The following is a 48,049-nucleotide window of genomic DNA, read 5'->3' on the forward strand; positions in this document are numbered from 1 at the left end:
CTGGCGCAGCATTTTCGCCTCGTCCGGCGTACGAAAATGGGACATTACCCGGCTGCGCAAATTGACGCTTTTACCGATATAGAGCGGCAGGGATTCGCTGTCGCCATGAAAGGTATACACGCCGGGCAGGGAAGGCAGACCTTCCAGCGAAGGCCGCAGGTGTTCGGGATACTGATAAATTGCCGCCGGTTCAAAAGACAGGCGATGGCTGGCTTGACGTCTGACCACATTGCACTCCGCTTACTGTTTGCTTATACAGTGTATCAGGCGTTTGCTGGATAAAAAAGAGTCGGATCGCGCTGGTAATCAACACGCCGCTGACGGCAAGCGACGAAAAGAGGGAAAATAACGTAAAAAAGCGGGCGACCGGAAAGCCGCCCGGCGGGTTTATTTTTTCCAGAAGTCATCAAATACGGTAATCGGCGGACGGCGTTTGTGCTCGGTTTTCAGATACCAGCCCTCAATGATCTTCGCCGCGTCGTCGGCAATCTTCTTGCCTTCCAGATACTGGTCGATCATCTCATAGGTCACGCCCAGCGCCACTTCATCCTGCAAACCGGGACGATCGTCCTCCAGATCGGCGGTCGGCTGTTTAAGGTAGAGGTGCTCCGGGCAGCCCAGCGCTTTCAGCAGCTGTTTGCCCTGGCCTTTGTTCAGGCGGAACAGCGGGTTGATATCCGTGCCGCCGTCGCCGTATTTGGTAAAGAAGCCCGTCACCGCTTCCGCGGCGTGATCCGTTCCCACCACTACGCCGGAAGTCATACCGGCGATGCTGTACTGCGCCTTCATCCTTTCACGCGCTTTTTCATTGCCGCGCACGAAATCAGAGAGGTTGATACCCGTATCGCGCAGCGCTTTTTCGCTGGCCAGCACCGCTTCTTTGATGTTAACCGTCAGCACGCGATCGGCCTGAATAAACTGCAGCGCGTCCTGGCAGTCCTGTTCGTCTGTCTGATTGCCATAGGGCAGACGCACGGCGATAAACTGATAGTCCTGATTGCCGGTCTCTTCACGCAGCTCGCTGATGGCGAGCTGACTGAGCTTGCCGGCCAGCGTTGAGTCCTGACCGCCGCTGATACCCAGTACCAGCGACTTAATAAACGGGTAAGCCTTCAGGTACGCTTTCAGAAAGTCGACGCTGGTGCGAATTTCCTGCTGTGCATCAATAGTGGGTTTAACCCCCAGCGCTTCGATAATTTCCTGTTGCAGAGCCATTTACCTCTCCTCAGATTTAGTGTCAGGGCAGTTGCCGAAAACCTCTGTCTTAAAATTAACGTGCCAGGCGCGAAACAACAAGGTTGAACCCGCTATTTACGCGCCTTTTATTGATTAATCAGGCTTTTTCGGTTTTTGCGCCACCAAAACGAACATGGCGATGGCCAGCATATAGCAGCCGAAGATGGTGGCGGTCATGGTCAACACTGAGGTGCCGCCGATACCCGTCACCGGCACTGCGATGCCGCCCAGGGTAAACATTACCACGCCCAGCACGGCGGAAGCGCTGCCTGCGCGATGGCCCTGACTCTGCATCGCCAGCGAGGCGGCAGCCACGCCGACCGCGCCGTTGCTCGCCACGCTGAAGAACAGGGCGACCAGCACGAAAGGCAGCGCCGCGCCGCTCAGACCGGCCAGCAGCAGGCTGGCGGAGGAGACCAAGGCCAGCACCAGCGCGCCTTTCACCACGCGATACTCACCCCACAGCGGGCTGAGGCGCGCGCTGGTTTGCGAAGCGATAATCAGGCCGATACCGTTGGCGGCGAAGCAGAAGCTGAACGCCTGCGGCGAGAGGCCATAAATCTGCTGTAAAACAAAAGGCGAAGCGCCGATATAGGCAAACATCCCGGCCATCATAAAGCCCTGGGTCAGACAAAAACCCATAAAGGGACGGTGGATAACCACCTGACCCAGCACGGCCCACGCGGAAAACAGGCTGCCCTGGCTGCGGCGTTCCGGCGTTAAGGTTTCGCGCAGTTTTACGCGCGCCAGAATAAACAGCAGCAGCGCGATAACGGCAATCACCATAAACAGGCCGCGCCAGCTCAGCAGCGTCATCAGCGCGCCGCCCAGCACCGGCGCGGCGACGGGCGCCAGGCCGTTGACCAGCATCAGCAAAGCAAAGAAACGCGTCAGGTCGTGGCCGCTGTACATATCTCTGGCGATAGCGCGGGAAAGCACCGCGCCGCCTGCGCCGGAAAGCCCTTCAAACAGGCGCGCCAGCAGCAGCTGGTGGATAGTCTGTGCCATCGCGCAGCCGACGGAGGCGATCAGCAGCAGCGCCAGCGACAGCAGCAGCGGCTTGATGCGGCCATATTTATCGCTCATCGGGCCGAATATCAGCTGGCCGGCGCCGAGGCCAATCAGGCCGGCGGTCAGACTAAGCTGGGCGGTGGCGGTAGGCGCGGCCAGGTCGCGGGCAAGCGCGGGCAGGGCAGGTAAATACAGGTCGATACAAAGCGGCCCGAGCGCTGCCAGCAGGCCGAGCGTAATGGCATAGCCAAACCGGTTGGGGTGTGCAGATATCATGGATCCTCTGTGGTGAAAAGTAGTGCGTTGATGTGTTGGTAAAGCTGGTAAAGGCGCTCCGCCGACGCTTTCTGCGGCGTCAGGCGTCGCCAGGCCGTGCCTTCCGTCAGGACGGCCATGACCTCTACGCAGGCGCGCACCTGTTCATCGCTCATAGCGGGATGGTCGCGCTTTACGTTAAGGCAGGCCTGGGTAAACATGCGGTGGTCGGCCTCCGCCATCATGCGGGCCACGACCGGATTGCGGGTCGCTTCCGCTGCAACTTCCTTCATCAGCGCCTCGTCGTCTTCGTTAAGCGCGTGACGCCAGGCAAGCAGGCGAGGCAGATCGGCGGTAGCGGTCTCTTTGATATGTTGCAGGCGGGCATCGATAATGCGCCTGACCATCTCCTCGATAATCGCGTCTTTGCTGGCAAAATAGCGATAGATCTGACCTACGCTAAGCCGCGCCTCGGCGGCCAGCTGCGCCATGCTGGCCCCGTGAAAGCCGGACTGGCGGAAGCAGCGACGACCGGCAGCGATAATTTCGTCCTGACGCTGCCGATGGCGGGCGTCGCGGGTTGGATTGGGTTGGCTCATACTCCCTCGCGCTGGGCAATGACAAAAGGCGCAGGCGCCGTTTGAGAATGAACGTTCATTCTCGGGGGCGGCATTATAAGCGTCTTTATCCGGCCGGGGTAAGCGTTTTTTTCTGCCATAAAGTTGATAACTCTGCATTTATGTTCCAGGCTTAAAGCGACATGGACAATAAATGAGGAATAAAAAACATGAACAAGGTAACAGGACTTATCGGTGCGGCAGTGGCGCTTGCTGTATTATCCGGCTGTTCAGCTTATGACCGCGCGGAAAGCTATGTCACTAAGCCTGTGGTACAGGACGTGAAAAAAGGCATGACTCGCCAGCAGGTTCGCGATATCGCCGGTCCGCCTTCAACTGAAATCACCATGGTTCACGCTCGCGGCACCTGCCAGACCTATGTGCTGGGCCAGCGTGACGGCAAGCAGCAGACCTACTTTGTCAGCTACAGCGACACAGGCCGCGTAATGAACTACGGCTTCCAGAGCTGCAAAGAGTACGATACCGATCCGCAGGTTAATCAGTAATCGCCTGACGGAGTAAAGAAAAAACCGGCCTTAGCCGGTTTTTTTATGCCTGTTGCCTACAGGCCTGGCGGTCGCGGCACTTCCAGATAGCGTCCGTCGATATCGCGGCGATAGTAGTGGCCTTCCTGCACGTAGAAGCGTTCGCCGTTGTAATCAAGCGCGCGCATATCGCTGCTGAAGCGCTCTACCGGCGGCTGCACCACTACATAGGTGTTATCGTGCTGGCGCTGGTAGTAGTTGCCGTTGAGCGCGTAATAGGTCAGACCGCCGATAATCACCGCCGCTGCCGCTCCCGGTAAAAAAGAGAGCCTGCCCGGCCCACGGCCGCGATCCCAACCGTGGCCGCGATCCCAGCCGTGACCGCGATCCCAACCCGGACCGCGATCCCAGCCTGGCCCCGGTCCCCAGCCGCCAGGATGCGCTGCCACCAGCGTTGGCGACAACAGCGTTAAGGCGAACAGAGCGCTTATCACCTTTTTCATACAGTTTCTCCTGGTCCTCACTGCCGCTAACATTACTCCGGGCCAGTGAAAACGCAAGCGGCGGCTGCGGCTATTGCGGGTTGCTTACACTGCTTAACGTATTCTTAACTCCGCCTCCATGTTGGCTGCCAGATCGGGACTGACAGGGGGCGTTGCCGTCAGCTTTTTCTCCGGTTGTAACAGCGTCATCGCCAGCATGCTGCCGAAGGCAATGGCCGCCGTCGCGCTGAACATGGCGTTGTAGCCGAAATGCTCAGCCAGCCAGCCGCTCAGCATTGGCGACAGGATCGATGCCAGGTTGGCGATGGCCAGCGTCATCCCGCTATAGGTGCCGACCGTGGATTTCGGTGTGACGTCAATCACCACCGACCAGTAAACGTTATTTACCAGCGCGTTCAGGGCGTTGCCCAGCGTCATCAGCAGGATAATCCCGGCGGCGGAAGCCATCCACGGGATCGCCATAAAGCAGAGTCCGGTGCAAAGCAGCCCGACGGCAGCAAAGAGATTGCGCGCCAGCCGCAGATTACCGGAGCGCTTCAGCAGCGTGTCGGCAATCTTGCCGCCGAGTAGCACGGTAATACAGGCGCCGCTCCACGGGATCATCGCCACATACCAGAGCGAGTGCAGATCGTAGTGAAAGCTGTCCTGCAAATATTTCGGGCCCCAGGTGACCAGGGTAAAGGTGACATACAGGAAAGAAAAATAGCCCAGCGCGTTGCAGACCAGCGTGCGGCTGGTGAAAAAGCGCCACCACGGCAGGCGCGGCCCGGCGGTACTTTGCTGCTGGCCCTGCATAATCAACTCGCGCTCCGCCTGGCTGGCGCGCGGCTGCTGCATCGGACTGTCGGTGAAAATCCGCGCGAAAATCACCATAGCGATCAGCGAGAAAACGCCGAGCAGGATAAACATCAGCCGCCAGTCGTTGGTCAACAGCAGCAGGCCCACGGCGATCGGTGCCGTCAGCAGCGCGCCTACCTGGGTGCTGAGTAAGCCGATGCCCAGCGCCATGCCGCGCTCGTTATCGGGCGCCCAGTGCGCGATAGCTTTGTTCATCAGCGCATAGGCCGGGCCTTCGGCAAAGCCGAACAGGATGCGCATTACGGCAAAGCCCATAATGGCCGAGCCGCCAAACAGCGCCACGCCCAGCTCTCCCGCCCAGGCGGTAGCGATCTCCAACAGCGACCAGAGCACGCCCGCCAGCAGCCAGACTTTTTTTGTGCCCAGCCGATCGGCCAGAAACCCGCCGCAGAGCGAGCCGAACAGATAGCCAAAGCCGAAATAGCTCAGCACCACGCCCAGCTCCGTTTTGCTGAAATGAAATTCCGCAGAAATGGCGTTTGCCGCGAAGGAGAGGGCGCCGCGATCGATATAGTTGATCAGCGCGATAAAAAACAGCATGGCGAAAATGCGGTAACGATAGCGGGTGTCGACTCTCATGGATCTTCTCCTGAACAACGAGTGGTATCAGGAAGAAGCAAGTTCAGTGCCACAGTGTAGAGATCGGATAAGGCGCGGGCGAAAGGCGCTTTATGCGCGCTAATCGGCAGGAGATGCCAAATAAAAAGGCGCAGCCGCTACCGGCTGCACCTTCAGTGAACAAACGACCGGTAGATTAAGCCGGAACGCTTAGCGCCTTCTGGCTGCGCGACCAGACGCGGTGCGCGGCCATCGCGGCCAGGAACTCGCTCATCAGCACGCCTTCGGCTTTATCATCTTCGATGACGCCTTCCTCACGCTCGCTGTCGCCCAGACCGAACTGCGATTTGAAGCGGCGGGCGTCGCCGCTCAGGCCAATCACCTTCAGATGCTTGTAGGCTTCCAGCAGGAAGTAACGGGCGTCGCCGCTGAGCAGCAGCGCGTCGATATTGCCATCCGGCACGATCACCGCATCAAAGGTCAACGACGGCAGGCCGCTAAAGGTAGCGTCGATAGGCAGATTAGAACCGTCGTCGGCACGAACCTGGCCCATATGGCGCGCCAGCAGCTTGGCGTGCACGCCCTGCGCCTTCAGCTCCTGCAAAATTGCCAGCACGTCTGCCGCTACCACGCCGTCGCTGATCAGCAGCGCCACCTGGCGGCCTTTGATCGAGCCACTTGGCACGGCATAAAGGCTCAGGCTGGCATCTTTTTTCAGGCCGTTAACGTCTTTCGGCGGCGCGGTATGCATCTTCTCATCGGACAGCGCGATGCCCAGGTTCTCCGCCACGCCGTTAGCCAGCGACACGTCGATACGCACCAGATGATCCACAACGCGCTCGCGGATATAGGCACGAGCCACCTTGCTCAGCTCAAAAGAGAAGGCGTCAATAATGTGCTGCTGCTCAACAGGCGTCTGGCTGTTCCAGAACAGGCGCGGCTGCGAGTAGTATTCGCCGAAGGAAGGGCTGCGCTCGCGCACCTTATGGCCTTCAATACGCTCCTGATAGCTTTCAAATCCACCGCGATGCGGAGCCGGCGGCGTTTCGCGCGGCCAGTTATCGTTGATGGAATTCGGCTCGTAGTTGGCCGGGTTGGTATCGATATCCGTACGGTGCATCCCCTGACGCTGGAAATTATGGTAAGGGCAGGTCGGACGGTTAATCGGAATTTCATGGAAGTTAGGCCCGCCAAGACGGCTGATCTGCGTATCGGTATAGGAGAACAGACGGCCCTGTAACAGCGGATCGTTGGTGAAATCCAGGCCGGGAACGATGTGGCCGGGATGGAAAGCAACCTGCTCGGTTTCGGCAAAGAAGTTGTCCGGATTGCGGTTCAGCACCATCTTACCGACCAGCTGCACCGGCACCAGCTCTTCCGGGATCAGCTTGGTGGCATCCAGCAGGTCAAAATCGAATTTGAATTCATCTTCTTCCGGGATCAGCTGTACGCCCAGCTCATATTCCGGATAGTCGCCCGCCTCAATGGCTTCCCACAGATCGCGGCGATGGAAATCGGGATCGCGGCCGGTGAGTTTTTGTGATTCGTCCCACAGCAGCGAAGCTTTGCCCGCGACCGGTTTCCAGTGGAAGCGCACAAAGGTCGCTTTGCCCTCGGCGTTAATAAAGCGGAAGGTGTGAATGCCGAAGCCTTCCATCGTGCGGTAGCTGCGCGGAATGCCGCGATCGGACATTGCCCAAATCACGTTATGCAGCGTTTCCGGCTGTAGCGAGACGTAATCCCAGAAGGTGTCGTGCGCGCTCTGGCCCTGTGGAATTTCATTGTGTGGCTCGGGTTTTACCGCATGCACGAAGTCCGGGAATTTGTGCGCGTCCTGAATAAAGAACACCGGCGTATTGTTGCCGACTAAATCGAAAACGCCTTCATCGGTATAGAACTTGGTGGCCCAGCCGCGAATATCGCGTACGGTATCCGCCGAGCCTGCGCCGCCCTGAACGGTAGAGAAACGCACGAAAACCGGCGTCTGCTTTTCAGGATCGCGCAGGAAATCCGCCTTGGTGATATCGCTCATATCGCGATAGGGCTGGAAATAGCCGTGCGCCGCTGAACCACGGGCATGGACGATGCGTTCAGGAATACGCTCGTGGTCAAAATGGGTAATCTTTTCGCGCAGGATAAAATCTTCCAGCAGCGTTGGGCCACGAGTACCGGCGCGCAGCGAGTTCTGGTCGTCAGCGATGCGCGTACCCTGATTGGTTGTCAGCGGGAAATTCTCGCCGCCTTTACGGAAGGTTTCCAGCGCGTCCAGCTTGGCGTTACTGGTCTCGGGCGCTTTCAGGCTGCCGGGCGCAGTAGGCTGCTTGCCGGGCGGCGTTGGCTCAGAAAGCGGCTTATGCGAGCCATCGGCGGGTGCCAGCGAATCCATTCCCGGCTTTGCGGAATCAGGCCCGGTTAACGGGGCATTATGGGTGATTTCCTTGTTATCGGTTTCTTTCGACATGCTCACTTGCTCCTGTGATGTGTGTTTCTAACCATTAACTATAGAACAGTGCGCGAGGTACGCCCGGAAACCGAAGGGTTATGTTTAGCAGACAATAAAAAGGGCCGCTGAGCGGCCCCTGAACAGGTTGCATAAACAACGTTTTGCTTAACGATGCGCCAGTTCGGCTTCGTTGTCCGCTTCCGCGTCCAGCAGAGATTTATCGGTTTGCTTCAACCACTGGCTGGTCAGCATTCCCGCCGTCATCGAACCATTAACGTTAAGCGCGGTGCGGCCCATATCGATCAGCGGTTCAATCGAAATCAGCAGCGCCACCAGCGTGACCGGCAGGCCCAGCGTTGGCAGAACGATCAGCGCGGCAAAGGTCGCGCCGCCGCCCACGCCCGCTACGCCGGCAGAGCTTAGCGTAACGATGCCAACCAGCGTGGCGATCCAGACCGGATCGAACGGGTTAATGCCTACCGTTGGCGCAACCATCACCGCCAGCATGGTGGGGTACAGCCCGGCACAGCCGTTCTGGCCGATAGTGGCGCCGAAAGAGGCTGAGAAGCTGGCGATCGATTCCGGAATGCCAAGGCGGCGGGTTTGCGCTTCCACGCTCAGCGGAATGGTCGCCGCGCTGGAGCGGCTGGTAAAAGCAAAAGTGATAACCGGCCAGACCTTGCGGAAGAAACGCCTGGGATTGACGCCGTTAACGGAAAGCAGCAGCGCGTGCACCGCAAACATAATCGCCAGGCCCAGATAAGATGCAATGACAAAACTGCCCAGCTTAACGATATCCGCCAGGTTAGAGCTGGCGACCACTTTGGTCATCAGCGCCATTACGCCGTAAGGCGTCAGCTTCATAATCAGACGCACCAGCTTCATCACCCATGCCTGAAGCACGTCGATGGCGGCCAGCACACGCTCGCCTTTCGGTTTGTCGTCACGCAGTAAATGCAGGGCGGCGACGCCCAGGAAAGCGGCAAAAATCACCACGCTGATAATAGAGGTCGGATTGGCCCCGGTCAGATCGGCGAAAGGATTTTTCGGCACGAAAGAGAGCAGCAGCTGCGGCGCGGAAAGGTCGGCCACTTTACCGATATAGTTAGACTGTAGCGCAGACAGGCGCGCGGTTTCCTGCACGCCCTGCACCAGGCCGCTGGCGTTGAGCCCAAACAGCCAGGTAACAAAAACGCCCACCAGCGCGGAAATCGCCGTAGTGAACAGCAGCACGCCGATAGTCAGCACGCTGATTTTGCCCAGCGACGACGCGTTATGCAGACGGGCGACGGCGCTGAGAATCGAAGCGAACACCAGCGGCATGACGATCATCTGCAACAGCTGTACGTAGCCGTTGCCGACAACGTTGAACCAGCTAATGGATTCTTTCAACACCGGGTTATCGGCACCGTAAATAGTGTGCAGGATCAGCCCAAACAGCACGCCTACAACCAGGCCCAGCAGCACTTTTTTCGCCAGGCTCCAGCTGGCGTTGCCGCTTTTAGCCAGTAGCCCCAGCAGCAGAATAAACGCCGCCAGGTTTGCAATTAATGGAAAATTCATCCCCAGATCTCCTTTTTTGACGAGGCATCAGCGGCCTCGTCAGTGAGCTATTTTTATTGCGCATCGGATACGCGTTGGGGGCGATGGTAGCAGCTCGCGGAGAGACGCCCATATAATCAAAAGGAATAGTTTATAATTTATTGAACGAAATCGGTGACTTATTGCGCTACCTGGTGATTTATAAAACGCGTAACGCTGTTTTGCACCTGATCGATCATCTGCAGGGGCCAGCTTGCCGCACCAAAAGAGGGCGACCCGGTCGGGAACCATAGCGCCAGCGCAACCAGCGTCAGGCAGAGCATTCGCTCCATCTGGTTGCCGTTGCGGCTGTGCAGCAGCGGCAGGCGAAAACGCCAGCGGCAGGGCCACAGCAGCGGCACGCCGGCAGGCGTAAGCATATCGGCGACAATATGGCTGAGGTAGCCCAGCACCATGCCCTGAAAGACATCGGCAGGCAGCACCCATTCCTGCGGCAGTTTTAGCTGAAGCAGCGCCACGCCACCGATTACGGCCAGCAGGCTGTGGGTAAAGCCCCGATGCCCAAAGGCGCGCGCAATGGGCTGCGACAGCCAGCGAAAACGCTGACCAAGGGTAGAGCGCGGGTGATCGATATCCGGCAGCAGGCAGGTAAGCAGCGTGGCGGGAATAACGTGCCACCAGTCGCCATCACCAAGAACGGGCGTCAGGTCGGCGCGCTTGGCAAAAATCGCGCTGGCGATAGCAAAAATAACGTGGCCTTCGGCCGTCATGGAAAACGCTCGGTAACTGAACTGTCAATGCATCCAGTATAGGGGATATATACAGTAGAATAAATATGTGACGCTGTAACGAAAGGTTAATATTTCCTTTACGTCTGTGCGTTGAGCATGGGTAAAAAAACGTAGCGGTTCCAGTTAGTATAAGCGGGTAAGCGCCGTAATGGCATCAATACTCTTGATTAAGGGGCTGGACGCGCAAAGGTCTTCCACCGATTACAGATTTCATTGCCGGGTAGAAAATAGCGAAAGGCTGTATCTGCCTGTTAACATTCAGCTGACGGGAAGCAGCAGGGTCAGCATTTCATTCTGCTTAAAGAAGCCGTACCGCCCGGCCAGTTTACGGCAGGGCGGAAAGCGGACACTGATGTTACTTGCCAAGCAGATGCCTGCTGCCCAGCTCGGTGAGCGAGGCCAGTTTGACGTCGGCCAGCGCCCAGCGCGCATCGTCGGCATAAACGGCCGCAGGCACCACGATTGAGCGCATCCTTGCGGCTTTGGTCGCAATCATACCGTTAACGGAGTCTTCCAGCGTAACGCAGTTAAGCGGATCGATGCCGAGACGGGTGGCCGCGTCCAGATAGACCTGCGGATGCGGTTTGCTGTACGGCAGCGATTCTGCCGAGGCCAGCACTTCGAAATAGTGACGCAGGCCGAACATCGCCAGCACCTTTTCCTGCATAAAAAGCGGCGAGGCGGAAGCCAGCCCAATTTTCAGTCCTTCCGCCTGGCACAGTTTCAGCGCCAGCTCCACGCCGGGCAGCAGCGGCCGCGTCTCCTCGATTAACGTCAGCGCGCGGGTAAGAATACGCTGCGTGACTTCCTCCTGCGATGGCCCGATCCAGGGCAGCGTTTCATACCACATGCGCACAACCTGATCGATGCGCAGGCCTACCGTATCCGGCATCTCGCTTCTGCGGGAAAGATCGACATCCAGCGTAGCGAAAACGTCCAGCTCCGCGCGTTCCCATAGCGGCTCGGAATCAATTAGTAATCCATCCATATCAAAAATTGCGGCTAGCACTGGACGTGAATAAGACATAATGCGGCTCCGTTAGCAGTTTTCTGACACCTTAACATGAAGTTAACAGCCAGAGCATTGCGCGCGTTAATTTGCCTTTCCGCTTACGGGCACACTTTTTTCAGGCACATTTTGCCGGGCGAGGGTAAACTTACAGCCCTCACAGCATAAGGACAGGAGAAAGCATGACTTATCAACAGGCTGGAAGAGTCGCGATACTAAAGCGGATCGCCGGCTGGATTATCTTTATTCCGGCGCTGATTTCCACGCTGGTTTCACTGATGCGTTTTTTGGAAGTGAGTCGTGAAAAGCGCGAAGGGATCAATGCGGTAATGCAGGATTTTTCTCACGTGATGATCGATATGATCCGCTTCAATACCGGCTTTTTAAACGCCTTTTGGCATAATTCACCGGTGCCGGATTTTAACCAGGGCGGCAACTGGCTGTTCTGGCTAATCTATATACTGATTTTCGTCGGGCTGGCGCTACAGGCCTCCGGCGCCAGAATGTGGCGACAGTCCCGGCATCTGCGTGAAGGCATTGAGGATCAGATGATCCTGGAAAAAGCGAAAGGTGAAGAAGGGCGCAGCCGCCAGCAGCTGGAAGAAAAAATCGTGGTGCCGCGCCACACCATTTTTCTGCAGTTTTTTCCGCTGTACGTGTTGCCCATCCTGATAGCCGTTGCGGGCTATTTTGTGCTTAAGCTGGCAGGCTTTATCAGCTGACGGCCCTACGCCGGACGGGCAAATTGTTTGCCCGCCTCCGCCTGGTCCAGCAGGGCGCCGACCGCCCGCTGGGCTTCCTTCAGCCATTCGCCGCCGAAGACGTTTGCCCGATTAAGTAGATAGTAGAGCTGATAAACCGGCTGGCGCTGCTGGTAATCGCGAGGCAGCGGCCATACCGACTCATAGCCTTCCATAATCTCCTGCGGCAGCGCCGGAAACCAGGGAAGCATCGCCAGATCGCACTCTCTGTCGCCCCAGTAACAGGCCGGATCAAACACGCAGGGCCCTTCAGCCGCCGTCGCGCAGTTTGCCGGCCAGAGATCGCCGTGCAGCAGCGAAGGCTGAGGGTGATGCGAGTCGAGCAGCTCCCTGGCGCAGCGCACAATCAGATCGATATCGCCATACTGCACGCCTTTTTCCGCCGCGAGCTGAAGCTGCCAGCCGATACGCTGCTCGGCAAAAAAGACCGACCAGCGCTTGAGCCAGCTGTTAGGCTGCGGCGACGTTTTGATATTGTTATCGAAATCCAGGCCGAACTGCGGCTGATCGCTCCACTGGTGAAGGCGCGCCAGCTGTTGGCCAAGCTGATGGGCGCTTTGCGCATGGAGCGGCGAAAGGGGAAGATACTCCAGCAGTAAAAAGCTGACGTCCCGATCGTAACCTACGCCGTAGACATCCGGCACGCGGATGGTGCCGGTGCGCTTCAAAAGCTGCAGCTGATCGGCTTCCCAGGTAAAAAGATCGAGCATTTCACGGCCGTTACATTTAACAAAAACGTCGCGATCGCCGTAGCGGAGGCGCCACGCCGGATGCACATCGCCTCCTGGCAACGCTGTACGCTGGCTGATTTCAGCATCACCTGACTGCTCACTCAACAGACGACCAATGGCTGACCACATAGCGGTTTCCTCTTTTTCGCTGTGACTTGCTGCGGGACATGCTGATACTAACGCTTAAATAATAGACAAAACCAGTGTTTACGTAGTGAACAACACATTTTTACAAAACGTCAGTTTTCGCTTTTCTGCTGAAATGCTTGCCAGCGCTCCACCTCCACCTCCGGCTTTTCGCCCAGCACGATTTCACCCAGGTTGATTGCCTGTTCGCGTATCTGCTCTGCGCTCAGCGCGCTGACGATACCGAAACTGTTTGTGCCCAGCTCGTGCGGGTGGCCTTCCTTGTCGTGCAGCGAGGTGGTAAATCCGCCGTTGGTCAGGGCACTGTTCAGCTCAAGGACATCGCTAAGCCCTTCATCTTTAAAACGGAAAGTGACGACATATTGCTCAATATCAGACGAAACCATGATGAACTCCTTTGTTTACCTTCTTCTTTTTTTAGCATAGTTCATCATCGCCTTTTATCAGCCAGCTATCGGGCTTAACGCCTGTGGAAGCCGTTTTAGCGAGGGGGCAAAGCTTCAGGCGGTCGAAAAATCCCGACAGAATTTTATATTCAGAAGTAAATCAGTGAAGTTACATTATTACGTAACAGGCAATGCTTTGACATATTTATGTCTGCCGAAAGCCAGATTGCCGAAGAACATACGAGGAAAAGCAGGCTGCGCCGGGTCGCGCTGATAAGAATAGTCCCATTTAGAGTAGGGTGAGTCTGATTCATAAGCATCCGGAAGCATTTAACAAAATGTTACTATTCTTTCAATAAAAGAGATTGAACGCCCGGTAAAACTCTTCAGACTCACCTCTTTTCAATTCTCAGTGGTATGGATCTTATTTAATGAAAGCGCTTAACAAGTTGTCGGCAGTTCTTTTACTTTCCGGCGGAGTTTTTTGTCACCAGGCACTGGCGGACAATAATGTCTTTACCGTCATGGACGATCCCTCTACGGCCAAAAAGAACTTTGAAGGCAATGCGGCGGCGGGTTACCTGGCTCAGACCGGCAACACCACCAGCTCCTCGCTGACGGCCAGCACCAACATGACCTGGTATCAGAACCAGATGGCCTACAGCCTGTGGGGCAACGCCAGCAACACTTCTTCCAACGATGAGCGTTCTTCTGAAACCTATCAGGTTGGCGGCCGTTCACGTTATAACCTGAACCCTTCCGATTACCTGTTTGGTCAGGCCAGCTGGTTAAGCGATCGTTTCAACGGCTACGACGGCCGCTCTATTCTGGCTGCCGGTTACGGTCGCCAGATCCTGAACGGTCCGGTGCACTCGCTGCGTCTGGAAGCCGGTCCTGGCGTACGCTATGACGATTACCACGATGGCGGTCATGAGACGCAGGCGCTGGCTTACGGCGCGGCCAGCTATCAGTGGCAGCTGACCGACACCACTAAATTTGTCCAGGGCGTTTCCGTGCTGGGTAGCGATGACACCACGGTGAACTCCGAAACCGGTTTGCAGGTGGCGATTAACGCCCACTTCTCGCTGAAGATGGCCTATAACGTGACCTGGAACCAGAACCCACCGTCATCCGCACCGGATAAAACCGATACCAAAACCACTATTCAGCTTTCTTACGCCATGTAAAAAGCCTGCCGGGCCACGTTTCTGTGGCCCGCCTGGTTGTTCCGTCCAGCGCTTCACGCTTGCTTTTCACCATTTTTAAAGCCGCCCCGGCACGATACTCTCACCACAAGCTTATGGCGCTCCTCAGCGGCGCTGTGGCTATAGGGGAAAACCACCTTACAGCTTGCGGTCAGATATCCCGTTTAACGTAAAGCCATCGGCAGCGGATTTTGCGGCGCGGATTCCTGATTCTGCATCCCGCCGTGCATTTCGGCGCTATGACGTGTAAGATATTACTCCTTCAAAGGTTTTTGCCGACGGCAGGCTTTTGACTCTGTGTATCAGGCGCTGTTCCAAATTGACAACTGTGAGTTGATTTTAAGAGACACCAGCCTGATATATATACTAAACCTGAATTTTGTATGTAGCCTTGCGTATGGGTTACCACTGCAGCTAAGGATGTATCATGCCCGTAATTACACTTCCTGATGGAAGTCAGCGTACCTTCGATCACGCCGTTAGCGTGATGGAGATTGCCCAGGACATCGGTCCGGGCCTGGCGAAAGCCTGTATCGCAGGCCGCGTAAACGGCGAGCTGGTGGATGCGGTCGATCCGATCGCGGAAGACGCGAACGTCGCCATCATTACCGCTAAAGATGAAGCCGGACTGGAAATTATTCGCCACTCCTGCGCGCACCTGTTGGGACACGCGATCAAGCAGCTGTGGCCAGATACCAAAATGGCAATCGGCCCGGTTATCGACAACGGTTTTTACTACGATGTCGATATGGATCATACCCTGACCCAGGAAGATATCGAGCTGCTGGAAAAGCGTATGCACCAGCTGGCCGAAACGAATTATGACGTCGTCAAGAAAAAGGTAAGCTGGCAGGAGGCGCGTGACGCTTTTGCTGCCCGTGGCGAAACCTATAAAATGACTATTCTTGACGAAAATATCAGTCACGACGACCGTCCGGGCCTCTATCATCACGAAGAGTACGTGGATATGTGCCGTGGCCCGCACGTGCCTAACATGCGCTTCTGCCATCACTTTAAGCTGCAGAAAATTTCCGGCGCTTACTGGCGCGGCGACAGCAACAACAAAATGCTGCAGCGTATCTACGGTACCGCCTGGGCGGATAAAAAGCAGCTGTCTGCCTATCTGCAACGCCTGGAAGAAGCGGCCAAGCGTGACCACCGTAAAATCGGTAAACAGCTTGACCTGTATCATATGCAGGAAGAAGCGCCGGGCATGGTGTTCTGGCACAATGACGGCTGGACAATTTTCCGCGAGCTGGAAGTTTTTGTCCGCAGCAAACTAACTGAGTATGACTATCAGGAAGTGAAAGGTCCGCTGATGATGGACCGCGTGCTGTGGGAGAAAACCGGCCACTGGGAAAACTATAAAGAAGCGATGTTCACGACCTCTTCGGAGAACCGTGAATACTGCATCAAGCCAATGAATTGCCCTGGTCACGTGCAAATTTTCAATCAGGGTCTAAAATCTTACCGCGACCTGCCGCTACGTATGGCGGAATTTGGTAGCTGCCATCGCAACGAGCCGTCTGGCGCGCTGCATGGCCTGATGCGCGTACGCGGCTTCACTCAGGACGACGCCCATATCTTCTGTACGGAAGAGCAGGTGCGCGCTGAAGTGAATAGCTGCATCCGTATGGTGTACGACATGTACAGCACCTTCGGTTTTGAAAAAATCGTGGTGAAACTGTCAACCCGCCCGGTTAAGCGCATCGGTAGTGACGAACAGTGGGATCGTGCAGAGGCCGATCTGGCTGCCGCGCTGAAAGAGAACGCTATTCCGTTCGAGTATCAGCCGGGCGAGGGCGCATTTTACGGCCCTAAAATTGAGTTCACCCTGCATGACTGTCTGGATCGCGCATGGCAGTGTGGCACCGTTCAGCTGGACTTCTCGCTGCCGGGCCGCCTGAGCGCCTCCTACGTGGGTGAAAATAATGAACGTCAGGTGCCGGTGATGATCCACCGCGCTATCCTGGGTTCTGTGGAGCGCTTTATCGGTATTTTGACCGAAGAGTACGCCGGTTTCTTCCCGACCTGGCTGGCTCCTGTACAAGTAGTGGTGATGAATATCACCGATGGCCAGTCCGAATATGTTGCAGAATTGACCCAAAAACTTCAGAATGCGGGCATTCGTGTAAAAGCGGACTTGAGAAACGAGAAGATTGGCTTTAAAATCCGCGAGCACACGTTACGTCGTGTCCCCTATATGTTGGTCTGTGGTGATAAAGAGGTGGAAGCAGGCAAGGTTGCCGTTCGCACCCGCCGTGGTAAAGACCTGGGCAGCATGGACGTAAACGAAGCGATCGCGAAGCTGCAGGATGAAATCCGCAGTCGCAATCTTCATCAACTGGAGGAATAAGGTATTAAAGGCGGAAAACGAGTTCAACCGGCGCGTCCTAATCGCATTAACAAAGAAATCCGCGCCACCGAGGTTCGTCTGACTGGCGTCGATGGCGAGCAGATTGGTATTGTCAGTCTGAATGAGGCTTTAGAAAAAGCAGAGGAAGCAGGCGTTGATTTAGTAGAAATCAGCCCTAACGCCGAGCCGCCCGTTTGCCGTATCATGGATTACGGCAAATTCCTTTACGAGAAAAGCAAATCTTCTAAAGAACAGAAGAAAAAGCAAAAGATTATCCAGGTTAAGGAAATTAAATTCCGTCCTGGTACCGATGATGGCGACTATCAGGTAAAACTACGCAACCTGATTCGCTTTCTGGAAGAGGGTGATAAAGCTAAAATCACGCTGCGTTTCCGCGGTCGTGAGATGGCGCACCAGCAGATCGGTATGGAAATGCTTAACCGCGTCCGTAAAGATCTGTGTGAAGACATGGATCTGGCGATTGTCGAATCCTTCCCTTCGAAGATCGAAGGTCGTCAGATGATCATGGTGCTCGCTCCTAAGAAGAAACAGTAGGCCATAAAGTAGCAGCGGTTCGGCGGTTCGCCGCCGATCGCTGTTCGCCTGCCTGTTTTATTTTATTAACAATGCGAAGTGGATGTTTTTAAATGCCAAAGATTAAAACTGTACGTGGCGCGGCTAAGCGCTTCAAGAAGACCGCCTCTGGCGGCTTCAAGCGTAAGCACGCAAACCTGCGTCATATTCTGACCAAAAAATCTACTAAGCGTAAGCGTCACCTGCGTCCGAAAGGCCTGGTGTCTAAAGGCGATCTGGGTCTGGTTATTGCCTGCCTGCCGTACGCATAAGTCTATTTTTTTAATTCAGAATATTAAACAGGAGAGCTAAATGGCTCGTGTAAAACGTGGTGTAGTTGCTCGCGCACGTCACAAAAAAATCTTAAAACAAGCTAAAGGCTACTACGGTGCACGTTCACGTGTTTACCGCGTTGCTTTCCAGGCTGTTATCAAAGCTGGTCAGTATGCTTACCGTGACCGTCGTCAGCGTAAGCGTCAGTTCCGTCAGCTGTGGATCGCGCGTATCAACGCAGCGGCACGCACTAACGGTATTTCTTACAGCCGTTTCATCAATGGCCTGAAAAAGGCTTCGATTGAAATCGACCGTAAGATCCTGGCTGACATCGCCGTATTCGACAAAGTGGCATTTACTGCCCTGGTCGAAAAAGCGAAATCAGCTCTGGCGTAAGTCAGGTGAAAGAGGGAGCTTGCTCCCTCTTTTATTTTGTAACCGCAGCAAAAGATTGACATTTTTGTCCATGCGTTTTTCAATAGAGCCTCTTTTGACGACCAGGCAACGCATTATGACCGCGAATTTCCGTTTCTTTTTTTACTTTAGCACCTGAACATCGGGGGCTTGTGCGCAAAGAAAAGAAACGAAAAATCGCGCTGAAAGCCTCCCTCGTGGAGGCTTTTTTGTTTCTGGCGCGGCAGATCCAGGGCGCCTTGTCGTCCCCATAAAAAAACAGACCGGCCACGGCGGCTGGAAGAAGAGGAAAGCATGTCACATCTCGCAGAACTGGTGGCGAACGCGCAAGCGGCCATTAAGAATGCACACGATGTTGCCGCGTTAGATACGGTACGCGTTGAATATCTGGGCAAAAAAGGGCAGCTTACGCTGCAGATGACCACGCTGCGCGACCTGCCTGCCGAAGATCGTCCGGCAGCGGGCGCGGTGATCAACGAGGCCAAACAGCAGGTGCAGGAAGCGCTGACCGCGCGTAAAAACGAGCTGGAGTCGGCAGAGCTGAACGCTCGCCTGGCGCAGGAGACCATTGATGTTTCGCTGCCGGGACGCCGCATCGAAAACGGCGGTCTGCATCCTGTGACCCGCACGATCGATCGTATCGAGACATTCTTTGGCGAGCTGGGTTTTGCCGTGGAAACCGGCCCGGAGATCGAAGATGATTACCATAACTTTGACGCGCTGAATATTCCGGGACACCACCCGGCGCGCGCCGATCACGACACCTTCTGGTTCGACGCCACGCGCCTGCTGCGTACCCAGACTTCCGGCGTGCAGATCCGCACCATGAAAAACCAGCAGCCACCGATCCGCGTTATCGCACCGGGCCGCGTCTACCGTAACGATTACGATCAGACCCATACGCCGATGTTCCACCAGATGGAAGGCCTGATCGTGGATAAAAACATCAGCTTTACCAACCTGAAAGGCACGCTGCACGATTTCCTGCGCAACTTCTTTGAAGAAGATCTCCAGATCCGCTTCCGTCCTTCCTACTTCCCGTTTACCGAGCCTTCTGCGGAAGTGGACGTAATGGGCAAAAACGGCAAGTGGCTGGAAGTGCTGGGCTGCGGCATGGTGCATCCGAACGTATTGCGCAACGTTGGCATCGATCCGGAAGTCTATTCCGGCTTCGCCTTCGGGATGGGTATGGAGCGTCTGACCATGTTGCGCTATGGCGTGACCGATCTGCGTGCCTTCTTCGAAAATGATTTACGTTTCCTCAAACAGTTTAAATAAGAGCGGGTAAAACCTATGAAATTCAGCGAACTCTGGTTACGTGAGTGGGTTAACCCAGCCATCGACAGCGCAGCGCTCAGCGAACAGATCACCATGGCCGGTCTGGAAGTGGACGGCGTGGAAGCGGTAGCCGGTGCTTTTCACGGCGTGGTGGTGGGCGAAGTAGTAGAGTGCGGACAGCACCCGAACGCCGACAAACTGCGCGTTACCAAAATTAACGTGGGCGGCGACCGCCTGCTGGATATCGTCTGCGGCGCGCCAAACTGCCGTCAGGGCCTGAAGGTGGCTGTGGCAACGGTGGGCGCGGTGCTGCCGGGCGATTTTAAAATCAAAGCGGCCAAACTGCGCGGCGAGCCGTCGGAAGGGATGCTTTGCTCTTATTCCGAACTGGGAATTTCCGACGATCACAACGGCATTATCGAACTGCCGCTGGACGCGACCGTCGGCACCGATATTCGTGACTACCTCAAGCTTGACGACAACACCATTGAAATCAGCGTGACGCCAAACCGTGCGGACTGCCTGGGCATTATCGGCATTGCGCGCGACGTTGCCGTGCTGAACAAGCTGCCGTTAAACGAGCCAGCTATTGAGCCGGTTGCCGCTACGATTGCAGAAACCTTCCCGATCCGCGTGGATGCGGTTGACGCCTGTCCGCGCTATTTGGGACGCGTGATCAAGGGCATTAACGTCAAGGCCGCTACGCCGCTGTGGATGAAAGAAAAGCTGCGTCGCTGCGGCATTCGCTCTATCGATCCGGTGGTGGATATCACCAACTATGTGCTGCTTGAGCTGGGCCAGCCGATGCACGCTTTCGATCTTGACCGCGTGGACGGCGGGATTGTGGTGCGCATGGCGGAAGAGGGCGAAGCGCTGACGCTGCTGGACGGCGCGGAAGTGAAGCTAAGCGCGGATACGTTAGTTATTGCCGATCACCACAAAGCGCTGGCGATGGGCGGTATCTTTGGCGGCGAACACTCCGGCGTGAACGAAGAAACTACTAACGTTCTGTTCGAGTGCGCTTTCTTCAGCCCGCTTTCTGTCACCGGCCGTGCGCGTCGTCATGGACTGCACACCGATGCTTCCCATCGCTACGAGCGCGGCGTCGATCCGCAGTTGCAATATAAAGCGCTGGAGCGCGCAACGCGTCTGCTGCTCGATATTTGCGGCGGCGAGGCCGGGCCGGTTATCGATCAAACCAACGAGGCGACGCTGCCTGCGCGCGCGACTATCACGCTGCGCCGTGAAAAGCTGGATCGCCTGATTGGTCACGTGATTGCCGACAACGAGGTCAGCGATATTCTGCGTCGTTTAGGCTGTGACGTCACGGAAGGCGAAGGCGTCTGGCAGGCCGTGGCGCCGGGCTGGCGTTTCGATATGCAGATTGAGGAAGATCTGGTCGAAGAAGTGGCGCGCGTTTACGGCTACAACAATATTCCTGACGTGCCGGTGCAGGCGGGTCTCGTAATGACCTCGCACCGTGAAGCGAACCTGTCGCTGAAGCGGGTAAAAGCGATGCTGGTGGATAAAGGCTATCAGGAAGCGATTACCTACAGCTTTGTCGATCCTAAAGTGCAGGCGTTGCTGCATCCGGGCGAGGAAAACCTGGTACTGCCAAGCCCGATTTCAGTTGAGATGTCGGCAATGCGGCTCTCGCTGTGGACGGGCCTGCTCTCTGCCGTGGTCTACAACCAGAATCGCCAGCAGAGCCGCGTACGCCTGTTTGAAAGCGGCCTGCGCTTTGTGCCTGATACACAGGCAAACCTGGGGATCCGGCAGGACGTTATGCTGGCGGGCGTTATCAGCGGCGCGCGTTATGAAGAACACTGGGATCTGGCGCGTCAGGCAGTTGACTTCTATGATTTAAAAGGTGATTTGGAGTCCGTCCTCGATTTGACCGGTAAACTGGCCGACATCCAGTTCCGGGCCGAAGCGCATCCGGCCCTGCACCCGGGACAGAGCGCCGGCATTTATTTGCAGGAACAGCGCATCGGTTATCTGGGCGTGGTTCATCCGGAACTTGAGCGGAAACTGGATCTTAACGGCCGTACCGTGGTCTTCGAACTGGAGTGGGATAAGGTGTCAGACCGCGTCCTGCCTGAGGCGAGCGAGATTTCACGTTTCCCGGCAAACCGTCGTGATATCGCCGTTCTGGTGGCGGAAAACGTGCCCGCAGCAGATATTATCGCCGAATGTAAGAAAGTTGGCGTAAATCAGGTAGTTGGCGTAAACTTGTTTGATGTGTACCGCGGTAAGGGTGTTAATGAAGGTTTTAAGAGCCTTGCTATCAGCCTGATTTTGCAAGATACCGGCCGGACACTCGAAGAAGAGGAGATCGCTGCAACCGTCGCCAAATGTGTTGCGGCGTTAAAAGAGCGATTCCAGGCAACCTTGAGGGATTGAACCTATGGCGCTTACAAAAGCTGAGATGTCTGAATACCTGTTTGAAAAGCTGGGGCTTAGCAAACGGGATGCCAAAGAGCTGGTAGAGCTGTTTTTTGAAGAGGTACGTCGCGCTTTAGAAAACGGCGAGCAGGTAAAACTGTCAGGATTTGGTAACTTCGACCTTCGCGACAAAAATCAACGTCCGGGACGTAATCCTAAAACGGGCGAGGATATTCCGATTACGGCGCGTCGCGTGGTGACTTTCCGGCCGGGGCAAAAGCTCAAAAGCCGGGTTGAGAACGCTACGCCGAAAGAAGACTGACCAGTGCTCTGCAAAAGGCCGCTTACGCGGCCTTTTTTATCGCTGAATTTCCGCTAACCCTGCCCGTTTCCATTAGCCAGGCCTGGATTTATGACTCTGCTTTCTCAACGGATCGCGCTGGCCCGTCGGCATCAGCGACGCTGGCTCTGCATCCTGAGCATTTTCTGCGTGTTGGTTTTTCTGCTTAGCCTCTGCGCCGGCGACCGCTGGCTTTTTCCGCAAAGCTGGTTCAGCGGTGAAAACCGACTGTTTGTCTGGCAGCTGCGGCTGCCGCGTTCGCTGGCGGTGCTGCTGGTCGGCGCGGCGCTGGCCGTGTCCGGCGCGGTGATGCAGGCGCTGTTTGAAAATCCGCTGGCGGAGCCGGGCCTGCTTGGCGTCGCCAACGGCTCAGGCCTTGGGCTGGTGCTGGGGATTTTTAGCGGCGTAACCGGGCTGTGGCCGCTAAGCTTTTTCGCCATTGCAGGCGCGCTGTTGATTACCTTTATCCTGCTGCGTTTTTCCCGCCGCTCGCTTTCCACCAGCCGCCTGTTGCTGGCGGGCGTAGCCTTAGGCATTATCTGTAGCGCGGGCATGACGTGGCTGGTCTATTTCAGCGCCAGCCTGGATCTGCGCCAGCTAATGTACTGGATGATGGGCGGCTTTAGCGGCGTGGACTGGCGCTACGGCGGGCTGATGCTGGCGCTGCTGCCGGTGCTGCTGTGGCTATGCCGCCAGTGGCGCGTGCTGAATTTGCTGGCGCTGGGCGAGGTTTCCGCCCGCCAGCTCGGCCTGCCGCTGCTGCTGTGGCGCAATTTGCTGGTGCTGGCGACAGGCTGGCTGATTGGCGTCAGCGTGGCGCTGGCCGGGGCGATCGGCTTTGTCGGCCTGGTCATTCCGCATATTTTGCGGCTGAACAACCTGAGCGATCATCGTATGCTGTTGCCGGCCTGCGCGCTGGCGGGCGGCGGCGTACTGCTGGCGGCCGATATCCTGGCCCGTATCGCCATTGCCTCGGCGGAGCTGCCGATTGGCGTGGTGACGGCCACGCTGGGCGCGCCGGTTTTTATCTGGCTGTTGTTACGTAACCGGGCCTGACCTGCGGCCCGCTTTTTTCTCTACTGAAACAGGAAAAACCAATGAGTATTTACGATACAGAACTGGTGACGCTGGATGGCGAACCGACGACGCTGGCGCAGTGGCAGGGCAACGTACTGCTGATCGTTAATGTCGCCTCTAAGTGCGGCCTGACGCCGCAGTATGAGCAGTTGGAAAATATTCACAAAGCCTGGCAGGATCGGGGTTTTGCCGTGCTTGGCTTCCCCTGCAACGCGTTTCTGGAGCAGGAGCCGGGCAGCAACGAAGAGATTAAAACGTTTTGCAGCACCACCTATGGCGTAACCTTCCCGATGTTCAGTAAAATCGAGGTCAACGGCCCGCATCGGCATCCGCTCTATCGCCAGCTGATTGCGGCAAGACCGGAAGCGGTAGCGCCGGAAAATAGCGGTTTCCTGGCGCGTATGAGCAGTAAAGGACGCGCGCCAAAAGAGCCGGGCGACATTTTATGGAACTTCGAAAAGTTCCTGGTTGGTCGCGACGGCACGGTGGTACAGCGCTTCTCGCCGGATATGACGCCGGAAGATCCTATTGTGATGGAAAGTATCAAAGCGGCGCTGGCAAAATAGATGCTGTTGCAGTGTGAGGGCGTTGCGGTCGCGCAGCGCCTCGCGCCCTTTACCGCCAGCGTTGATAAGGGCGAGCTGATCCATTTGCTTGGCCCTAACGGGGCAGGTAAAAGCGCCTTACTGGCGGCGCTGGCGGGATTGTTGCCGGCGGAAGGGCGTATCGTTTTCAACGGCACGCCGCTGTCGGCCTGGAACGGCTATGCGCTGGCCCGCCATCGCGCTTATCTGGCCCAGCAGCAGCGACCACCCGGCAGTATGCCGGTCTGGCATTACCTTAAGCAGCATCAGCTGGTGGACGAGGGCGATCGGATACTGATAACCCTTTGCGAAACTTTTCAGCTGGCGGATAAACTGGCTCGCTCGCTTAACCGCCTCTCCGGCGGGGAATGGCAGCGGGTGCGTCTGGTGGCGGTGCTCTGTCAGACCGCGCAGCCGGAAGGGCTGCTGCTGCTGCTGGATGAGCCGTTAACCGGTTTGGATCTGGCACAGCAGGCCGCGTTCGATCGCTGTGTGGCCGCCAGGGTCGCAGAAGGCCTGACGATTATCATGAGCGGACACGACATCAATCATTCATTGCATCACGCCCGGCGCATCTGGCTGCTGCAAGAGGGGGTTTTAGTGAGGCAGGGCGCTACGGAAGAGGTGTTACGGCCGGAAACACTGTCGGCGGTGTATCACGTGCCTTTCAGAAAAATAGATGTAGAAGGACAATCGCTGTTGACCACGCTGTTTTAAACCAGCGGCAAAGAATAAAGGGAATCTGTTATGCGCTACCTGGTCTTATTACTGGCTATCCTGCTGGCGGGCTGTAGCAGCCATGCGCCGCCGCCGAACGGCCATCTTTCCGATTCCATTATGGTTATCGCCCGGCTGAACGAACAGCTCAGCGAGTGGCGCGGCACGCCCTATCGCTACGGCGGCATGGGACGCAGAGGCGTTGACTGCTCCGGGTTCGTTTATCTGACCTTTCGCGATCGCTTTGATTTGCAGCTGCCGCGTACGACGCTTGCGCAAACGAAAACGGGAACGCGCATCGGTAAAAAGGATCTGTTGCCTGGTGATTTACTGTTTTTTAAAACCGGCGAGGGAGAAAACGGTTTGCACGTCGGCATTTATGATACTGACGACCAGTTTATCCATGCTTCTACCAGCCAGGGCGTAATCCGATCGTCGCTGAATAACATGTACTGGAAAAAAGTTTTCTGGCAGGCGAGGCGTATTTAATTAATATAGCCTGCTAACGAATTTCAGAAAAGGCTTATCTATCCGCCGGTTAACTTTTGTGGCTATAATAAACCCGGCGGGTCGGTTTAGCAGCTTATTGCATCAGGCTTTAACCAGCCCGTTAAAAGTGATTTCCCGTGTCGGATTTTGTAAAGATAGTTTAAAGAAATGCGCCACGGGGATATCTCAGCACGAAACTATGCTTTAATAGTAAAGCATTTTTTCTTGCTGAATATGTGATAGCTTAACCCGCTATGGGTTTTTATCCTGGTCGGTGTACAACAGGCGTATTAATGCGCCGTACGGCGGCTGCATCATGGCTGAATAAAAATGAATATCCATCTGGAAGCGGATTATAAAAGTCACACAGCTTTTAACCCGATCTACCGTTTCGGCGGGCAGCTTATCGCCGTCGAATTGCTCACGCATTTTTCCCACAGTACCGCTAACGTCGCCATCCCTCAGGAACTTTTACTACCACAGCTCAATACAGATCAGCGTATTCTTTTATTACAGAATCAGATCAACTGCATTGAACGACACGCCGATTTTTTTAGTCAGGAAAGAGTGAAGGTCACGCTGAAAATAGACGAACTGCTGGCACAAACCATCCTTGATAGCGAGTTTCTGAGCCGCAAACTGGACGCGCTGGCGTGGCTGGAGCTGGAAATTAGCGAAAGTTTCACCGACTTAAAGTTGGGGAAAGATCACCCCGGCCTGATGGCGCTCAGTGAAAGGTTTGATTTAAGCCTGGCGAATTACGGCGCAGGAAAAGCGCCGTCAAAAGCAGTATACGACAATCTCTTTTCTCGTATTAAGCTCGATAAAGGCTTTATTCAGCATAATATTAACCGGATCTCTTTTCAGCCGTTTATCAGTACGCTGCTGGAGCATATTAAGCCCCATTGCCAGCAGGTTATTGTCCAGGGCGTGGACGATATTACCGGCCTGGAAAAAGTCAGCCGCTATCAGTTCGACGGTATTCAAAGCGCGCTGTTTTCTCCGGTAACGGGAGAGTCGCTTTCCTCGCTGATTGTGCCGCCGAAAGAGCTGACAGGCGAAGCGATGTAATATCCCTTTACTCTCTCTGTGTTTACCGCAGCGTATGAGGTTTACACTTAAAGCCGGTACCGAATGCGCATCAGAGCGTCGGTAAACAGTAAGGGGAGCGTATGCATTTTAACAATAGCTGGCATGACGAGCTGGCGGGATTTTATACCGCCCTCAATCCTACGCCGCTGAAAAACCCACGTCTGCTTTATCATAGCGCGCCGCTTGCGCAGGAGCTGGGGCTGGACGAAAGCTGGTTCACCGCCGATAAAACCGCTATCTGGAGCGGCGCGCAGCTGCTACCGGGCATGCAGCCGCTGGCGCAGGTGTACAGCGGACATCAGTTTGGCGTCTGGGCGGGACAGCTGGGCGACGGGCGCGGCATCCTGCTGGGCGAACAGCAGCTGGACGACGGCCGTAAAATGGACTGGCACCTGAAAGGCGCGGGCCTGACGCCCTATTCACGTATGGGCGACGGACGCGCCGTGCTGCGCTCTTCACTGCGCGAATTTCTTGCCTCGGAAGCGATGCATCACCTTGGTATCCCCACATCCCGCGCGCTGACGGTCGTTACCAGCGACGAGCCTGTGCAGCGGGAAACCACCGAGCGCGGCGCCATGCTGCTGCGCGTTGCGGAAAGCCACGCCCGTTTCGGCCACTTCGAGCATTTCTTTTACGCGCAGCAGCCGGAAAAAGTCCGCCAGCTGGCTGACTATTTAATCCGTCATCACTGGCCGCATTTGCAGGAGGAGCAGGATCGCTATCTGCTCTGGTTCCGTGATGTGGTCAGACGCACGGCCAGGCTAATCGCCCAGTGGCAGAGCGTTGGTTTTGCGCATGGCGTAATGAATACCGATAACATGTCGGTATTAGGGATAACGCTGGATTACGGCCCGTACGGTTTTCTGGACGACTACAAACCGGATTTTATCTGCAATCATTCTGACTATCAGGGGCGCTACAGCTTCGATAATCAGCCGGTGGTGGGGCTGTGGAACCTGAACAGGCTGGCGCACGCGCTTTCCGGGCTGCTGGATACCGCCCAGCTGAAGCAGGCGCTGGCGGAATACGAGCCGGAGCTGATGCAGTGTTGGGGCGACAGGATGCGCGCGAAGCTGGGGCTGCTGACGCAGGATAAAGACGATAACAACATTCTGACCGGGCTGCTGTCGCTGATGACTAAAGAGGGCAGCGACTATACGCTGACTTTCCGCATGCTGTGCGATACCGAGCAGCAGCAGTCGCGTTCGCCGCTGCGGGATGAGTTTATCGATCGTGAAGCCTTTGACAGCTGGTACAACATTTACCGTCAGCGGTTACTGCAGGAAGAGAGCGACGACGCTACGCGTCAGCAAAAGATGAAGCAGGTCAATCCGGCCGTGGTGTTAAGGAACTATCTGGCCCAGCAGGCGATTGAACAGGCCGAGCAGGATGACGTCAGCGTGCTGGCCAGGCTACACCAGGCGCTAATCAGGCCTTTTGATGACGCGCCGGAGTTTGCCGATTTGATGCGGCGTCCGCCAGACTGGGGTAAAAAGCTGGAGGTCAGCTGTTCGAGCTAAAGCGGGCGCGATGCAGGCTTGAACGAGGGTGATTAAACGGACGTGATGCAGGCTTGAACAAGGGTGATTAAACGGACGTGATGCAGGCTTGAACGAGGGTGATTAAACGGGCGTGATGCAGGCTTTAACGAGGGTAATTAAACGGACGTGATGCAGGCTTCAACAAAGATGATAAAGCGGCAGGCAGGGTACGCCAGCGCGTCCATGCGCACGGTGTCCTGCCTGCTTTCAGGCCTGTCTTAGCGCCTCGCTTTAATCGCCTCGGCCAGCTGCGCTAACACCTCTTCGCTGTCACCCCAGCCCAGGCAGGGGTCGGTAATCGACTGGCCGTATACCAGCGGCGTACCGGCCTGCACTTTCTGGGTGCCTTCCTTCAGGAAACTTTCAATCATTACGCCGGCAATCGACGACGAACCGTCACGGATCTGCTGCGCTACGGACGCGGCGACCTCTTTTTGCAGGCGGTGCTGTTTCAGACAGTTGCCGTGGCTGAAATCAATAACCAGCCGTTCCGGCAGCCTGTGTTCGCGCAGGCTGGCGGCAGCGGCGGCGACGTCTTCCGCATGATAGTTTGGCCGCTTGCCGCCGCGCATAATGATGTGGCCGGACGGGTTGCCGCTGGTCTGATAAATGGTCATCTGTCCATGCTTGTCCGGCGACAGGAACATGTGGCTGGCGCGGGCAGCGCGTATCGCATCGACCGCAATCTGAATATTACCGTCCGTGCCGTTTTTAAAGCCAACGGGACAGGAAAGCGCGGAAGCCATTTCGCGGTGGATTTGGCTTTCTGTGGTACGGGCGCCGATGGCTCCCCAGCTGATGAGATCTGCCAGGAACTGACCCACCACCATATCCAGGAATTCGGTGGCCGTAGGCATGCCCAACCGGTTGATCTCCAGCAGCAGCTCGCGCGCTACGGCCAGGCCGTGATTCACCCGGAAACTGCCGTCCAGATCGGGATCGGAAATCAGGCCTTTCCAGCCCACCACGGTGCGCGGTTTCTCAAAATAGGCGCGCATCACGATTTCCAGCTCGGCGGCATGGTGCTGGCGCAGCGCGTTAAGCTTCGCCGCATAGGCCAGCGCGGCGTCGGGATCGTGGAGCGAGCAGGGGCCGATCACCACCAGCAGGCGGCGATCTTCGCCGGACAAAATCCGGGCAATACGCTGGCGGGAAGCGGTCACGTTCGCGGCGATATCAGGCGTGATCGGGAAACGCTGCGCCAGTTCGTCAGGCGTAATCAGGCTCTCGATGCGCGCGGTCCGCAGTTCATCTGTCTTGTTCATAGTTGTCCAAAAATTTTTTTCTTCGCAGCGGCGGAAATACCGGGAAGTGATGGCGATCACAATAAACCCGACACGGCGTGGATTTCAACCCGAAACGCCGGACAGAACGGCGCAACGGGATAAATATCACTTTTTCTGGCGCGGAATCAAAAAACGGCTGCGCCTCAGTACATTCGACGCGTCAGGCCCATGATATCTAAAATTTTCGTGGCGATTTCCTCAACGGAGTAATTGGTACTGTTGAGGTAACGGATCTGATGGGTACGAAACAGGGCTTCCACCTCGCCGACTTCCAGCCGACATTGCCGCATGGACGCGTAGCGGGTATTTTCCGCCCGCTCCTGACGGATCGCGGCCAGCCGCTCGGGATCGATAGTTAAGCCAAACAGCTTGTTCTGGAAAGGCCGCAGCGCGGGCGGCAGCTTCAGGTTATCCATATCGTCGGCGATAAAAGGATAATTGGCGGCGCGAATGCCAAACTGCATGGCCAGATAGAGGCTGGTCGGCGTCTTGCCGCAGCGCGAAACGCCCAGCAGGATCACCTGCGCCTCCTCCAGCCCGCGCAGCGAGATACCGTCGTCGTGTGCCAGGGTGTAGTCGATGGCGGCGATGCGCGCATCGTACTTGCCCAGGTTGTTGGCCGTCAGACCGTGCGTGCGGTTGGCGACCGGTGCGGGCGCTATGCCCAGCTCCTGCTGAAGCGGCGCCACCAGCGACTGGACGATGTCCTGACAGAAGCCTTCGCTTTGCAGAATAATTTCCCGGATTTCCGGCGTGACCACAGAAATAAACACCAGCGGGCGCAGGCCGCTTTTCTGCCAGATAGCGTTAATCTGCGCTTTGACCGCCTGCGCCCGCTGCACGTTTTCCACAAAGGGCAGCGTCACGCTGTTAATGTTGACAGGAAACTGTGAAAGCACCGCGTGGCCGAGCACTTCAGCGGTAATGGCCGTTCCGTCAGAAATATAAAATACGCTGCGTTCGTTGCTGTCCATTTTTCGATCCCTAAGAAACTGAGTGGCAGAGTAAATTAAACTACAGTCTTATAGCAATTAGCGCCAGCTGACGAAATTAAATTAAAATTTCACTTCTCATTGTAATGAACTTTTTGTTTTTATAAAAAGAAAGACGGGGCTGAAAAAGAGGATTAATGAAATAACGTTCCTGTTTGTCATGCGTAAAAAGCGCTATTTTCCGGAAAAGCATGCTAAAAGGGAATCAAAATAGCTCGCCACATCTCTTCCTTTTCTAAATAGCCATTTTAATTAAAATAATCTTATATATCATAATCTTAAATATATTTTTATCGCCCGAAATAAGATTGCTGTTCGCGGAATAGTCTTAAAGTTTTCCTTTTAGTCAGCTTGAACGATTCAACAGTTTCTTTCCATACACGGAATGTGCCAGGCTCAAAAACGCACGATGCTATTTCCATTAATTCATTCATAAAAGGATTGCTTCAATGTCCAATCAAGGCGCACTGCCGTTTGTGCTCTGGTATAACCAGCTTGGCATGAACGATGTTGATCGGGTGGGCGGCAAAAATGCCTCTCTGGGTGAAATGATCACTAATTTGTCATCGCTTGGCGTTTCCGTTCCCAACGGTTTTGCCACTACGGCCGATGCATTCAATCAGTTCCTCGATCAGAGCGGCGTCAGTGAGCGCATCCATACGCTGTTGGACAAAACCGATATTGATGACGTGGACGAACTGGCAAAAGCGGGTAAACAGATCCGCGAGTGGATTGTAGAGACGCCTTTTCAGCCAGAGCTGGAGCAGGCTATCCGTGAAGCCTACCAGCAGCTTTCCGCTGACGACGCCGAGGCTTCGTTCGCCGTGCGCTCGTCCGCTACGGCCGAAGATATGCCGGATGCCTCTTTCGCCGGCCAGCAGGAAACCTTCCTGAACGTACAGGGCTTCGACGCCGTGCTGGTGGCGGTGAAGCATGTTTACGCCTCGCTGTTTAACGACAGGGCGATCTCTTATCGCGTGCATCAGGGCTACGATCATCGCGGCGTCGCCCTGTCGGCTGGCGTACAGCGGATGGTACGCTCCGATGCCGGCGCCGCTGGCGTAATGTTTACCATTGATACCGAATCGGGCTTCGATCAGGTGGTGTTTATTACCTCTGCTTATGGTTTGGGCGAGATGGTGGTTCAGGGCGCGGTTAACCCGGACGAATTTTATGTGCATAAGCCGACGCTGGCGGCGGGTCGTCCCGCTATCGTGCGTCGCAACATGGGCTCGAAAAAAATCCGTATGGTCTACGCCGATTCGCAGGCGCACGGCGAGCAGGTCAAAATCGAAGACGTGCCGGAAGCGGAGCGTGACCGTTTCAGCCTCAGCAGCGAAGAAGTGGAAGCGCTGGCGGCACAGGCAGTGCAGATTGAAAAACATTATCAGCGGCCAATGGATATTGAATGGGCGAAGGATGGCCATACCGGCAAGCTGTTTATCGTGCAGGCGCGTCCGGAAACCGTGCGCTCCAACGGCCAGGTGATGGAGCGTTATACGCTACAGGGGAAAGGTGCCGTAGTGGTGGAGGGACGCGCTATCGGCCATCGTATCGGTGCGGGCGAGGTCAAAGTGATCCACGATATCAGCGAGATGAACCGCATCGAAAAAGGCGACGTGCTGGTCACTGATATGACCGATCCCGACTGGGAGCCGATTATGAAGAAGGCGTCGGCCATCGTCACCAACCGTGGCGGGCGTACCTGTCATGCCGCCATTATCGCCCGCGAGCTGGGTATTCCTGCCGTGGTCGGCTGCGGCAACGCTACCGAGCTTCTGAAGGATGGCCATAAGGTCACCGTCTCCTGCGCAGAAGGCGACACCGGCTATGTTTACGACGATCTGCTCGACTTTGAGGTAAAAAGCTCACAGGTTGATGAAATGCCCGCGCTGCCGCTGAAAATCATGATGAACGTGGGCAATCCCGATCGCGCCTTCGACTTCGCCTGTCTGCCTAATGAGGGCGTGGGGCTGGCGAGACTCGAATTTATCATTAACCGCATGATCGGCGTGCATCCTAAGGCGCTGCTTGAATTCGACCGTCAGACGCCGGAATTGCAGCAGCAGATCCGCAGCATGATGAAAGGCTTTGACGATCCGGTAGAGTTCTATATTGCCCGCCTGACGGAAGGCATCGCCACGCTGGGCGCCGCTTTCTCGCCGAAAAGGGTGATTGTGCGGCTGTCGGATTTTAAAACCAATGAGTACGCTAACCTGGTCGGCGGCGAGCACTATGAGCCGGAAGAGGAAAACCCGATGCTGGGCTTCCGTGGCGCGGGCCGCTACGTGGCCGACAGCTTCCGCGACTGCTTTGCGCTTGAGTGCGAGGCCGTCAAGCGCGTGCGCAACGAAATGGGGCTGACCAACGTCGAAGTGATGGTGCCGTTCGTGCGTACTGTCGCGCAGGCGAAAGCGGTGGTGGAAGAGCTGGGGCGTCAGGGCCTGAAGCGTGGCGAGAACGGATTAAAAATCATTATGATGTGCGAAATCCCTTCTAACGCGCTGCTGGCGGATGAGTTCCTGCAATACTTCGACGGGTTTTCCATCGGCTCAAATGATATGACGCAGCTGACGCTGGGGCTGGACAGGGATTCCGGCGTGGTATCAGAACTGTTCGATGAGCGTAACGATGCGGTGAAGGCGCTGCTGTCGATGGCGATCCGTTCGGCGAAAAAAGCCGGAAAATACGTGGGCATTTGCGGCCAGGGGCCATCCGATCACGAAGATTTTGCCGCATGGCTGATGGCAGAGGGCATCGACAGCCTGTCGCTCAATCCGGACACGGTAGTTCAGACCTGGTTAAGCCTGGCAGAACTGCCTAAAGCGTAGCGATTCATTACCAGACGCAGTGAAAGGCCGACTTGTTCGGCCTTTTTGCTTTGCTATGGATAAAAAAAAGCCCATCACATGGGATGGGCAAAGACTACACACAGCAATTCTTTAGGATGTTTGGGGAAAAAGGTTGTTTATAAATCAGCGCGTTGCTGCTAAACATAACCGATATACTATTCCCCCCGCTGAAGTGAGTCTTTAAGAATCCTCTTATTAGTTTAAAGACGATAATATTTAATCACTGAAATTGCAGGCGTAAGGGGCGATATGTGTACTTATATTAATCAATTGCCGGTAAGTGAGACGGGAAGGGCGAAAAACCGGCGGATAATGGTAAAAGTTGCTTAACAAATGCGCCTTTTAAAGTAATAGCTGGTTTTAAAGCATTAAGGCGGTCAGGCAGGCTAACCGCCTTAAAGTTATTGCTTAACTGAATTTTCCTGTTCTATTTCAGCAAGTTCTTCAACGACCTCTTCAGGATCGTCTCTGGGCGCGGGTTCTTCATGCATCCAGACCGATACCAGTCGATAAGAGACTGCCAGCACTACCGGGCCAATAAAGAGGCCGATCATGCCGAACGCCACCAGCCCGCCGATCACGCCGGAAAGGATCAAAATCATCGGCAAATCGGCACCCATTCTGATAAGCACTGGCCGCAGCACGTTATCCAGCGTGCCCACCACGCAGCTCCAGATCAGCAGGACGGTGCCCCAGGTGGTGTCGCCGCTCCAGTAGAGCCAGATGATAGCGGGGATCAGCACGACCAACGGCCCCAGCTGCACCAGGCAGGAGAGGATCATCACTACCGTCAGTACCGTAGCGTAAGGAATGCCGGAAATGGCCAGGCCGATACCGCCTAATACGCCCTGCACCAGCGCGGTAACCACCACGCCAAGCGCCACGGCGCGGATGGCCTGACCGGCAAGCAGCACCGCCGCGTCGCCGCGACGATGGGCCAGCCGATAGGCAAAGTGGCGAATGCCGTTACCCACCTGCTCACCGCGCCAGTAAAGCAGCACGCTGAACAGCAGCATCAGTCCCAGATGCAGCATAAAGCGACCAAAGTGTCCGGCCTGCGCGAATAAAAAGATGCTGGTGCGCCCGATATAGGGCTGAACGCTGGCCACCATCGCCGTGCCGCCGCCCGCCACCAGATGACGCCAGGCGGAATAGAGCTTTTTGCCCACCAGCGGAATGTCGTGTAGCCACAGCATCTGCGGCAGCATCACATGCCCCGAGGTCGCCCAGGCGATTACCGGCCCGCTGTTCTCAATCAGGCTGTTAACCAGCAGCGCGACGGGGATAACAAACAGCAGCACCAGCAGCAGCGTCATGGCGATCACCGCCAGTGAACGGCGCCCCCACAGCCAGCCCTGGATTTTTAGCATCAAAGGCCAGGTGGCGATCACCACCATGCTCGCCCAGGCGAATCCCAGCACAAAGGGTTGAACCACCCACAGACAGGCGACGATCAGCAGCGTAATAAACAGGATGGAGAAGATGATTTGCAGCATATCCCATCCGTTTTGCGTGTTCTTCATGTATGACCATTAACCTCAAGTAATAAAGTCGTCAGAAAGGCCGGAAAGCAGGAGCGGACATTCCGCTCCTGATGTATTAAACGCATTTTCCACACAAACGGCACGTTATTCTTTTCGCTGGGGTTTTGAAAGGGCGACAGGTCATAAAAAAATGTGATAAAACCATAAGAAAGAGCAAACGTTACACCTCAAACACAACCTGGTCACACGATAATGATCCCACAGATTTCTCAGGCGCCGGGCCTCGTTCAACTGGTGCTGAATTTTTTGCAGGCGTTAGAGCAGCAGGGTTTTACCGGTGATACCGCTACCAGCTATGCCGACCGTCTTACCCTGTCCACCGATAACAGCATCTATCAGCTGTTGCCCGATGCGGCGCTGTTCCCCCGATCCACGGCCGATGTTGCGCTGATTGCTCGTCTGGCGGGCGAAGAGCGCTATCGAAGCCTGGTCTTTACGCCGCGCGGCGGCGGCACCGGCACCAACGGCCAGGCGCTGAATCAGGGCATCGTGGTCGATATGTCCCGCTATATGAACCGCATTCTGGACATTAATGTGGAGCAGGGATGGGTAAAAGTAGAGGCGGGGGTGATCAAAGACCAGCTCAACGCCGCCCTGAAACCGCTGGGCTACTTCTTCTCGCCGGAACTCTCCACCAGCAACCGCGCCACGCTTGGCGGCATGATCAATACCGATGCGTCAGGGCAAGGCTCGCTGGTTTATGGCAAAACCTCCGATCACGTTTTAGGGCTGCGCGCGGTGCTGCTGGGCGGCGACTTGCTGGATACGCGGGCGATCCCGACAGGCGTGGCGGAGCAGCTGGCGGCGGAGCAAACGCGCGAGGGCGAAATCTATCGCACGGTACTGGAATGCTGCCGCGATCGCCGTGACCTTATTGTTGAGAAGTTTCCAAAGCTCAACCGCTTTTTGACCGGCTACGATCTGCGCCACGCCATCAGCGACGATTTGCAGCAGGTGGATTTAACGCGGCTGCTGTGCGGCGCAGAAGGCACGCTGGCTTTTATTACCGAAGCCCGCCTGAACATCATGCCGATCCCCAAAGTGCGGCGGCTGGTCAATATCAAATATGATTCCTTCGACTCGGCGCTGCGCAGCGCACCTTTTATGGTGGAGGCGCAGGCGCTGTCGGTAGAAACAGTTGATTCAAAGGTGCTGAACCTGGCACGGGAAGATATCGTCTGGCATTCGGTCAGCGAGCTGATCGCCGACGTGCCGGACCAGGAAATGCTGGGGCTGAATATTGTTGAGTTCGCCGGAGACGATAAGGCGCTGATCGACAGTCAGGTCGCCTCACTTTGCCAGCGGCTGGAAAGCCTGATGGCGGCCGGCGAGGCGGGCATTATCGGCTATCAGCTGTGCAATGATATTGGCGGTATTGAGCGCATTTACGCCATGCGTAAAAAAGCGGTCGGGCTGCTCGGCAACGCCAAAGGCCGCGCCAAACCGATCCCTTTCGTCGAAGATACCTGTGTGCCGCCGCAGCATCTGGCGGACTATATCGTCGAGTTCCGCCAGCTGCTGGACAGCCACAACCTGAGCTACGGCATGTTTGGCCATGTCGATGCGGGTGTGCTGCACGTGCGCCCCGCGCTGGATATGTGCGATCCACAGCAGGAAATGCTGATGAAGCAAATCTCCGACGAGGTGGTGGCGCTGACGGCGCGCTACGGCGGCCTGCTGTGGGGTGAACACGGTAAAGGCTTCCGCGCTGAATACAGCCCGGCGTTTTTTGGCGAAGCGTTATATAACGACCTGCGCCGCATCAAGGCGGCCTTCGATGCCGACAACCGCCTTAATCCGGGGAAAATTTGCGCGCCCCTGGGCGTTGACGAGCCGATGATGAAAGTGGATGCGGTAAAGCGCGGCACCTTCGATCGTCAAATTCCGGTCAACGTGCGCAGCGACTGGCGCGGCGCGATGGAGTGCAACGGCAACGGTCTGTGTTTTAATTTTGACGTGCGCAGCCCGATGTGTCCGTCGATGAAAATCACCGGCAATCGTATTCACTCGCCGAAAGGCCGCGCCACGCTGACCCGCGAATGGCTGCGGCTGCTGGCGGAGCAGGGCGTCGATCCGCTGGCGCTGGAACGCTCGCTGCCCCAGGCGAAAGTCAGCCTGCGCGGCCTGATCGAGCGCACCCGTAACAGCTGGCACGCGAAGCGCGGCGAATATGATTTCTCGCACGAGGTGAAAGAGGCGATGTCGGGCTGTCTGGCCTGTAAAGCCTGTTCCACGCAGTGTCCGATAAAAATCGACGTGCCCGGCTTCCGTTCCCGTTTCCTGCAGCTTTACCACACCCGCTATCTGCGTCCGGTCAGCGATCACCTGGTCGCCGGCGTGGAAAGCTACGCGCCGCTGATGGCAAAAGCGCCCACGTTCTTTAACTTCTTTTTACGCCAGCCGCTGGTGCGCAGGCTGAGTAAGGATCATATCGGCATGGTCGATCTGCCGCTGCTCTCCTCGCCTGGCCTGAAGCAGCAGTTGGCCGGGCAGCGGGCGGTGACTACCACCCTGGAGCAGCTTGAGGCGATGAGCGAAGCGCAGCGCGCGCAGCATGTGCTGATCGTGCAGGATCCGTTTACCAGCTATTACGAAGCCAGGCTGGTCAGCGATTTTGTGACGCTGGTGGAGAAGCTTGGCTATCAGCCGATGGTGCTGCCTTTCTCGCCCAACGGCAAGGCTCAGCATATCAAAGGCTTTTTACAGCGCTTCGCCAGAACCGCGCAGAAAACGGCGGATTTTCTTAATCGCGTGGCGAAACTCCAGCTGCCGATGGTCGGCGTCGATCCGGCGCTGGTGCTTTGCTACCGTGACGAATACAAAGAGATCCTTGGCGAAAAACGCGGCGACTTCCACGTGCAGCTGGTGCATGAATGGCTGCAAAATGCGCTGCCGGCGCGCCAGCCCGTCCCGCAAAGCGGCGAAGCCTGGTACTTGTTCGGCCACTGTACGGAAGTCACTGCGCTACCCGCATCCAGCCAGCAGTGGGCAGGAATATTCGCGCGCTTTGGCGCAAAACTGGAAAGCGTCAGCGTAGGCTGCTGCGGTATGGCGGGCACGTACGGGCATGAAACAAAAAATCTGGCTAACTCGCTGGGTATTTATGAGCTGTCATGGCATCAGGCGCTGCAAAAACTGCCGCGCCAGCGCTGCCTGGCGACCGGCTATTCGTGCCGCAGCCAGGTGAAACGCCTCGAGGGTAACGGCATGCGGCATCCTTTACAGGCGCTGCTGGAGCTGCTTTAAGCAGCGTTCGGTAATGCCAGAGCAGATATCTTCACGCCGCCAGGGTATAATGGCCTGTTCTGGCGGCGAGCTACATAATTCGCGAGGCTTTGCGCACAAACTCATTTTGCAGCGCGGTCGCCTTATCCCATTCGCCGCTCAGCGCGAGCTGATGGCACAGACGGGTAAGCGAGTGGCGCGCCAGCTGCCAGGCTTGCATACGGAAGAGGCGTTCCCGCTCGGGATTGCCCAATTCCTGCAACAGACGTTGATGCAGCCTGCCGAGCGCGTGCAGATAGCTCTGGTCATCGCCGTTTAGCTGGCAGAGCTCGGCCATATCAAGACAGGTATCGTTAAACTTACGCAGCTGTTCCAGGGTGCATTCAGGCCGATTCACTTTGGCCTGCGCCATAGTGTAATCAACGGTGATATCCCGGATGGAAAACTTGTATTCATCAATTTTATGTTGCAGCCAGGCACTCATCGTCAGATTCATTCCGGGACCCATTCACGCTAATGATAATCATTATCATATTATAACTGGCGCATTATTCAACGCTGGCGCAAAAAATTTTTATCGATTTATGCTGCCTCTCAGATAAATTGGTAATAACAATACGCGTTAAGGATGAAAGGGGTAAAATAACTATTATTCCTGCTTAGCGCAGCGCGGCTGATATTTACTGGCTGCTTTTCAATGTGTTACCATTTCGTTAAATCACTGCGTGACACACATCGCAAACCTCTTCACAGGGTCTAAACTGAATAAAGAGGCCCAAAAAAGCCCGGTTGGCCTTAATCCCTGCAAAACAAGAGGTTGAAGAGACAATCATTATCACTAACATAGGGGTATCAGCCCGCAGGGCTACCGACTCGCGAGGTAATGTTATGCCATCAGCAACGACCGCTTCTTTTTCGCCGGACGATTTCGTCTGGAAAGGACTGACGCTTACCGACAGCGCCGCACAGCAAATCATCGCGCTGTCCGCCAGCGACCCGCACGTTAAGGGTTTAAAGCTGGGCGTTAAGACGTCCGGCTGCGCCGGATTCGGCTACACCATGGATTTGATTAAAGAGCCTGCGTCAGATGATTTAGTGTTTACCCATAACGGCGCGAATCTTTATGTGCCGCTGCAGGCTATGCCTTTTATCGACGGAACCGAAGTCGATTTCGTTCGTGAAGGCCTGAACCAGATTTTCAAATTTAATAATCCTAAAGCTCAACACGCCTGTGGCTGTGGTGAGAGCTTTGGCGTTGAGTAAATTTTATGTCCCGAAATACTGATACATCAGACGACGTGCAGGTCTGGGAAGGAAGCCGCCAGAAGTACAAGGAAGGATTCTTCACTCAGCTGCAAACCGAGGAGTTCGCCAACGGCATCAATGAGGATGTGGTGCGTGCGATCTCTGCTAAACGCAATGAGCCGGAGTGGATGCTTGATTTCCGCCTGAAAGCCTACGCGGCCTGGCTGGAGATGGAAGAGCCACACTGGCTGAAAGCTAACTATAAGTCACTGAACTATCAGGATTACAGCTACTATTCCGCACCGTCCTGCGGCAGCTGCGATGACAGCTGCGCCTCAGAGCCTGGCGCACAGCAGACTTCCGGCGCCGCGGCGCCGAACTACCTGACGGAAGAAGTGGAAAACGCCTTTAAACAGCTGGGCGTGCCGGTACGCGAAGGGCAGGAAGTGGCCGTAGACGCCATTTTCGACTCCGTGTCGGTGTCAACCACCTATCGCGGCAAGCTGGCGGAGCAGGGCATTATTTTCTGTTCCTTTGGCGAAGCGATCCACGATCACCCTGAGCTGGTAAAACAGTATCTGGGCACCGTGGTGCCGGCCAACGATAACTTCTTCGCGGCGCTGAACTCGGCGGTAGCGTCAGACGGCACCTTCGTTTACATCCCGAAAGGGGTGCGCTGCCCAATGGAGCTGTCCACCTATTTCCGCATCAACGCGGCGAAAACCGGCCAGTTCGAGCGCACCATTCTGATTGCCGATGAAGGCAGCTACGTCAGCTATATCGAAGGCTGCTCCGCGCCGGTGCGCGACAGCTATCAGCTGCACGCGGCGGTGGTGGAAGTCATCATCCATAAAGATGCGGAAGTAAAATATTCTACCGTGCAGAACTGGTTCGCCGGCGGCGAAGCGGAAGGCGGCATCCTGAACTTCGTGACCAAGCGCGCGCTGTGCGAAGGCGAAAACAGCAAGATGTCCTGGACGCAGTCGGAAACCGGCTCGGCGATCACCTGGAAATATCCAAGCGTGATCCTGCGCGGCGATAACTCCGTGGGCGAGTTCTTCTCGGTGGCGCTGACCAGCGGACATCAGCAGGCCGATACCGGCACCAAGATGATCCATATCGGCAAAAACACCAAATCCACCATTATCTCCAAGGGGATTTCGGCGGGTAAAAGCCAGAACACCTATCGTGGCCTGGTAAAAATTATGCCGACGGCGACCAATGCCCGTAACTTCACGCAGTGCGACTCCATGCTGATTGGCGCCGAGTGTGGCGCGCACACCTTCCCGTATGTGGAAGCGCGCAACAACACCGCGCAGCTGGAACACGAGGCGACGACCTCGCGCATTGGCGAAGATCAGCTGTTCTACTGCCTGCAGCGCGGCATCAGCGAAGACGATGCGATCTCCATGATCGTCAACGGCTTCTGCAAGGACGTTTTCTCCGAGCTGCCGCTGGAATTTGCGGTGGAAGCGCAAAAACTGCTGGCGATCAGCCTCGAACACAGCGTGGGCTGATCCCCGCTGCTTATTCATTTTGCGCAATGCCGAGAGGTATTGCCCAGGAAAGATTATGTTAAGCATTAAAGATTTACAGGTAAGTATCGAAGACAAAGAGATCCTGCGCGGCCTGAACCTTGAGGTGAAGCCGGGCGAAGTCCACGCGATTATGGGGCCGAACGGCTCAGGGAAAAGTACGCTTTCCGCGACGCTGGCGGGCCGCGAAGAGTATGAAATCACCGGCGGCTCCATTGCGTTCAAAGGCAAAGATCTGCTGGAGCTGTCGCCGGAAGATCGCGCGGGCGAAGGCATCTTTATGGCTTTCCAGTACCCTGTGGAAATCCCTGGCGTCAGCAACCAGTTTTTCCTGCAAACGGCAGTCAACGCCGTGCGTAAATATCGCGACCAGGAATCGCTGGATCGTTTCGACTTCCAGGACTTTATCGAAGACAAAATTCACCTGCTGAAAATGCCTGAAGATCTGCTGACCCGTTCAGTCAACGTCGGCTTCTCCGGCGGCGAGAAAAAACGCAACGACATTCTGCAAATGGCGGCGCTGGAGCCGGAGCTTTGCATCCTTGACGAAACCGACTCCGGTCTGGATATCGATGCGCTGAAAATCGTTTCAAACGGCGTGAACACGCTGCGTGACGGCAAGCGTGCTTTTATCATCGTCACGCACTACCAGCGTATCCTGGACTACATCAAGCCTGACTTTGTGCACGTGCTCTATCAGGGGAAAATTGTGAAATCAGGCGACTTCTCGCTGGTGAAACAACTGGAGGAGCAAGGCTATGGCTGGCTTACCGAACAGGAATAGTGAAAACGCCCTGCAGCAGTGGCATCACCTGTTCGAGACCCAGGGCGAGCAGCGTTCTTTGCAGGCTCAGCAGCACTGGCAGCAGGTGCTGCGTTTAGGGCTGCCGACGCGCAAGCATGAGAACTGGAAATATACGCCGCTGGATGGCCTGCTGGCGCACAACTTCGTGCTGCCGACGGCCGCCGAACTGAGCGCAGCGGACGTTGCCGCGCTGGCGCTGAATATCGACGCGATTAAACTGGTTTTCGTCGATGGCCGGTTTAACGCGCAGCTGAGCGACAGCAGCTGGGATCAGTTTGATATTCAGATTGCCGCAGGCCGCCGCGAGTTGAGCGCACCGATCCAGCCTGAAGTTTTCCTGCATCTGACGGAAAGCCTGGCGGAAGAGGTAACCACTATCCATCTGCCGCGCGGCAAATCGGCAGAACGTGCCGTTTACCTGCTGCATATCAGCAGCGGCAGCGCGCAGGACGAGATGAACACCTCGCATTATCGTCACCATCTGCAGCTGGACGACGGCGCAGAGGCGACGATTATCGAGCATTACGTCAGCCTGAATGAAAGCACGCACTTTACCGGCGCTCGCTTTACCGCGACCGTAGGCAACAACGCGCGACTGACGCACTACAAGCTGGCTTTCGAGCACGCAAGCAGCAACCATTTTGCGCATAACGATCTGCTGATCGAACGTGATGCGCGCGTACAGAGCCACAGCTTTCTGCTGGGCAGCGGGCTGGCCCGTCACAATACCAGCACGCAGCTGAACGGCGAAGGCACCGAGCTGTCGATCAACAGCCTGATGCTGCCGGTAGAGAAAGAAGTGTGCGACAGCCGAACCTATCTGGAGCACAACAAAGGCTACTGCCAGAGCCGTCAGCTGCATAAAACCATCGTGCGCGACAAAGCCCGCGCGGTGTTCAACGGCAAGATCGAAGTGGCGAAGCACGCGCTGAAAACCGATGGCCAGATGACCAACAACAACCTGCTGTTGGGACGCCTGGCGGAAGTGGACACCAAGCCGCAGCTGGAAATCTATGCTGACGACGTGAAGTGCAGCCACGGCGCGACCATTGGCCGTATCGACGACGAACAGATGTTCTATCTGCGCGCTCGCGGCATCAGCGAAGAATCTGCTCAGCGCATGATTATCTACGCCTTTGCCGCCGAGCTTACCGAAGCCATCACGGACGAGGTACTCAAGGAGGCGGTGATGCAGCGTATCGCACAGCGCTTCCCCGGAGGCATCAAATGAGTTTTGACCTGACGCGCGTCAGGGCCGATTTTCCTGTACTGGCGCGAGAAGTGAATGGCCAGCCGCTGGCCTACCTTGACAGCGCCGCCAGCGCGCAGAAACCGCAGGCGGTGATCGATGCGGAAAGCCATTTCTACGAGCACGGCTATGCGGCGGTGCATCGGGGTATTCATACCCTGAGCGCCGAAGCGACCACGGAGATGGAAGAGGTTCGCGCGCACGCCGCGCGTTTCCTTAACGCCGCTTCGCCAGAGGAAATCGTGTTTGTTAAGGGCACCACCGAGGGGATTAACCTCGTTGCCAGCAGCTGGGGCGGCAGCCAGCTGCAGCCCGGCGACAACATCATCATTACCGAGATGGAACACCACGCCAATATCGTGCCGTGGCAGATGGTGGCCGAGCGTACCGGCGCGGAAGTGCGCTTTATTCCTCTGACGGCCGACGGCGAGCTGGATCTGGCTGCGCTGCCAAAACTGCTGGACAGCCGTACCCGTATGCTGGCCGTTACCCACGTTTCCAACGTGCTGGGCACCATCAATCCGGTTAAAGAACTGGTGGCGCAGGCGAAAGCCGCAGGCGTCGCTACGCTGATTGATGGCGCACAGGCCGTGATGCATGCAAAAGTCGACGTGCAGGATCTGGACTGCGACTTTTATCTGTTCTCCGGCCATAAAATATACGGGCCTTCCGGCATCGGCATCCTGTACGGGCGTAAAGCCATGCTGGATCAAATGCCGCCGTGGGAAGGGGGCGGATCGATGATCGCCACCGTCAGCCTGACCGCCGGCACCACCTACGCCGCCGCGCCGTGGCGCTTTGAGGCAGGCTCGCCGAATACCGGCGGCATCATGGGCCTTGGCGCGGCGCTGAAATGGGTGGAAGCGCTGGGGCTGGATAACATTGCGCAGCGCGAGCAGGCGCTGATGCGCTACGCGATGGACAAGCTGGCCTCCGTGCCGGATCTGGTCATTTACGGCCCGCAGCATCGCGCAGGCGTGATCGCCTTTAATCTGGGCAAGCATCACGCCTATGACGTGGGCAGCTTCCTGGATCGCTACGGTATTGCCATTCGTACCGGTCACCACTGCGCCATGCCGCTGATGCATCACTACGACGTCCCGGCGATGTGTCGTGCTTCCTTTGTTTTGTATAATAGCGAGGAAGAGGTCGACCGCCTGGCGGCAGGCCTGACACGTATACATATGCTGCTGGGCGGTTAAACCGCCCAGGCAAAGGAGAACTGCATGGCAACACTGCCCGATAAAGAGAGACTGGTTCGCAACTTTTCCCGCTGCGCCAACTGGGAAGAGAAGTATCTCTATGTGATTGAACTGGGCGCGAAACTGCCTGCGCTGCCGGACTCGCTGCACCAGCCGGAGAATACCATTTCCGGCTGCCAGAGCCAGGTCTGGATCGTGATGGAACTGGACGAGCAGGGCCGCGTGCTGCTGCAGGGCGACAGCGACGCCGCTATCGTTAAAGGGTTGATTGCCCTGGTGTTTGTGCTTTACCAGCAGATGACCCCGGCGGAAATTCTCGATTTTGACGTGCGGCCGTGGTTCAGCGAGCTGGCGCTTACCCAGCACCTGACGCCGTCGCGCTCGCAGGGTCTGGAAGCGATGATCCGTGCTATTCGCCAGAAAGCGCAGGACAGTATCAGCCGCTAAGTTGCTACACTTCTCGACAGGCTTCCCGTCATGATGACGGGAAGTGTTGTTTACCTGGCGAGAAATAAAAATGAAAACTCTACTCCTCTCTTCGTTATTTTTTTTCTTCTCTCTGGCGCGTGCGGCCGATTATCCGCTTCCCGCCGCCGACAGCCGTTTAATTGGCGAAAACCAGCTTTATACCGTGCCGGATGACGGGCGCTCGCTGGAAAGCATTGCCGCGCACTTTCAGACGGGCCTGTTAGGGATGCTGGAAGCCAACCCCGGCACCGATCCCTGGCTGCCGAAAGCGGGATCGAAACTGGTTATCCCTACGCAGATGCTGCTGCCCGATACCAAAAGGGAAGGGATCGTGGTCAACGTGGCCGAGCTACGGCTCTACTATTATCCAAAAGATGAAAATAAGGTGGTCGTTTACCCGATAGGCATTGGCCAGCTTGGCGCCAACACGCCTGCGATGGTGACGCGCATCAGTCAGAAGATCCCTAACCCCAGCTGGACGCCCACGCCGAATATCCGCAAGCGCTACGCGGCGGAAGGCAAAACCTTGCCAACGACCATACCCGCCGGGCCGGATAACCCAATGGGGCTGTATGCGCTGCGCCTGGCTTACGGCAAAGGCCACTATCTGATCCACGGCACCAACGCGGATTTCGGCATTGGGATGCGGGTCAGCTCCGGCTGTATCCGCCTGCGGCCTGACGATATCGAAAACCTGTTTAACAGCGTGCCTGAAGGCACCCGCGTGCAGATTATCAATCAGCCCGTTAAGTACGCCACAGAGCCGGACGGCAAGCGCTATATCGAAGTCCATCAGCCGCTGTCCCACAGCGAGAAGGACGATCCACAAACGATGCCGATTGCGCTGACCGCGCAAACCAAAAAATTTGTAGGCAGCGCGCTGAGCGATAGTCAGGTTATTAAGGAAGCATTAAAAAGACGTGCGGGATTGCCGGTGCTGGTGAATAAGGGCGAAACGTCGGCGTCTGAGAGCGTCCCAGAAGCGCTTTAAGCGATTATCTTTGTGAAGCGAGGGCGGAAGTGGGCAGAAAGCCATAAAAGGGCTGGAACGCTTTCTGAAGCCTTCGCGCTTTCAGCGCTAACGCAAAGCGATGGCCAGAGCTGGGGGCAGGGCCCGGAACGCACTCTGCAGCCGCAAAGCGGGGCTGGAATGGGGGGCAGTTAAAAATGGGCGGGAACGTATTTTGCAGCCGCGAAGCGAGGCTGGACGGGGAACAGTTATAAACGGCCCGGAACGCATTCTGCAGCCGTGAAGGCGACAGGCAAAAAAAATGGCGCACAATGTGCGCCATTTTTAAACCAGAACTCTTACTTACGGTAAGAGTGAGCCTGGTTGTCCAGACGCTGGTTAGCGCGTGCTGCGTCGTCTTTAGCAGCCTGAACGTCAGAACGGATTGCGTTCACGTCGTTGCTCAGCTGGTCAACTTTAGCGTTCAGAGTCTGAACGTCGGTAGACAGCTGGTCGATTTTAGCGTTGCTTGAGCAACCGGCCAGCAGAGTAGAACCCAGGATTACCGCGCCCAGTACCAGTTTAGTACGATTCATTATTTATACCCTCTAGATTGAGTTAATCTCCATGTAGCGTTACAAGTATTACACAAAGTTTTTTCCAATGAGAATAAATTTTTGGTTAGAACGTGCTTAAATTTGATCGTTCGCTCAAAGAAGCACCGTCTTTACGAAAAAGCCCAAAAAATTTAGCGAAAACAGACGATTTCAATCGGACTTATCTCGCCTTAAAGCGCAATTGAATAGTTAATCTCGATTGGAATTTTTAGAAAAACCTTTGAGCTAAGCTGTAAAAAAAGCGCCACTCAGGGCGCTTTTTCACTACAAGGCGTAATCTTTGATTACAGAACGTGCACAGACGCGGTATTCGTGGTTCCGCTTGGCACCAGTGCGCCAGAAACCATCACCACGACATCGCCTTTACGACCGTAGCCGCTGGCGATAGCCGCTTCTTTACCGATACGGTAAAAATCATCGGTAGAAGCGATTTCTTTTACCACGGACGCCACAATGCCTTTGCTCAGGATCAGCTGACGCGCGGTCTGTTCGTTGGTGGTTAACGCCAGGATAGTCGCGTTCGGGAAATATTTGCGTACGGACTTGGCTGACTTACCGCCTTCGGTTGCCACCACAATCAGCGGCGCTTCCAGCTTCTCGGCAGTTTCTACTGCGCCACGGCACACGGCTTCCGTGATGCGCATTTTGCGGCTGTCATGCTGAGAGTCGATACGGCTTTTCATCACGCGATCGGTACGTTCGCAGATGGTAGCCATAATGGTGACGGATTCCAGCGGGTATTTACCCTTGGCGCTTTCGCCAGAGAGCATAACCGCATCGGTGCCGTCGAGGATGGCGTTAGCCACGTCGCCCGCTTCTGCACGGGTAGGGCGTGGGTTTTTGATCATTGAGTCCAGCATCTGCGTAGCGGTAATCACCACTTTGCGTGCGCGGTTACATTTCTTGATCATCATCTTCTGCGCGAAAATCACCTCTTCAACCGGGATTTCCACACCCAGGTCGCCGCGCGCCACCATGATGCCGTCGGAAGCGTCCAGGATCTCATCAAAATTGTTCAGGCCTTCCTGATTTTCAATTTTAGAGATGATCTGAATATGCTCGCCGCCGTTCTGCTTCAGGTGCTCGCGAATTTCCAGCACGTCAGAACGCTTGCGGATAAAGGAGGCGGCAACAAAATCCACGCCCTGTTCGCAACCAAAAATCAGGTCACGCTTGTCTTTTTCGGCCAGCGCTGGCAGCTGGATAGAAACGCCAGGCAGGTTAACGCCTTTGTTTTCGCCCAGATCGCCGTTGTTCAGTACCTTACAAACCACGTGGTTTTCGGTCACTTCGGTGACTTCCATGCCGATCAGGCCATCGTCCACCAGGACGGTGTTGCCGATAGAGAGATCGGAAGTGAAGCCGGAATAGGTCACCGCCACGCGCTCGCTGTTGCCGATAACGGACTGGTCGGTGGTGAAGGTAAAGGTCTGACCGGCTTTCAACGACACGTCCGCGCCGCCTTCCAGCTTCATGGTACGGATTTCTGGCCCTTTGGTGTCCAGCAGAATAGCGGCCTGCTTGCCGGTTTTGCTCATCACCGCGCGCAGGTTAGCGATACGCTTACCGTGCTCATCGTAATCGCCGTGAGAGAAATTCAGACGCATAACGTTCATGCCCGCGTCCAGCAGGTTGGTCAACATTTCTTCCGATTCGGTTTTTGGACCGATAGTACAAACAATCTTGGTCTTTTTCATGACGAGTCATCTGTTAAGTTGTGATGGATGAAATAAAGCGTAATCCCGGTGATTGGGGGTGCGACCGCCCGAGCGGCGAACTGCGATACAGCTTAAGGATAGGTGACAGAAAAAAAGCGTGCAGAGGAAGTTTAAACGCGGTTTTGGCGCAGGCGCAAAGATCGGTTGCGCAACCAGCTATCGTTTTTGCTAAAGGGCCAACCATACGCTGAAACCATTCAAGTGAAACAACGTTTCGTATTATAGCTACTCAGCCCATTGAAAACCAATTAAAAAGTAGGCCGGAACGGGCGAAAGCTTGCACCAGATCAGATTGTTGCGCAAAAAAAGGCGGTGGCCGGGCGCAGAAACAGCCATTCGGGCGCGAGAAAGGGCAGCGCGGTGAAGCAAAGCGTTACGGGAAAAATCAGCAGACCGAAGCGAAAGATTATGGGAGATAAATAGCGCGTTGAAACAAGTGATTACACAAAACAGCAGCGTGGAAAGACGTGACGGGAGAAAGCAGAAGATGGTGCGTTCTAGAGGACTCGAACCTCCGACCCCCACCATGTCAAGGTGGTGCTCTAACCAACTGAGCTAAGAACGCAAGATGGTGCGTCCGAGTGGACTCGAACCACCGACCCCCACCATGTCAAGGTGGTGCTCTAACCAACTGAGCTACGGACGCACTGTGGTGCGTTCTAGAGGACTCGAACCTCCGACCCCCACCATGTCAAGGTGGTGCTC

General features: G+C 55.9%; 43 protein-coding genes, 2 tRNA genes and 1 other annotated feature (1 of these 46 running past the window's edge). Of the genes, 25 read left to right on the forward strand and 20 right to left on the reverse strand.

Features of this window, described 5'->3' with window-relative positions:
- From cho to QCD69_RS09150, 4 genes are all read right to left on the reverse strand, one after another.
- On the reverse strand, nucleotides 1-228 hold the 5' portion of the coding sequence (cho, locus tag QCD69_RS09135; RefSeq protein WP_253454477.1) for an excinuclease Cho. It extends 636 nt beyond the left edge of the window; the window shows 228 of its 864 coding nt (coding positions 1-228); its start codon is at nucleotides 226-228; its stop codon lies beyond the left edge, outside the window.
- A gap of 159 nt (nucleotides 229-387) precedes the next feature.
- The gene (gene nadE, locus QCD69_RS09140) at nucleotides 388-1,215 is read right to left on the reverse strand and encodes an ammonia-dependent NAD(+) synthetase (protein WP_301251781.1); all 828 of its coding nucleotides are present in this window, start codon (nucleotides 1,213-1,215) and stop codon (nucleotides 388-390) included.
- A gap of 114 nt (nucleotides 1,216-1,329) precedes the next feature.
- Nucleotides 1,330-2,523, reverse strand: a complete 1,194-nt coding sequence (locus tag QCD69_RS09145; protein ID WP_301251783.1) for a multidrug effflux MFS transporter — start codon at nucleotides 2,521-2,523, stop codon at nucleotides 1,330-1,332.
- A complete protein-coding gene (locus QCD69_RS09150) occupies nucleotides 2,520-3,101 on the reverse strand; it encodes a TetR/AcrR family transcriptional regulator (protein ID WP_253454474.1) in 582 nt (193 codons plus the stop codon). Before QCD69_RS09150 ends, QCD69_RS09145 begins: the two co-directional genes overlap by 4 nt.
- Before the next feature lie 188 nt (nucleotides 3,102-3,289).
- Between QCD69_RS09150 and osmE the strand changes: the two genes are divergently transcribed.
- Entirely contained in the window at nucleotides 3,290-3,625 is a 336-nt protein-coding gene (gene osmE / locus QCD69_RS09155; RefSeq protein ID WP_125289739.1) for an osmotically-inducible lipoprotein OsmE, read from the forward strand.
- Between the two features lie 56 nt (nucleotides 3,626-3,681).
- On the opposite strand, the gene QCD69_RS09160 is transcribed toward osmE, so the two are convergent.
- From QCD69_RS09160 to hxpB, 6 genes are all read right to left on the reverse strand, one after another.
- Nucleotides 3,682-4,107 (reverse strand): DUF6515 family protein, encoded by a 426-nt coding sequence (locus tag QCD69_RS09160; RefSeq protein ID WP_253454473.1) that lies wholly within the window; start codon nucleotides 4,105-4,107, stop codon nucleotides 3,682-3,684.
- A gap of 93 nt (nucleotides 4,108-4,200) precedes the next feature.
- A complete protein-coding gene (locus QCD69_RS09165; protein WP_253454472.1) occupies nucleotides 4,201-5,544 on the reverse strand; it encodes an MFS transporter in 1,344 nt (447 codons plus the stop codon).
- Nucleotides 5,545-5,719: 175 nt separating this feature from the next.
- Entirely contained in the window at nucleotides 5,720-7,984 is a 2,265-nt protein-coding gene (gene katE / locus QCD69_RS09170; protein WP_253454471.1) for a catalase HPII, read from the reverse strand.
- A 147-nt stretch (nucleotides 7,985-8,131) separates the two neighbouring features.
- Nucleotides 8,132-9,529: an L-cystine transporter gene (locus QCD69_RS09175; protein ID WP_301251787.1), complete on the reverse strand. Its 1,398-nt coding sequence runs from the start codon at nucleotides 9,527-9,529 to the stop codon at nucleotides 8,132-8,134.
- 158 nt (nucleotides 9,530-9,687) lie between these two features.
- Complete coding sequence (locus QCD69_RS09180; protein WP_253454469.1) at nucleotides 9,688-10,278, reverse strand: metal-dependent hydrolase; 591 nt, start codon at nucleotides 10,276-10,278, stop codon at nucleotides 9,688-9,690.
- Between the two features lie 376 nt (nucleotides 10,279-10,654).
- A complete protein-coding gene (gene hxpB / locus QCD69_RS09185; protein ID WP_253454468.1) occupies nucleotides 10,655-11,326 on the reverse strand; it encodes a hexitol phosphatase HxpB in 672 nt (223 codons plus the stop codon).
- A gap of 164 nt (nucleotides 11,327-11,490) precedes the next feature.
- Between hxpB and QCD69_RS09190 the strand changes: the two genes are divergently transcribed.
- Complete coding sequence (locus QCD69_RS09190) at nucleotides 11,491-12,030, forward strand: YniB family protein (RefSeq protein WP_253454467.1); 540 nt, start codon at nucleotides 11,491-11,493, stop codon at nucleotides 12,028-12,030.
- 5 nt (nucleotides 12,031-12,035) lie between these two features.
- On the opposite strand, the gene QCD69_RS09195 is transcribed toward QCD69_RS09190, so the two are convergent.
- The gene (locus QCD69_RS09195) at nucleotides 12,036-12,929 is read right to left on the reverse strand and encodes a fructosamine kinase family protein (RefSeq protein ID WP_253454466.1); all 894 of its coding nucleotides are present in this window, start codon (nucleotides 12,927-12,929) and stop codon (nucleotides 12,036-12,038) included.
- 110 nt (nucleotides 12,930-13,039) lie between these two features.
- Nucleotides 13,040-13,333: a type V toxin-antitoxin system endoribonuclease antitoxin GhoS gene (gene ghoS, locus QCD69_RS09200; protein ID WP_301251789.1), complete on the reverse strand. Its 294-nt coding sequence runs from the start codon at nucleotides 13,331-13,333 to the stop codon at nucleotides 13,040-13,042.
- A gap of 431 nt (nucleotides 13,334-13,764) precedes the next feature.
- Here ghoS and QCD69_RS09205 point away from each other — a divergent pair, with 431 nt between their 5' ends.
- From QCD69_RS09205 to QCD69_RS09270, 14 genes are all read left to right on the forward strand, one after another.
- On the forward strand, nucleotides 13,765-14,520 hold the full coding sequence (locus QCD69_RS09205; RefSeq protein ID WP_253454464.1) for a DUF481 domain-containing protein: 756 nt from the start codon (nucleotides 13,765-13,767) through the stop codon (nucleotides 14,518-14,520).
- A 445-nt stretch (nucleotides 14,521-14,965) separates the two neighbouring features.
- Nucleotides 14,966-16,894: a threonine--tRNA ligase gene (gene thrS / locus QCD69_RS09210; RefSeq protein WP_301251790.1), complete on the forward strand. Its 1,929-nt coding sequence runs from the start codon at nucleotides 14,966-14,968 to the stop codon at nucleotides 16,892-16,894.
- A 3-nt stretch (nucleotides 16,895-16,897) separates the two neighbouring features.
- Nucleotides 16,898-17,449, forward strand: a complete 552-nt coding sequence (gene infC, locus QCD69_RS09215; protein ID WP_125289758.1) for a translation initiation factor IF-3 — start codon at nucleotides 16,898-16,900, stop codon at nucleotides 17,447-17,449.
- Between the two features lie 92 nt (nucleotides 17,450-17,541).
- A complete protein-coding gene (rpmI, locus tag QCD69_RS09220; RefSeq protein ID WP_010275699.1) occupies nucleotides 17,542-17,739 on the forward strand; it encodes a 50S ribosomal protein L35 in 198 nt (65 codons plus the stop codon).
- A gap of 40 nt (nucleotides 17,740-17,779) precedes the next feature.
- Nucleotides 17,780-18,136 (forward strand): 50S ribosomal protein L20, encoded by a 357-nt coding sequence (gene rplT / locus QCD69_RS09225; protein ID WP_016169860.1) that lies wholly within the window; start codon nucleotides 17,780-17,782, stop codon nucleotides 18,134-18,136.
- A 106-nt stretch (nucleotides 18,137-18,242) separates the two neighbouring features.
- Nucleotides 18,243-18,368: a sequence feature (Phe leader region), on the forward strand.
- Between the two features lie 80 nt (nucleotides 18,369-18,448).
- The gene (gene pheS / locus QCD69_RS09230; protein WP_125289759.1) at nucleotides 18,449-19,432 is read left to right on the forward strand and encodes a phenylalanine--tRNA ligase subunit alpha; all 984 of its coding nucleotides are present in this window, start codon (nucleotides 18,449-18,451) and stop codon (nucleotides 19,430-19,432) included.
- A gap of 15 nt (nucleotides 19,433-19,447) precedes the next feature.
- Nucleotides 19,448-21,835: a phenylalanine--tRNA ligase subunit beta gene (gene pheT / locus QCD69_RS09235; protein WP_253454461.1), complete on the forward strand. Its 2,388-nt coding sequence runs from the start codon at nucleotides 19,448-19,450 to the stop codon at nucleotides 21,833-21,835.
- Between the two features lie 4 nt (nucleotides 21,836-21,839).
- Nucleotides 21,840-22,139, forward strand: coding sequence for an integration host factor subunit alpha (gene ihfA, locus QCD69_RS09240; RefSeq protein ID WP_004157378.1), 300 nt, complete (start codon nucleotides 21,840-21,842; stop codon nucleotides 22,137-22,139).
- Between the two features lie 90 nt (nucleotides 22,140-22,229).
- Nucleotides 22,230-23,213, forward strand: a complete 984-nt coding sequence (gene btuC, locus QCD69_RS09245; protein ID WP_301251794.1) for a vitamin B12 ABC transporter permease BtuC — start codon at nucleotides 22,230-22,232, stop codon at nucleotides 23,211-23,213.
- 41 nt (nucleotides 23,214-23,254) lie between these two features.
- Nucleotides 23,255-23,800 carry a glutathione peroxidase gene (locus tag QCD69_RS09250; RefSeq protein ID WP_253454459.1) on the forward strand — a complete coding sequence of 182 codons (546 nt, stop codon included), beginning with the start codon at nucleotides 23,255-23,257 and terminating at the stop codon, nucleotides 23,798-23,800.
- On the forward strand, nucleotides 23,801-24,535 hold the full coding sequence (btuD, locus tag QCD69_RS09255; RefSeq protein WP_301251795.1) for a vitamin B12 ABC transporter ATP-binding protein BtuD: 735 nt from the start codon (nucleotides 23,801-23,803) through the stop codon (nucleotides 24,533-24,535). It begins immediately after the preceding gene.
- Between the two features lie 30 nt (nucleotides 24,536-24,565).
- Entirely contained in the window at nucleotides 24,566-25,024 is a 459-nt protein-coding gene (locus QCD69_RS09260) for a C40 family peptidase (RefSeq protein WP_301251796.1), read from the forward strand.
- Nucleotides 25,025-25,354: 330 nt separating this feature from the next.
- Nucleotides 25,355-26,095 (forward strand): EAL domain-containing protein, encoded by a 741-nt coding sequence (locus QCD69_RS09265; protein ID WP_253454456.1) that lies wholly within the window; start codon nucleotides 25,355-25,357, stop codon nucleotides 26,093-26,095.
- A 101-nt stretch (nucleotides 26,096-26,196) separates the two neighbouring features.
- A complete protein-coding gene (locus QCD69_RS09270; RefSeq protein WP_301251798.1) occupies nucleotides 26,197-27,636 on the forward strand; it encodes a protein adenylyltransferase SelO in 1,440 nt (479 codons plus the stop codon).
- Between the two features lie 239 nt (nucleotides 27,637-27,875).
- Here QCD69_RS09270 and QCD69_RS09275 read toward each other — a convergent pair whose 3' ends face one another.
- The gene (locus QCD69_RS09275; protein ID WP_301251800.1) at nucleotides 27,876-28,922 is read right to left on the reverse strand and encodes a 3-deoxy-7-phosphoheptulonate synthase; all 1,047 of its coding nucleotides are present in this window, start codon (nucleotides 28,920-28,922) and stop codon (nucleotides 27,876-27,878) included.
- A 164-nt stretch (nucleotides 28,923-29,086) separates the two neighbouring features.
- Complete coding sequence (gene ppsR, locus QCD69_RS09280; protein ID WP_125289768.1) at nucleotides 29,087-29,917, reverse strand: posphoenolpyruvate synthetase regulatory kinase/phosphorylase PpsR; 831 nt, start codon at nucleotides 29,915-29,917, stop codon at nucleotides 29,087-29,089.
- 467 nt (nucleotides 29,918-30,384) lie between these two features.
- Between ppsR and ppsA the strand changes: the two genes are divergently transcribed.
- The gene (gene ppsA, locus QCD69_RS09285) at nucleotides 30,385-32,766 is read left to right on the forward strand and encodes a phosphoenolpyruvate synthase (protein ID WP_301251801.1); all 2,382 of its coding nucleotides are present in this window, start codon (nucleotides 30,385-30,387) and stop codon (nucleotides 32,764-32,766) included.
- A gap of 422 nt (nucleotides 32,767-33,188) precedes the next feature.
- Here ppsA and ydiK read toward each other — a convergent pair whose 3' ends face one another.
- A complete protein-coding gene (gene ydiK, locus QCD69_RS09290) occupies nucleotides 33,189-34,310 on the reverse strand; it encodes an AI-2E family transporter YdiK (protein WP_253454452.1) in 1,122 nt (373 codons plus the stop codon).
- A gap of 213 nt (nucleotides 34,311-34,523) precedes the next feature.
- Here ydiK and ydiJ point away from each other — a divergent pair, with 213 nt between their 5' ends.
- Complete coding sequence (ydiJ, locus tag QCD69_RS09295) at nucleotides 34,524-37,577, forward strand: D-2-hydroxyglutarate dehydrogenase YdiJ (RefSeq protein ID WP_301251802.1); 3,054 nt, start codon at nucleotides 34,524-34,526, stop codon at nucleotides 37,575-37,577.
- Between the two features lie 70 nt (nucleotides 37,578-37,647).
- On the opposite strand, the gene QCD69_RS09300 is transcribed toward ydiJ, so the two are convergent.
- Nucleotides 37,648-38,052 carry a hypothetical protein gene (locus QCD69_RS09300; RefSeq protein ID WP_253454450.1) on the reverse strand — a complete coding sequence of 135 codons (405 nt, stop codon included), beginning with the start codon at nucleotides 38,050-38,052 and terminating at the stop codon, nucleotides 37,648-37,650.
- A 392-nt stretch (nucleotides 38,053-38,444) separates the two neighbouring features.
- Between QCD69_RS09300 and sufA the strand changes: the two genes are divergently transcribed.
- From sufA to QCD69_RS09335, 7 genes are all read left to right on the forward strand, one after another.
- Nucleotides 38,445-38,819, forward strand: a complete 375-nt coding sequence (gene sufA, locus QCD69_RS09305) for a Fe-S cluster assembly scaffold SufA (protein ID WP_125289773.1) — start codon at nucleotides 38,445-38,447, stop codon at nucleotides 38,817-38,819.
- 5 nt (nucleotides 38,820-38,824) lie between these two features.
- Complete coding sequence (sufB, locus tag QCD69_RS09310) at nucleotides 38,825-40,318, forward strand: Fe-S cluster assembly protein SufB (protein WP_125289774.1); 1,494 nt, start codon at nucleotides 38,825-38,827, stop codon at nucleotides 40,316-40,318.
- Nucleotides 40,319-40,373: 55 nt separating this feature from the next.
- A complete protein-coding gene (gene sufC, locus QCD69_RS09315) occupies nucleotides 40,374-41,120 on the forward strand; it encodes a Fe-S cluster assembly ATPase SufC (RefSeq protein WP_301251803.1) in 747 nt (248 codons plus the stop codon).
- Nucleotides 41,095-42,372 carry a Fe-S cluster assembly protein SufD gene (sufD, locus tag QCD69_RS09320; protein ID WP_253454449.1) on the forward strand — a complete coding sequence of 426 codons (1,278 nt, stop codon included), beginning with the start codon at nucleotides 41,095-41,097 and terminating at the stop codon, nucleotides 42,370-42,372. Before sufC ends, sufD begins: the two co-directional genes overlap by 26 nt.
- Nucleotides 42,369-43,592: a cysteine desulfurase SufS gene (gene sufS, locus QCD69_RS09325; protein ID WP_301251804.1), complete on the forward strand. Its 1,224-nt coding sequence runs from the start codon at nucleotides 42,369-42,371 to the stop codon at nucleotides 43,590-43,592. Before sufD ends, sufS begins: the two co-directional genes overlap by 4 nt.
- 24 nt (nucleotides 43,593-43,616) lie before the next feature.
- Nucleotides 43,617-44,039, forward strand: a complete 423-nt coding sequence (sufE, locus tag QCD69_RS09330; protein ID WP_253454447.1) for a cysteine desulfuration protein SufE — start codon at nucleotides 43,617-43,619, stop codon at nucleotides 44,037-44,039.
- A gap of 70 nt (nucleotides 44,040-44,109) precedes the next feature.
- Nucleotides 44,110-45,051, forward strand: a complete 942-nt coding sequence (locus QCD69_RS09335; RefSeq protein WP_301251806.1) for a L,D-transpeptidase family protein — start codon at nucleotides 44,110-44,112, stop codon at nucleotides 45,049-45,051.
- A 317-nt stretch (nucleotides 45,052-45,368) separates the two neighbouring features.
- Here the strand turns inward: QCD69_RS09335 and QCD69_RS09340 are convergent, their stop codons facing one another.
- The 4 genes from QCD69_RS09340 to QCD69_RS09355 all read right to left on the reverse strand — a co-directional run bounded on the left by QCD69_RS09340 (nucleotide 45,369) and on the right by QCD69_RS09355 (nucleotide 47,990).
- Nucleotides 45,369-45,605: a major outer membrane lipoprotein gene (locus QCD69_RS09340; protein WP_016169824.1), complete on the reverse strand. Its 237-nt coding sequence runs from the start codon at nucleotides 45,603-45,605 to the stop codon at nucleotides 45,369-45,371.
- A 305-nt stretch (nucleotides 45,606-45,910) separates the two neighbouring features.
- A complete protein-coding gene (gene pykF / locus QCD69_RS09345) occupies nucleotides 45,911-47,323 on the reverse strand; it encodes a pyruvate kinase PykF (RefSeq protein ID WP_125289780.1) in 1,413 nt (470 codons plus the stop codon).
- A 509-nt stretch (nucleotides 47,324-47,832) separates the two neighbouring features.
- Nucleotides 47,833-47,909, reverse strand: a tRNA-Val gene (locus QCD69_RS09350).
- A gap of 4 nt (nucleotides 47,910-47,913) precedes the next feature.
- Nucleotides 47,914-47,990, reverse strand: a tRNA-Val gene (locus tag QCD69_RS09355).
- Nucleotides 47,991-48,049 lie beyond the last annotated feature (59 nt).

This window comes from Erwinia sp. PsM31 (genome assembly GCF_030433775.1).
GTDB lineage: Bacteria > Pseudomonadota > Gammaproteobacteria > Enterobacterales > Enterobacteriaceae > Erwinia > Erwinia aeris.

Coding starts and splice junctions, on each gene's coding strand:
- hxpB (WP_253454468.1), bottom strand. CDS start 11,326: ATGTCTTATTCACGTCCAGTGCTAGCCGCAATTTTTGATATGGATGGA.
- sufD (WP_253454449.1), top strand. CDS start 41,095: ATGGCTGGCTTACCGAACAGGAATAGTGAAAACGCCCTGCAGCAGTGG.
- QCD69_RS09175 (WP_301251787.1), bottom strand. CDS start 9,529: ATGAATTTTCCATTAATTGCAAACCTGGCGGCGTTTATTCTGCTGCTG.
- QCD69_RS09160 (WP_253454473.1), bottom strand. CDS start 4,107: ATGAAAAAGGTGATAAGCGCTCTGTTCGCCTTAACGCTGTTGTCGCCA.
- pheS (WP_125289759.1), top strand. CDS start 18,449: ATGTCACATCTCGCAGAACTGGTGGCGAACGCGCAAGCGGCCATTAAG.
- thrS (WP_301251790.1), top strand. CDS start 14,966: ATGCCCGTAATTACACTTCCTGATGGAAGTCAGCGTACCTTCGATCAC.
- sufE (WP_253454447.1), top strand. CDS start 43,617: ATGGCAACACTGCCCGATAAAGAGAGACTGGTTCGCAACTTTTCCCGC.
- QCD69_RS09150 (WP_253454474.1), bottom strand. CDS start 3,101: ATGAGCCAACCCAATCCAACCCGCGACGCCCGCCATCGGCAGCGTCAG.
- QCD69_RS09180 (WP_253454469.1), bottom strand. CDS start 10,278: ATGACGGCCGAAGGCCACGTTATTTTTGCTATCGCCAGCGCGATTTTT.
- QCD69_RS09265 (WP_253454456.1), top strand. CDS start 25,355: ATGAATATCCATCTGGAAGCGGATTATAAAAGTCACACAGCTTTTAAC.
- QCD69_RS09165 (WP_253454472.1), bottom strand. CDS start 5,544: ATGAGAGTCGACACCCGCTATCGTTACCGCATTTTCGCCATGCTGTTT.
- QCD69_RS09260 (WP_301251796.1), top strand. CDS start 24,566: ATGCGCTACCTGGTCTTATTACTGGCTATCCTGCTGGCGGGCTGTAGC.
- pykF (WP_125289780.1), bottom strand. CDS start 47,323: ATGAAAAAGACCAAGATTGTTTGTACTATCGGTCCAAAAACCGAATCG.
- QCD69_RS09270 (WP_301251798.1), top strand. CDS start 26,197: ATGCATTTTAACAATAGCTGGCATGACGAGCTGGCGGGATTTTATACC.
- osmE (WP_125289739.1), top strand. CDS start 3,290: ATGAACAAGGTAACAGGACTTATCGGTGCGGCAGTGGCGCTTGCTGTA.
- QCD69_RS09275 (WP_301251800.1), bottom strand. CDS start 28,922: ATGAACAAGACAGATGAACTGCGGACCGCGCGCATCGAGAGCCTGATT.
- QCD69_RS09250 (WP_253454459.1), top strand. CDS start 23,255: ATGAGTATTTACGATACAGAACTGGTGACGCTGGATGGCGAACCGACG.
- ppsA (WP_301251801.1), top strand. CDS start 30,385: ATGTCCAATCAAGGCGCACTGCCGTTTGTGCTCTGGTATAACCAGCTT.
- rplT (WP_016169860.1), top strand. CDS start 17,780: ATGGCTCGTGTAAAACGTGGTGTAGTTGCTCGCGCACGTCACAAAAAA.
- katE (WP_253454471.1), bottom strand. CDS start 7,984: ATGTCGAAAGAAACCGATAACAAGGAAATCACCCATAATGCCCCGTTA.
- ydiJ (WP_301251802.1), top strand. CDS start 34,524: ATGATCCCACAGATTTCTCAGGCGCCGGGCCTCGTTCAACTGGTGCTG.
- ydiK (WP_253454452.1), bottom strand. CDS start 34,310: ATGAAGAACACGCAAAACGGATGGGATATGCTGCAAATCATCTTCTCC.
- btuC (WP_301251794.1), top strand. CDS start 22,230: ATGACTCTGCTTTCTCAACGGATCGCGCTGGCCCGTCGGCATCAGCGA.
- QCD69_RS09205 (WP_253454464.1), top strand. CDS start 13,765: ATGAAAGCGCTTAACAAGTTGTCGGCAGTTCTTTTACTTTCCGGCGGA.
- QCD69_RS09190 (WP_253454467.1), top strand. CDS start 11,491: ATGACTTATCAACAGGCTGGAAGAGTCGCGATACTAAAGCGGATCGCC.
- sufA (WP_125289773.1), top strand. CDS start 38,445: ATGCCATCAGCAACGACCGCTTCTTTTTCGCCGGACGATTTCGTCTGG.
- btuD (WP_301251795.1), top strand. CDS start 23,801: ATGCTGTTGCAGTGTGAGGGCGTTGCGGTCGCGCAGCGCCTCGCGCCC.
- QCD69_RS09300 (WP_253454450.1), bottom strand. CDS start 38,052: ATGAATCTGACGATGAGTGCCTGGCTGCAACATAAAATTGATGAATAC.
- sufS (WP_301251804.1), top strand. CDS start 42,369: ATGAGTTTTGACCTGACGCGCGTCAGGGCCGATTTTCCTGTACTGGCG.
- QCD69_RS09340 (WP_016169824.1), bottom strand. CDS start 45,605: ATGAATCGTACTAAACTGGTACTGGGCGCGGTAATCCTGGGTTCTACT.
- ihfA (WP_004157378.1), top strand. CDS start 21,840: ATGGCGCTTACAAAAGCTGAGATGTCTGAATACCTGTTTGAAAAGCTG.
- sufC (WP_301251803.1), top strand. CDS start 40,374: ATGTTAAGCATTAAAGATTTACAGGTAAGTATCGAAGACAAAGAGATC.
- rpmI (WP_010275699.1), top strand. CDS start 17,542: ATGCCAAAGATTAAAACTGTACGTGGCGCGGCTAAGCGCTTCAAGAAG.
- sufB (WP_125289774.1), top strand. CDS start 38,825: ATGTCCCGAAATACTGATACATCAGACGACGTGCAGGTCTGGGAAGGA.
- QCD69_RS09335 (WP_301251806.1), top strand. CDS start 44,110: ATGAAAACTCTACTCCTCTCTTCGTTATTTTTTTTCTTCTCTCTGGCG.
- pheT (WP_253454461.1), top strand. CDS start 19,448: ATGAAATTCAGCGAACTCTGGTTACGTGAGTGGGTTAACCCAGCCATC.
- QCD69_RS09195 (WP_253454466.1), bottom strand. CDS start 12,929: ATGTGGTCAGCCATTGGTCGTCTGTTGAGTGAGCAGTCAGGTGATGCT.
- QCD69_RS09145 (WP_301251783.1), bottom strand. CDS start 2,523: ATGATATCTGCACACCCCAACCGGTTTGGCTATGCCATTACGCTCGGC.
- ppsR (WP_125289768.1), bottom strand. CDS start 29,917: ATGGACAGCAACGAACGCAGCGTATTTTATATTTCTGACGGAACGGCC.
- ghoS (WP_301251789.1), bottom strand. CDS start 13,333: ATGGTTTCGTCTGATATTGAGCAATATGTCGTCACTTTCCGTTTTAAA.
- nadE (WP_301251781.1), bottom strand. CDS start 1,215: ATGGCTCTGCAACAGGAAATTATCGAAGCGCTGGGGGTTAAACCCACT.